The following is a 57,671-nucleotide window of genomic DNA, read 5'->3' as shown; positions in this document are numbered from 1 at the left end:
GAGCAGACCCTGCGGATGGGCATCGGCGACGTCGTATCGGTCCGCTTCACGATCCGCGAGGCGGCGGGCCGGGGCAACGGCCACCCGATCGCCCTGGGCGAGATCGAGTACTTCAAGCGGACCTGAACAGGTCCATGCCGAGGGCCGCGTCGCCGTCCCGCGCGGCGGCGATGCCGAAGAGTTCGGGATCGACCCCGGCCGGCTCCGGGCTTCCGGGACATTTCGGACAGTACAGTGGCGCGGGTGCGTCGAGACGAGGAACCGGCCCGTCCGGGCAGCGGGAAACTGTCCGAGGGCGTGGGCCCGTTCACCACCCGGCTGACCCTGCGGGGGAGCGGCGGGGCCGAGGCGGTGTGGGAGTCCCGCAGGGCCCGCCGACGGGGGTCGCTGACGGTGCGCGCGGCGGACGGTGCCGCGCCCGTCGTCCACCGGGCCGACGCCCGGGGCCTCGCCCGGATGCGTACGCTCAACTCCGTCGCGGCGGTGACGTTCACGCTCGGCGGCCTCCTCTTCGCGGCCGGGGCGGCGCTCGCGCTCACCGGTGCGGCGGCGACAGCCGTATCGGCCACGTACTTCGGCGGCGGCCTCTTCTTCAACATCGGGGGTTACGCGTCGCTCCTCCAGGCCGTCAACGCACCGCGCCGCCCGGCCGGTGCGTACCGCCTGGAGACGGCCGCGTGGCGGTGGTGGAGCTACGAGCCGATGCGCATCGACTGGCTCAGCGCGTTCCTGCTCCTCGCCGGCACGCTGGTCTTCGGGCTCAACCTGCTGGACTCGTTCCTCCAGGGCCTCAGCACGCAGCAGGCGGCCCGCCTGGTGTGGGCGCCGGACGTGATCGGCTGCGTGCTCTTCCTGATCTCCGGCCAGCTCGCCCTCGCCGAGGTCTGCCACGCACCCACGGGCGTCCGCCCGCACGACCTCGGCTGGTGGATCGTCACGGTGAACATGGCCGGTTCGGCGCTGTTCATGATCGCGGCGCTCGCGGACCTGGTCACGCCGGGCGCCCACGTCCCGGTGAGCCTGACGGTCTCGAACACCGGCACCCTCGCGGGCGCCCTGTGCTTCGCGGCGACGGGGGTCCTCCAGTGGTTCGAGCACCCGTGAGGGGGCGCCCGTTCGGCACGGCGTATGACCCGCGGTCTAGGGGGCGGCGCCCCGGCGGCTCTGCCACTCCGTGAGCAGGGAGCGGACCCTGAGCGTCCTCGGGTGGTCCGGACCCAGGACGCGCGTGACGTCGGCGAGCAGGTCGGTGAGCCCGTCGACGGCGGCCTCCGGGTCCCCCGACTCGCCCTGCCAGCGGGCCAGGTTCGCCCGGCTGAGGAAGGTGTTGGGGTGGTCGGGGCCCAGGATCCGCAGGCGGTCCTCCATCAGTTCCGCGAACTCCGCGGCGGCCCTCGCGGGGTCCCCCGTCTCCCCGCGCCACCGGGCGACGTTGTGCCGGCTCGTGAGGGTGTGGGGGTGGTCGGGCCCGAGGACGCGCAGCCGGTCCGCCAGCAGTTCCTCGTACGCGGTCAGCGCCCCGGCCGCGTCCCCCGCCTCGCCCCGCCAGTAGGCCAGGTGGCCACGGGTGTTGAGGGTGTGGAGGTGGTCCGGGCCCAGGACGCGCAGCCGGTCCGCCAGCAGCTCGGCGTAAGCGGTGATGGCGCCCTCGACGTCGCCCGCCATCCCGCGCCACCCGGCCACGTCCCCCGCGTGACGAGGGTGTCCGGGTGGTCGGGGCCGAGGACGCGCAGCCGGTCCGCCAGCAGCTCCGCGAAGGCGTCCGCCGCCCCGGCCGCGTCCCCCGCCTCGCCGCGCTGGTAGGCCAGGTTCGCCCGGGCGTTGAGGGTGTCGGGGTGGTCGGGGCCGAGGGCGCGCAGCCCGTCCTCCAGCAGCGCGGCGAAGGCGGCGGCGGCCCCGGCCGCGTCCCCCGCCTCGCCCCGCCAGAAGGCGAGGTAGTGCCGGGCTCTGAGGGTGTCCGGGTGGTCCGGACCCAGGAACCGGTCGGCGGTGGCGCGGAGTTCACGCCCGTACGCCTCCGCGGCGTCGAGCTGCCCGGACTCGCCCAGGCTCCTTCCGGCGCGGAAGAGCACCGGATGCACCCCGGGCGACCGGAGCGGGCCGGGGGCGTGGGAGAACAGGGCGTCGGTGTTGGCCCGCAGGATCTGGGCGCGGGCGCTGTCGCGCTCCACCTCGGGCCAGGTGTCGAGCAGGGCGTCACCGGCGGTACGGGCCAACTCCTCGTACGCGTCCGGCGGGACGGCCTCCCGCGTCGCCCGCTGGACCAGCTGGTGGACGCGCACCGCCTGCCGCTCGGTGTCCGGGGTGTGGTGGATGAGGCTGAGCCGGTGCAGGACGCGGAGCGCGAGGACCGCGTCCACGGGGTCGGCGCCTTCAGGGCGGTGTTCCGCGAGATGGGCGAGGGCGTGCGGGCCGACGAGGGCGTCGCCCGGCACACCGTTGGGGTCGAGCAGGGAGACGAGCCGCAGCATGGGGCGGGCGAGCCCGGCCGGTTCGAGCCGGTCCGCGCGCTCGACGGACAGCGACCAGGCGGCGGACAGGCCGACCTCCTGGTCGTCGGGCAGCGCGCCCGCCCCGGGCATCACCTGGGCCAGCGTCCGAGCCCGGTCCGCGAGCAGGCGGCGGTAGGCGGCGCAGTCGAGGTCCGCGTCGACCAGGTACGCGGTCGCCTGGGAGAGCGCGAGGGGCAGGTGCCCCAGGTCGGACGCCAGCGCGGCCAGCCCGTCGGCGGGCTCGTGGCGGTCGTGGGCCGCCAGGGACGCGGTGAGGTGGGCGACCGCGTCCGCCTCCGTGAACAGGCCGACCTCGATCCGGCGGCGGCCGTGCCCCACGAGGGCCGCCTCGCGGCGCCGGGTCGTGGCGACGGTCTGCCCGTCCGGGCTCGCGGGCGGCCACAGGCCACGGAGATCCGCCGGGTCGGACACGTCGTCCAGGACGACGAGCCAGCGGCACGGGTCGGCGCCCGCCTTGGGGTGGAGCCAGGCCAGGAACGCCCGCGCCGCCTGCTCCGGATCGGCGGCGTCCGCCCGGCACAGCTCGACGCCCGCCTGCGCGTACCCCGCCACCACGGCGGAACGGCTCGCCGCCGAGATCCACACCAGCACGTCGAGGCGGCCGCTCAGCCAGGCGGTGTGGGCGTGGTCGGCGGCGAGCTGGGTCTTGCCCACACCGCCCATGCCGGTCAGCACGGCGGTGCCCCCGCCCGTGACCGCCTCCTTCAGCCGGTCCAGCTCGGACCGGGGCTGGAAGGAGAGCGCCCGCGGGGGGACCAGGCCGACCTGGTGCGGCCAGGGGGCCGGGTCGCGAGGCCCCTGCCTCACCACCATCGTGAGCGTGTTGACGTTCAGCTCGTGGATGTAGCCGGTGTTGGCCACGCCCCCGGCGGGGGCCGTCGCGTCCCCGGTCCCGGACACGCGCACGGCACCGGCCGCCGGCCCCTCGGGCGTCCGGCGCGGCCCCGAGTAGCCGGTCACCGCCTTTCCGCCGCCCCCGGCGGTCGGGGCGCCGGTGTCGGTCGCGGTGACGTCGGGCCGCGGGCCGGCCGGGCCCGGCTCACTCGTAGTCGACACCGCTGACCGCCCGGCTGCCCTCGCCGGTGGCCTTCGCCCTGCCGGTGCGCCGCGCCTCCGCCGAGCCGGTGCCCCGGCCCCTGGGGCGCTTGACGCCGGTGACGGCGGTGCCGCCGTCCTCCGCCTCGGCCTCACCGGTCTGTACGGCGACGTCCTCGACCTGGCCGGCGGGGCTCTGGAACAACGCCCAGACGAGCGCCGCGATTCCGACGGCGCCCTGCACCGAGGCCCCGACGAGCTGCCCGGAGTCGGGGCTGTCGAGCAGCCAGATCAACGGAGTGGACGCGATTCCGGCCAGCGCCAGGACAATGACCGTGATCTTCCAGGTCCGTGACATCTCCGCCCCTCGAACCCCTCGCGGTTCCACCATTTCTTCGTTCCGCCCGGACGGACGCGTCACACGTACGCGCTCGCGAAAGCGCGGGCGAACTCGGGATCGCTCACCGTTCCGTCGCCGCCCCCGCCCACGCGGAAGCCGTGACCGGCGAGAGCATTGACGGGATCGAGCACGTCACGGATGTAATGGCTGATCCAGTCGCGCTTGTTCTGTGTCTCGTACAAGGAAAGGGGCGTGAGGATCGCCAGCGCGCCCCCGGAATATCCGACCACCCCCAGAACACGCGGAACTGCGCCAGCGTGCTGAGGATCATGCCGTTGTCCCGCACTTCGTAATCGTCCGAAAGGCGCGGCGCCGCTGCGAAGATCGCCGCCGCCGTCCGGCCCTGATCTCCGGAGCCGTGCACCGTGATCACGAGTCCCGCGGCGTCGACCAGCCGGTAAAGGGATTCGATGCGCGTGCCGTGGGCATGGGCGCCGATGGTGAGGCTGAACATACGTGACCCCCCAGAGTTCCGCTGCACCGCGGAAGTCCGCCGAGCATAGCGCCGAATTGGCGCATTTCGCGGGGGCGTACGCAAATATTCCTCACAACCCCGGCGCCCCCCACACCGGAAACCACCGGGACAGATCCCTTTCCACCCGGAGGTCGTCGCCCAGCGCGGCCCGGACCTGCAATTCCAGCTGGTTGTCGCGCTTTTCGGCGCCGCCCGGGACCGGGGCGAACGGATAGAACGTGCCGCGCTTGTACAGGTACACCAGCGCCAGCGAGCGCCCGCCCGGGTCCCGGAAGGCGACCAGCGAGCACAGCAGCTGGGGGCCGAAGCCGCCGTCCTGGAGCAGGGTGTTGACCGCGTGCAGGTCGTTGACCAGCGCGGCGGCGTCCTCCGGCGGCTGCCGGGCGAGCAGCCAGGTGTAGCCGTACGGGTCGCGGCTGAACTCCACCGGGATGCCGCCGCGCCCCGTATCCGCGTCGAGCAGTTCGCGTACGTCCTGCTGGACCCGGGCGAAGGCGGAGCCCTCCACGCCCGCGAAGCACACCGAGCCCAGGCCCGTCGGCGCGAAGCCCGTCGCCGCCTGGAGGGTCAGCGCGGCGGACGGGACGGCGAAGAGCTGGTCGAGGTCGGGGCGGACCGGCTTGCTGCGGCCCAGGATCGTGTCGAGCAGGCCCACGGGGTCTCCTTACGGACGGGCACCCTCACTCACGGGCGGGACAGGTCGGCCGAGATGCGGGCCAGCTGGTCGAGGCGCTGTTCCAGCGTCGGGTGCGTGGAGAGCAGCCGGCCGATGCTCTCCTTCGAGGCGAAGGCCGGGACGAAGTAGAAGGCGTTGTACGGCTCCGCCTTCCGCAGGTCCTCCGTCGGGATCCGGGCCATCTGGCCGCTGACCTTGGTGAGCGCGGAGGCGAGGGCCGAGGGGCGGCCGGTGAGCAGGGCGGCCGTGCGGTCGGCGGTGAGTTCCCGGTAGCGGGAGAGCAGCCGGGTGAGCAGGAAGCTCAGCGCGTAGACGACCGCGCTGACCAGGGGGATGAGCAGGACGAGGACGCCGATCGGGTCGTTGCCGCGGCTGTTGCGGGCGAAGCCGCCCCAGAGCGCGACCCGGGTGATGATCCCGGCCAGGACGCCGAGGAACGAGGCGATCGTCATCACGGCCACGTCCCGGTGCGCGACATGCGACATCTCGTGCGCGAGGACGCCCTCCAGTTCCTCCGGCTCCAGTCTGCGCAGCAGCCCCGTCGTGGCGCAGACGAGCGACGACTTCCGGCTGCGCCCGGTCGCGAACGCGTTCGGCACATCGCTCTCCGCGATCGCCACACGCGGTTTCGGCATATCGGCAAGGGCGCATATCCGGTCGATCGCCCCGTGCAGTTCCGGCGCCTCGGCGGGGGAGACCTCCCGGGCGCCCATGCTGAACGCGGCGATCCGGTCGCTGAACCAGAACTGGGCGACGAACATCCCGCCGGTGATCACCAGGATGATCGGCCAGGCCCCGCGCAGCACCGCCAGGAGCACGCCGACCAGCACCACGTACAGCAGCCCGATCAGGAACATGGTGGTGACCATGCGCGTGGTCAGGCCACGGTCGGTGGCGTACCGGCTATGGGTTCCGGCCATGGGTGACCTCCACTCCTCGCCTGTCTCCATGGTGCTCCTCGGCGGCCGAAAGTGGATGCCGGTGCTCCGGTCGGCGGGTATGGCCGAACATCACCTAGGCCAGGTAGATGCCTGAGGCATCTAGTGAGGGTGATCGGCAGGACCACCACACCCCCCTCGCTGCGAGGTCCGTCATGACAGAGACCCAGTCCGAGCCCCAGCCCACAGCCTTCCCGCAGGACCGCACCTGTCCCTACCACCCGCCCGCCGGCTACCCGAGCGAGAGCCGCGGCCAGCGCTCGGTGTCCCGGGTCCGCCTCTTCGACGGCCGTACGGTCTGGCTGGTGACCGGGCACGCCGAGGCGCGGGCGCTGCTCGCCGACCCCCGGCTGTCGTCCGACCGCTCGCACCCGGACTTCCCGCTCTTCGCGCCGAGGCTCGCCGCGGTGAAGCAGCGGCGCGTGGAGCTGCTGGGCGTGGACGACCCGGAGCACAACGCCCAGCGCCGGATGCTGATCCCGAGCTTCACGGTGCGCCGGACGGCGGCGCTGCGGCCGCGCATCCAGGAGACCGTGGACCGGCTGCTCGACGCGATGGTGGCGCAGGGGCCGCCGGCCGAGCTGGTGGGCGCCTTCGCGCTGCCGGTGCCGTCCATGGTCATCTGCGCGCTGCTCGGGGTGCCGTACGGGGACCATGAGTTCTTCGAGGACCGTTCGCGCAAGCTGCTCCGGGGGCCCGGACCGGCGGACGTGGTCGCGGCCCGCGAGGACCTGGACGCCTACTTCCGCGAGCTGATCGAGCGGAAGCGGCGCGATCCGGGGGACGGGCTGCTGGACGAGCTGATCGCCAAGCAGCTGGAGACCGGGGCGGTGGAGCGGGACGCGCTGGTGCGGCTGGCGGAGATCCTGCTCGTGGCCGGCCACGAGACGACCGCGAACATGATCTCGCTCGGTACGTACACGCTGCTGCTCCACCCGGACCAGCTGGCCCGGCTGACCGGCGGCGGGGCGGAGGCGGTGCCGGCCGCCGTGGAGGAGCTGCTGAGGTACCTGTCCATCGCGGACGGGCTGTCCCGGGTGGCGGTGGAGGACATCGAGATCGGCGGGGAGACGCTGCGGGCGGGCGAGGGCGTGCTCCTGTCCACCGCGGTGATCAACCGGGACGCGGCGGCCTTCGAGGCGCCGGACGAGCTGGACCTCGGGCGCGGGGCGCGCAACCACGTCGCCTTCGGCTTCGGCATCCACCAGTGCCTGGGCCAGAACCTGGCCCGCGCCGAACTGGAGATCGCCCTGCCCGCCCTCTTCCGCCGCCTGCCGGATCTCCGTCTCGCGGTGCCCCCGGAGGAGGTCCCGTTCAAACCGGGCGACACGGTGCAGGGCCTGCTGGAACTGCCGGTGACGTGGTGACGGAGGAGAACCCCATGCGGATCGACATCGACAAGGACGTGTGCATCGGCGCGGGCCAGTGCGCCCTGGCGGCCCCGAGGGTCTTCACCCAGGACGAGGACGGCCTCAGCGAACTCCTGCCGGATCCGGAACCGGGCCCGATGGTCGCGGAGGCGGTCCGGGCGTGCCCGGTGGGGGCGATCAGGGCGGGCGCCTGACGGGCCGCGCGCTTCCAGCGCCGCCCCCCGTCCGGATACGCCGACGGCGGACCACAGGTGTGGTCCGCCGTCGGTGAGACAGGACCTGGGGGCGCCGGGGTCACCGCGCGTCGCCCCAGCGAGGATCGTTACTTCGCCGGCTTCTTGCCCGTGATGCCGAGGTGCACCAACTGCGCCAGGTTCGGCTTGAGTTCGGCCTGCTTGACGCCCCAGGCCGTGAAGCCCTTCTGGTGCGAGGCGACGCCGGCCAGCATGACGACCAGGGAGCCCGCCATCGCGGCGGCGCTGACGTCCTTGTCGACCTTGCCCTTCGCCTGGAGCTCCTTCACGGACTCCGTCAGGGAGCCGGTCACGGAGTTGAGGACCTTCATGCGGATCTTGTTGAACCGCTTGTCGCCCTCCGCGGCGCCGAGGTCGATCACGCGCAGGATCGCGTCGTTGCGCCGCCAGAAGTCGAGGAAGCCCTCCACGAGTTGTTCGGAGGTCTGCCGGCCCGCCTTGCCGACCCAGGAGCGGCCGGAGACCAGTTCGGTCAGGTCCGCCCCCTCCTTGGCGACGTCCTCGGCGAGTTCGAGGACGGCGCCCTCGACGTCGGGGAAGTACTGGTAGAAGGTCGCTGGTGAAGTCCCCGCTTTCCGGGCGACGTCGATGACTTTGACGTCCCGGTACGGCGAGGAGCTGAGCATCTCGCTGAGGCAGTCGAGCAGCTTCTGCCGCGTCGCCTGACCGCGTCGACCGGCCACGCGGCCGTCGACGGTGCGTACTTGTCCTGTCATGCCGTCAGCTTACCGACGGGTGATCGGAGCGCGATTCGACCGAAGCAAATGGGGAACGGCCCCTGCCGAGGCCCCTCGCCGCGCACAGTCCGAACAGTGTTATTAACAGCCTGTGGATAACTTCGGTGGATAACTTTCGAACCCGTGTTCGCCCGCGAAGGCTCCGGGGCGCGCCGCACGCACCGTAAAGCTACCGTGACTGTGACGGGCGTCACCTCGACGACGGAAGGATCCGGGCCCATGGCCGCGTTCGCGCAGTCCGCACCGTGCTGGGTGGATGTGCAGCTCCCCGACCTGGAGGCGGGCAAGCGCTTCTACGGCGAGCTGTTCGGCTGGACCTTCCGCCCGGACGGCGACCGCCGCGCCGACGCCCTCGGCGACGGGAAGCTGGTCGCCGCGCTGGCCGCGAAGAAGGACGGGCGCATGCCGACCGCCTGGGGCGTCTACTTCGCCACCGACGACATCGAGGCGTCGGTCAGCCGCGTCCGCGCGGCCGGCGGCCAAGTGATCACCGAACCCCTTCCGGCCGGCCGCCACGGCGTGCTCGCCCAGGCCGCCGACCCGGGCGGCGCGGTCTTCGGCCTCTGGCAGGCCGGCGACCGCGCGGGCTTCGAGAAGCAGAACGAGCCCGGCTCCTTCTGCTGGACCGAGGTCCACACCCGGTCCAAGGACCGCGTCGACCCCTTCTACGAGGAGGTCTTCGGCTTCCGCTGCGCGGACGTGGACGACTCGCCCCTGGACGTCCCCGACACCGACGAGCACCGCGTGGACTTCCGTACCTGGTCCCCGCCCGGCACCGAACCGGGCCCCGAGACGGCGGTCGGCGGGCGGAGCGTCATCACGGCCGCGTTCCCGGCCGAGCTGCCCAGCCACTTCCTGAGCTACTTCAACGTCGCGGACTGCGACGACACCGCCCGTACCGTCCAGCGGCTCGGCGGCCGGGTCACCGAACCCCCGCTCGACATCCCGTACGGGCGGATGGCGGTCCTCCAGGACGACCAGGGTGCCGAGTTCGCCGTACTTCAGGAGCCTGTGTCCTGATACGGGCGGAGTGGTACAGGACACCCCGATCCGCCCCCGGGTTCGCAACCGGGGCCCCGGCCAGGAACAATCGGGGTGCGCACCGCCGGGCCGCGTCCATGGATGAGACGCTGCACCCGGCGGGATTTTCGCGGGCCTCTGCTATCTGAGGCCCGTACGGGGAGGTGGCAAGTAGTGGAGCAGCTGACGCAGCACGACCCGAGGCGGATCGGCCCCTTCGAGGTGCTGGGACGGCTCGGGGCCGGCGGCATGGGGCTGGTCTATCTGGCCCGGTCCGCGTCGGGCCGCCGGGTGGCGATCAAGACCGTCCGTACGGAACTGGCCGAGGACCAGCTGTTCCGGGTGCGCTTCACGCGCGAGGTGGAGGCGGCGCGGGCGGTCAGCGGCTTCTACACGGCCGCCGTCGTGGACGCCGACCCGCGCGCCGCGGTCCCGTGGCTGGCCACGGCGTACGTCCCCGCCCCCTCGCTCGAAGAGATCGTGAACGAGTGCGGGCCCATGCCGACCCAGGCGGTCCGCTGGCTGGCGGCGGGCATCGCGGAGGCCCTCCAGTCCATCCACGGGGCTCAGCTCGTCCATCGCGACATGAAGCCGTCGAACGTGCTCGTCGTCGAGGACGGCCCCCGGGTCATCGACTTCGGCATCGCGTCCGGCGTCTCCAACACCCGGCTCACCATGACCAACGTGGCCGTCGGCACCCCCGCGTACATGTCACCGGAGCAGGCCCGGGACTCGCGGAGCGTGACCGGGGCCAGCGACATCTTCTCGCTCGGCTCGACGCTCGTCTTCGCCGCGACCGGGCACGCGCCGTACCGGGGGGCCAATCCGGTCGAGACGGTCTTCATGCTGCTGCGCGAGAGCCCCGACCTGTCGGGCCTGCCGGACGATCTGCGGCCGCTGATCGAGTCCTGCATGCAGGCGGATCCGGCCCGGCGGCCCAGCCCGGCCGACCTCCAGGCCCAGCTCGCCCCGCACCTCTTCGCCTCCGGCGGCGGTGACGACGACGGCGGTACGGCTTCCGCGTGGCTTCCGGCCGCCGCGACCGCGCTGATCGAGCGGCGCCGGGGCGGTGGCCGTACGGCCCCGCCCGCCGCCCCGCCCGCCTCGCCGCCCGCCGAGCCCGCGCCGCCCGTCGCGCCGCCGAGGCCCGCCGAGACCGCGCCCCACCGGCCGCCCGGCACGGACTGGGACGGCCCCTGGCACAGCGGCGCCCCCGCCCGCCCGGCCGCCCCGCCCGCCCCGACGCCGGGGGCCCGGTGCGGCTGACCGGCGTCCAGGTGCCGATCGGGCCCGGCCCGCGCGTCCAGGACGTCCGTGCCTCGGCCACCGGCGCCGACGCGGGCCCCGCGACCGGCTGGGTCCGCCCGCCCGCCGGGGTCAACGGCACGCCCCCGCCCGCCCCCGTGCCCCCTCCGGCGCAGGCCCCCGACTCCGGGCAGTCCGGGCCCGCCCGCTGGCGGCCCTGGCGGTTCCGCATGTCCAACGACGTGTGGGGCACGCCGGTCGTCGTCGGGGACCTGCTGTACGTCACGTCCTTCGAGGTCCATGCGCTGGACACCGGCAACGGGCGGCGCCAGTTCAAGACCCGGGACGTCGCCTGGGCGATGGCCGTCGAGGGCGGCCGCATCCACGCCTCGGACGGCCCCTCCCTCTACGCCCTGGACGCCACCAGCGGCGCCGAGCGGTGGCGGGTGGGCGCCGACGCCTGGGTGTACGCGCTCAAGGCCGACCGGGGCACGGTCGTCACGGCCACCCGGGGCGGCGGCGTCCAGGCGTGGGAGGCGGCGACCGGCGAGAAGCTGTGGGACCTCAGCGGCGCGCAGACGGACTTCGAGACGCCGGAGGGCGGGCCGGTCATCCACGACGGCACGGTCTACGTCTGGCAGGACGCCCGCCTCAAGGCCCTCGACGCCCGGACCGGCGTCGAGCGCTGGTCGTACCCCATCGGCGACGCGGCCTCCTGCGGCGGCGTGCCGGTCCGGGTGACGCCCGCGCCGGACGGTTACGTGTACGTCGCCGCCGGGACGCGGGTGCTCGCGGTGGACATCGCGGCCGGGCGCGTCCGCTGGCACTTCGAGTGCCCGGCGGTCTTCCTGTCCCCGCCCGCCTTCGCCCCCGGCCCGGCCGTCACCGGCGGCGGGGTCTACCTCGCGGACTACCTCGGTACGGTGTACGCCCTGGACGCCGCGACCGGCAAGGACCGGTGGCGCATCGCCACGGAGGCCCGCCAGTCGGCGGAGCCGGTGCTCGTCGTCGCGGGCAACGTCCATGTGGGCAGCGGCAGCGCGCTCTACACCCTCGACGCGGTCACCGGCACCCCGAAGTGGCGGTTCGCGGCGGGCGGCGAGGTGGTGGGCGCCCCGGTCGTCGCGGACGGCCGCGTCCACTTCGGCTCGGCGGACCACGTCCTGTACACCCTCGACGCGGCGGGCGGCCAGCTCCGCTGGAAGCTCGCCACGGGCGGCGAGATCACGGGCTCGCCCGTGGTCCGGAACGGCGTGGTGTACGCGTGCAGCAAGGACCGCTGCGTGTACGCGCTGGACGCGCTGAAGGGCACCGGCACGGGGGCCCGCTCCCGGGCGTAGGGCCTGCGCCCTGTGCACCCTCCCCTCAGGGCAGGGGTTCCGTCCTCAATCGCCGGACGCGCTCGGCCTTTCAGGCCCCACGTACGTGTCCTCCCCCTCCGGCTCCGGGTAGGGGCTCGTCTGGGCCGAAGGCCCCGGCTCCCACGTCGGGGGCCATGTGTCGGGGGCGGCGGAGTCCGGCGCGCCGGACTCCTGGGCGCGGCGGCGACGCCGCCCGAGGCGGCCGTCGTACCAGTCACGGAAGGGGCTCAGCACGGCGGCCGCCGCTCCGGCGAGAGCGAGGACCGCACCGAGGACGTTGCGGATCATCTCCGTACCTCCAGAGCGCTCTCGCTCCGACGCTACGCCGCCCGTGTGACAGCCGCCACCAGACGGGAACGAGACCGTGACAGGGTCATGACCGGCCCGCCGGTCATCCGCGCCATGCTGTGCGTTACGGTTCCGTGTCGCCCGGCCACCCTGGCCGGCGACGCACAACAGCACACAATCGGGGGCGGATTCGATGACACGGCAGCACGTCAAGCTGACGGTGGTCCTGGTCGCGGTGGTACTCGCGCTCACCGGCTTCTCGAGCGGCAGCCACGGCGGAAAGAGCAAGAGCGGAAAGAGCCGGTCCAGCAGCCACAGCAGCGGCGGCGGATGCTCCAACTCCAAGAAGAGCAACGGCACATACCACGACACGGACTCGGACGACGACTACGACGACGACTACTCGTCGAGCGGTTCGTCGGGCTCCACGTACAGCGACCCGACCCCCACCGCCACCGCGTCGGACGCGCCGCAGGTGTACGTCTTCCGCTGCGCCCAGCCCGCGAAGGGCAAGCGCAAGGCGGTCACCGCGTCCACCGTCCGCCTGACCCCGGTCGCCTCCGGCACGCACACCTACGAGGTGGACGTGACGTTCCTGGACGCGATGGGCAGCGTGGTCGACACGGGCGAGGCGACCGTGGAGGCGGACTACGGCGACACGAAGACCGTGTCCGTCCGGATGGACAGCCCGCGCCAGGTCTCCCGCGTGAAGAAGTGCACGGTCACGGCCGAGCTGAGCTACTGAGCGCGTACCGCGCGCGAATGCGACGGCCGCGGCGGCTTCCCCTCCGCGCCGCCGCGGCCGTCCCCCTACCCCGTGGTCCCGCCAGGTGGCTCAACGTGGGTCCGCACCGGTCATGTGGCTGTCCAGCGGCTTGATCTCGGGCTCGCCGGTCATGTGGCTGTCCAGCGGCTTGATCTCGGGCTCGCCCGTCATGTGGCTGTCCGTCGGCCCGACTTCGCCGGTGGTGCCGGGCTTCGGTGCGGTGATCTTGGTCTTCTTGTCGTCGCTCATGCTGTGAACTCCGTTACTCAGTGCATGGTTGGTCGGCAAAGCCCGTCCGGCTGCTCCCCCGTGGGCTGCCGGACGGGCTGTTCAGAGCCGTTCACCTTAGTGCGCGGTTCCACTGTCGAATCGCCTGCCCCCCGACGCGACGCATCGACAGGTTCGAGACTGCCGGGTGGCGATAAACGAACGATGAACGCGGAGTCAGCGGGCCTTGGACGAGGTACGGCCGAGCAGGCCGCGTACCACGTCGCTCTCGGGCGCCTTCAGCTGATCGAAGAGCACCAGCGCCTCCTGCCAGCAGACCTTGGCGCGATCCGCCTGCCCTATGCCGTCCAGGGCCTGCCCCAGCACGGTCAGCACATTGGCCCGCCGCCAGTCGCCTCCGACGTGGAGCAGCACCGTCAGCGCCTGCTCGGAGAACTCGGCGGCCCGGGCCGGACGCTGGGCCGCCAGATGCACTTCGGCCAGCCGGAAGAGGGTCATCCCCTCCCAGAGCCGCTGGCGGCTCTCCCGGAAGACGGCGAGGGCTTCGGTCAGGCGCCCCTCGGCCTCGCCCTGCCGGCCCGCCCGGGTCAGCGCGAGCCCCAGCGCGTACCGGCCGTTCGCCAGGCGCAGGGTGAGTCCGAGGCGGGCGTAGAGGTCGATTCCCCGGCCGGCGAGTTCGACGGCGCTCGCCGTCCGCCCGATGGCCAGATGGACGCGGGAGAGATTGCACAGCGCGCTGGCCTCGCCCGCCTGATTGCCGTCGGCCCGGAACGCGGCGATGGTCTGCTGGAGCAGGATTTCCGCCTCGTCGTGCTGATTGCGGTACGCGGCGATGATCCCCAGCTCGTTCGGCGCGTTGCAGTGGGTCCAGACGTCCTCGACCGACGAACCGAGAGCCATGGCCTGCCGGGCTTCGTCCTCCGCCCTGTCGAAGCGGCCGGCCGTGCTGTGCACCTGGGCGAGTGTCGTCCGTGCCCTCGCCTCGGAGCGGGCGTCACCGGCCGCGGTCGCGGCATCCCGCACGGTCGTGGCGGCCGACTCGAACTGGCGTGAGTTGGCGCCCGATTCCGCGAGGTCCTTGGAGGCGAGGAGGAGATCCACCGCACGCCGGACGGTTCCGGCGGCGCCGCTCTGCTGCACGCAGGCGAGGAGCGGGCTCGCCTCCGCGTACAGCCAGTCGAGAGCCCGGCCGTGATCGGAGAACGACAGCCCGGGTCGGGCCGTGTGCTCCAGGTGGTCCACGGTGCGGTCCCCCGGCCGCTCCAGCGCGTACACCCCCGCCGCCGTCGCCAGGTAGAAGTCCAGCAGCCGCGACAGCGCCTCCTCCCGCTCGCCCGGCTCCTGCTCGTCCCGCTCCGCGCAGGAGCGCGCGTACAGGCGGACCAGGTCGTGGTAGCGGTAGCGGCCCGGGGCGGCGGACTCCACCAGGGACGTGTCGACCAGGGCCTCCAGCAGGTCCTCCGCCGTGTGCGGGTCCCGGTCGAGGAGGGCGGCCGCGGCGGCCAGTGAGATGTCCGGGCCGTCCGCGAGGCCGAGGAGGCGGAAGGCGCGGGCCTGGGCCGGTTCCAGCTGGCCGTAGCCGAGTTCGAAGGTGGCCTTCACCGCGAGGTCGCCCGCCTGGAGCTCGTCCAGGCGGCGGCGCTCGTCGGCCAGCTTGGCGGCGAGGACCGAGACGGTCCAGGTGCGCCGGGAGGCCAGCCGGGAGGCGGCGATCCGGATCGCCAGGGGGAGGAAGCCGCAGGCGGCGACCACGTCGAGCGCGGCCTCCCGCTCCGAGTTGATCCGCTCCTCGCCGACGATCCGGGTGAAGAGCTGAAGCGCCTCCTCCGGCGACATCACGTCCAGGTCGACCAGATGCGCCCCGGCCAGGTCGACCATCCGCACCCGGCTCGTCACCAGCGCCGCGCAGCCCTCCGTGCCGGGGAGCAACGGGCGGATCTGGGCCGCGTCGTGGGCGTTGTCCAGGAGGACCAGGACCCGGCGCCCGTCCAGCGTGGAGCGGTAGAGCGCGGCCCGCTCGGCCAGCGTCTCCGGTATGGCCGAGTCCGCCGTCCCGAGCGCCCGCAGGAACGCGCCGAGCACCGTCTCCGGCTCGGCGGCCCGGGCCCCGGCGCCCTGGAGGTCGACGTACAGCTGCCCGTCCGGGAAGTGGGGGCGGGCCCGGTGGGCGACGTGGACGGCGAGCGTCGTCTTGCCGACGCCCCCGATGCCGGCCAGCGCGGAGACGGCCATCACGGACCCCTCCGCCGTGGTGAGCCGGTCGCCCAGCTCCCGTACGAAAGCGTCCCGGCCCGTGAAGTCCGGGACGGTCGCGGGCAGCTGGGCCGGGCGGACCGGCGCGGGGGCCGGGGCCGGGTCGTCCGCCGGGCGGGCCAGCTCCTCGTCGGCGCGCAGGATGCGCTGCTGGAGCTGAGCCAGCTCCGCGCGCGGATCGACGCCCAGCTCCTCGGCGAGCAGCCGCCGGGTGTCCGCGTAGACGGCCAGCGCCTCCGCCTGCCGGCCGCTGCGGTACAGGGCCACCATCAGCAGCTCGCGCAGCCGCTCCCGCAGGGGGTGCGCGGCGGTGAGCGCGGTCAGTTCGGAGACCGCCTCCGCGTGGCAGCCGGCCTCCAGGTCCAGATCGAGGCGGGTCTCGGTGAGCTGGAGCCGCCACTCCTCCAGCCGGGTGCGCTGGTACTCCGCGTACGGGCCGGGCACGGAGGCCAGCGCCTCGCCGTCCCACAGGCCCAGGGCTTTGTTGAGCAGGGATCTCGCGGTGTCCCGGTCGCCGCCCGCCCGGGCCTTCTCGGCTGCGGCCGCCAGCTCCTGAGCCGCGGTCAGGTCCAGCGCGTCGGCGCCGGTGCGCATCGCGTAACCGCCGGAGTCGCTGACCAGGGTCTCGGGGCCGAGGACCTTGCGGAGCCGGGAGGCGTAGGTGCGTACGGCGGCCAGCGCCTGCGAGGGCGGCTCGTCGCCCCAGATGCCGTCGATGAGTTCGGCGGCCGTCGCGGTGTGCCCGCCGCGCAGCAGCAACGCCGTCAGCAGCGCGCGCTGCTGCGGCGAACCGGACGCCAGCGTCTCGCCGCCCCGGTGGATCCGGACCGGGCCGAGTACGGAGAAGTGCAGCACGGCCTCGTCCTCCGGGCCCCGCTCGGGGGCCCGCTGCTGCGGAACGCGTACCCGTGGCCCGTCGTCACGGCCCATTGCTGCCTCCTGTCCTGCCTGCGCACGGCCCGGCACGGCCGCTGTGTCCGGATCGGTCATAGACCGTCCGGATTGCTCCATACCGTTGATATCGCCGTCAACAGTCTGCCTTGCGAAGGGTCGGCCCGTCAGTAACGGATGACTCTCTGCACAAGCCCTCGACAACGATCCGGAACGGGGCAGTTGGGGCAGGAACGCACGAAGCGGGGCGCCCGTCCCGGGACGGGCGCCCCCGGTCTCAGGCCGTCGCCCGGACCACCGGCTCCTGGAGCTCGGTCACCCACCCGTCCCGGTCCTCCGGGCATTCGAGGCTGATCTCGCGGGCGTACCCCGACGACCGGTAGCCGTTGGCGTCGATCCAGCGGGCCAGGGCCTGGGAGGTGGGCAGCACGGAGTCCATGGAGCCCCGGTGCACGACGGTCGCCGCCTCGAACGGGGGCAGCTCGACCACGGTGATCCCGGTGTCACCGACCGGCCCGACCGGTGCGGAGACCGTCATCCCGGCGTACACGACGACGCTGCCGCCGCCGTCCGGCACGTCCTCGTACCGGGCGATCCCGGGGCCCGACGGGGTCAGGCCCGCCTCCCCGAGGAGGGGGAGGAGCCGGTCGTACAGCGGGCCGATCACCGGGCCGATGTCCTGCGGCTCGTAGCTGCCGGCCACCCCGGTCAGCTCCGCGACCCGCACCGCGGGCACCTTCTTCATCACGACGTCGTCCGTGGACATGTGTCCCTCGCTCTCGATGGACCGGAGCCTCGCCTCGACCTGCGCCAGCCTGGCCGCCGCCGCGGCCATCGCCGCCTCCAGCTCCGTACGCCGCAGCCGCAGCATCCCGCGCAGCTCCTCCGGGCCCACCGCGTCGTCCAGGACCGCCCCCACCTGCTGGAGCGTGAAGCCGAGGTCCTTGAGCGCGATGATCCGGTTGAGCCGGGCGAGCTGGGCGGCGCCGTAGTAGCGGTAGCCGGTCGCGGGGTCGGTGCGGTCGGGGTGCAGCAGCCCGATCTCGTCGTAATGACGCAGCATGCGGGCCGACACCCGCCCGTACCGGGCGAAGTCTCCGATGGTGAACATGACGTCTCCCACTGCACGGCTTCACACGGTGTGAAGGTCAAGGCCGGTCCGGAACGGCCCGCGAACGGGCAGGAGCCCCGCTCCTCCGCCGGTGCGGAGGAGCGGGGCTCCTTGGGTACTGCTCTTACCGGCCGCGATCGGCCGACCCGGGCAACTAGGCCGGGGTGACGTTCTCAGCCTGCGGGCCCTTCGGACCCTGAGTGACGTCGAAGTTCACGACCTGGTTCTCCTCGAGGGAGCGGAACCCGGACGCGTTGATCGCGGAGTAGTGGACGAAGACATCCGGGCCGCCGCCGTCCTGGGCGATGAAGCCGAAGCCCTTTTCAGCGTTGAACCACTTGACGGTTCCGGTAGCCATAAGCCCTCCTTGGGCCAAAGGGTTGCCCTGCTCCAGAACCTGCAATGAAGTCTGAAAACTACAAAAGCCTGCGGGGTTACATGCTCCGCAGGCTCTGTACTGCAAGGGAAACCAAACTGCAACTTGCCGTCGAGCCTAGCACGCAGCGTGTCCGTAGGGGTAGAGGGAAAGATCACTTCACTCGGATGTTTGATAGCCGCCCGGATGAGCCATCCGAGAGGGCCTTCCTGTGCGCCGCCGCCCCCGGTGGGGCGGCCGGGCCGGGGCAGGTCTAGCCTCGCGATGTGGACAATTCAACCGTTTCAAACGTCGCGGGCGACGACCGTCGCCCCCGGCCGCGCGTCGGCCACATCCAGTTCCTCAACTGCCTTCCCCTCTACTGGGGGCTGGCACGCACCGGAACCCTGCTCGACCTGGAGCTCTCGAAGGACACCCCGGAGAAGCTCAGCGAGCAACTGGTCAGGGGCGAGCTGGACATCGCCCCCGTCACCCTCGTCGAGTTCCTGCGCAACGCGGACGACCTGGTCGCCTTCCCCGACATCGCGGTCGGCTGCGACGGCCCCGTCATGTCGTGCGTGATCGTCTCGCAGCGGCCCCTGGAGGACCTGGACCGGGCCCGCGTCGCCCTCGGCTCGACCTCCCGCACCTCCGTACGGCTGGCGCGGCTGCTGCTCGCCGAGCGGTACGGGGTCACCCCCGACTACTACACCTGCCCGCCGGACCTGGGCCTGATGATGCAGGAGGCGGACGCCGCCGTCCTCATCGGTGACGCGGCCCTCCGCGCCAACCTGCACGACGCGCCCCGCCTCGGCCTCCAGGTCCACGACCTGGGCGCGATGTGGAAGGAGTGGACGGGCCTGCCGTTCGTCTTCGCCGTCTGGGCCGCCCGCAAGGACTACCTGGCCGCCGAGCCCACCGCCGTCCGCCAGGTCCACGAGGCGTTCCTCGCCTCCCGCGACCTGTCCCTGGAGGAGGTCGCCAAGGTCGCCGAGCAGGCGGCGCGCTGGGAGGCGTTCGACGCGGAGGTCCTGGAGCGCTACTTCACGACGCTCGACTTCCGCTTCGGCCCGGCCCAGCTGGCGGGCGTCGAGGAGTTCGCCCGGCGCACCGGCGAGGCGGCGGGCTTCCCGGCGGACGTGAAGGTGCAGCTGCTCGGCGGATGAGAACATCCCGCCGCCGGGGAATGGCATTTTCGATTTCGTTGAACATGCGATGAATGGGGGATTGCGCAATCGGTCCTCCGGCGGGAACCGGCGCATTCACGCCTTTTACCGCGGTGAATGACGTCGTTCGTTCCCTTGGGGGCGAAATCGGCGGATGGTTTCTCCCGTGACCGGACGAGACTTCGCGGACACGAACTAGGCTTCGGTCGGAGGTCCGGCCGGTTCACAGGGGGAGTTCTCGATATGCAGCCGCTGGAAGCCGGGGAACCGCTCAGCATCGGCTCCTACCGGCTGCTCGGGAGACTCGGCGCGGGCGGCATGGGCCGCGTGTACCTCGGGCGCAGCGCCGGCGGACGCACCGTCGCCGTCAAGGTCGTCCACCCGCACTTCGCGCTCGACGAGCAGTTCCGCGCCCGCTTCCGGCGCGAGGTGGAGGCGGCCCGCCGGATCGGCGCCCAGTGGACCGCGCCCGTCCTGGACGCCGACCCGGACGCCCCGGTCCCCTGGATCGCCACCGGTTACGTGGCCGGCCCGCCGCTCTCCGCGGCCGTCACCGAGCACGGCCCGCTGCCCGAGCACGCGGTCCGGGTGCTGGGCGCCGGTCTCGGCGAGGCGCTGGCGGCGGTGCACGAGCGGGGCCTGATCCACCGGGACGTGAAGCCGTCCAACGTCCTGCTCGCCCTGGACGGCCCCCGCCTGATCGACTTCGGCATCGCCCGGGCCATCGACGCGACCACCTCCCTCACCTCCACCGGGGTCTCCGTCGGCTCGCCGGGCTACATGGCGCCGGAGCAGATCCGGGGCACCGCGATCTCCGGCGCGGCCGACGTCTTCTCGCTGGGCGCGGTCCTGGCGTACGCGGCGACCGGTTCGGCGCCGTTCCTGGGCGACTCCTCGGCCGTCCTCCTCTACAAGGTCGTCCACGAGGAACCGGAGCTGGGCGAGCTGGAGGGCGCGCTGCGCGAGACCATCGCCGCCTGCCTGGCCAAGGACCCGGAGCGGCGGCCGACCCCGGACGAGCTGGCCCGCAGGCTGCTGCCCGGCGGCGCGGCGGCGGCGGTCGCGGCGGGCTGGCTGCCCGGGCCGCTGGTCCGCGAGGTCAGCCGGTCGGCGGTGGCGCTGCTGGACCTGGAGCCGCAGGAGGCCCCGGTGCAGTCGGGTCCGGTGCCGTTCAGCAATCCGTCCTTCGGGGCGGGGGCGGCGGCGGGCGAGCCCCCGGCCGGGGCGGGCGAGCCCTCCGGGGGCCCGTACGGCTCGCCCGGCGCCGCGCTCGGCGTCTTCGGCCCGCCGCACCCGCCGACCGCCGGGGCCGACGGGCTGCCGGGGCAGCGGACCGGGGGCCGGAGCCTGACCCTGGGGGCGACGGCGGGCGGCGACGGGGCGGGACGGCGGCGCGTCAGCTGCACGCTCGCGCTCGCGGTGGCCGGGGCGCTGGCCGCGGTGACGGTGGGCAGCGCCTTCCTGATGGACCTGCTGCCGGGGCAGGGCGGCGACGGCGGCAACCTGGGAAGCGCCTCGCGCACCCCGTCGGCCCCGGCCGCGACCTCCGGCGGGGCCGCCGAGCTGCCCGACGCGTTCGTCGGCACCTGGAAGGGCCCGCTCACCGAGAAGACCACGGGCGAACCGCACGGCACGCTCACCGCGGTCTTCACCAAGGGCCGCGAGGGCACGGACGTGGTCCGCCTGACCACCTCCCTCTCCATGGGCATCGAGATCACCTGCTACAGCGTCGCCACCCTCACCACCGCCTCCGACGACGAGCTGAAGCTGCGCGAGCGCGCCGACCCGGACCGCCCCAGCACCGCGGGGCTCTGCACCACCACACCCGCCGACCTCCACGTCACCCGCACCTCCGACGGCACGCTCCGCTTCCGCTCCGACGAGAAGGGCGCGGGACTCCCGTACGGCACGCTCACCCGGTCCGACGGCTGACCGCCGACCCCCCTGGCGTACGCTGAACCGGTCCGCAGCTCCGTTGAAAACCGCCGAAAGGTGACAGCCCGGTGACCGAGAAGGCCGACCTCCAGCCCATCCTCGACCGAGCCGCCGAAGGCGGCCGGATCACTCCGGACGAGGCGCTCGACCTCTACCGGTCGGCCCCGCTGCACGCCCTGGGCGCCGCGGCCGACGCCGTGCGCCGACGCCGGTACGCCGGTACGGAGCACATCGCGACGTACATCATCGAGCGCAACATCAACTACACCAACGTGTGCGTCACGGCCTGCAAGTTCTGCGCCTTCTACGCCGCGCCGAAGGACACCGCCAAGGGCTGGTCCCGGGACCTGGACGACATCCTGCGCCGCTGCGCGGAGACCGTCGAGCTGGGCGGCACGCAGATCATGTTCCAGGGCGGGCACCACCCGGACTACGGCGTGGAGTACTACGAGGAGCACTTCTCGGCCATCAAGAAGGCGTTCCCGCAGCTGGTGATCCACTCGCTCGGCGCCTCCGAGATCGAGCACATGGCCCGGATCTCGAAGGTCTCCGCCGAGGAGGCGATCAGCCGTATCCACGCGGCCGGTCTGGACTCCTTCGCGGGCGCCGGCGCCGAGCTGCTGCCGGCCCGGCCGCGCACCGCCATCGCCCCGCTGAAGGAGTCCGGGGAGCGCTGGCTGGAGATCATGGAGATCGCGCACGGCCTGGGCGTCGAGTCCACCTCGACCATGCTGATGGGCACGGGCGAGACGAACGCCGAGCGCATCGAGCACCTGCGCATGATCCGGGACGTGCAGGACCGCACCGGCGGCTTCCGCGCCTTCATCCCGTACACGTACCAGCCGGAGAACAACAAGCTGAAGGGGCAGACGCAGGCCACGCTCTTCGAGTACCTGCGGATGATCGCCATCGCCCGGCTCTTCCTGGACAACGTCGCCCACATCCAGGGCTCCTGGCTCACCACCGGCAAGGAGGTCGGCCAGCTGTCGCTGCACTACGGCGCGGACGACCTCGGCTCGATCATGCTGGAGGAGAACGTCGTCTCCTCGGCCGGCGCCAAGCACCGCTCCAACCGGCTGGAGATCATCGACCTGATCCGCAAGGCGGACCGGGTCCCGGCCCAGCGCGCCACGACGTACGAGCACCTCGTCGTGCACGACGACCCGGCGAACGACCCGGTGGACGAGCGCGTCGTCTCGCACATCTCGTCGGTCGCGATCGAGGGCGGCACCGCACACCCCGAGCTCAAGCTCCTCAGCGCCAACTGACCGCGCCTTGCTGACGATTCACGCCGCCGCCCTGCTCCTGCCGGGCGGCGGCCGCGCATCCGTGCCCGGCGGTGCGGTGGCCGTGCGGGACGCGGTGGTCGCGGCCTTCGGGCCGTACGAGGAGGTGGCCGCCGCCCACCCCGGCGCCCGTGTCCGGCGCTGGCCGGGCGTCCTCACCCCGGGCCTGGTGCAGCGGGACGCGGTCCGGCTCCTGGAGGAGTGGTACTTCCCCGACCCCCGCGAGGCGGACGCGCTGGGCACCGAGCCCCTGACCGGCGGCGCGCTCGACGCGCTGGGCCCCGAGGAGACCTGGCGCGCGGGCAGCGTGCGGCGCGGGCTGCACCGGATGCTGCGGCACGGCACGACGGCGGTGGCGGCCGGCCCCGGGGCCCCGCCCGCGCTGCTCACGGCGGTCCGGCGGTCCGGGCTGGCGGTCCTCGGCGCGTCCGCCGCCCCGTCCGGGCGGGCCACCGCCGACGGCCCCCGGCTCGACCCGCTGGCCGGGGCGGGCGCGGTGGCCGAGGCGACGGCGGCGCCGCTCGCCGCCGGGGGCCGCGCGGACCTCGCGGCCTTCGACGCGCCGGACGAGGCAGCGCTGCTCGCGGCGGGCGCGGTCAGCTGCGTAGCGACGATCGCGGGCGGGCGGCTGGTGTACCGGGGCCGTTAGCGCCTACGGCACCGAGGGGCCGCCGAGGTAACGCCCCTCGGAGTCGTACGGCCAGGCGTTGGCGACGCAGCCCTTCAGCCCGTCGATCTGCTGCATCATCGCGGGGGCCGGTCGGCCCTTGCCGGGGCAGGTCTCGTGGCCGTGGCCCAGCCAGTGGCCGACCTCGTGGTTGATGATCAGCGCCCGGTACTCGCTCAGCGGCCCGTTGAACTCCGGCGAACCCGTCTGCCAGCGCTTCAGGTTGACCATCACCACCGTACCGACGCGGCAGTTGACCTCGCCGTGCGTGTCGAGCCCGCTCGCGCCGCAGACGCGGTCGGTGGTCTCCGGGGTCGCGATCCGGATGACCAGCCCCGCCTGGCCCTTCGCCACCTGGCGGAACCTGTGCTCCCCGTGGTGCGACCAGCCCCGGGGCGCGGCCAGGATGCGTGCGACGACGGAGGCCGTCCGGTCCGCGTCGAGCCCGGCGCCGTCCTCCACCTCCACCCGGTAGGCGTTCCCCGTACCGGTGTCCGTCGCGGCGGCGCGGGCCACGGTGAAGGCGGCGGGTGCGGGGCCGCGCGCGTCGTTCCAGCGGAGGCCGACGACGGCGGCGGCCGCCAGCACGACGGGGACGACAACCCATGCGAGCAGCCTGCCCCGGCCGCTCTCCCCCCGGCGCCCTTTCCCTCCGGGCATCCGAAACCCTCCCCAGCGATCGGTGATCCGTCCCCCGCTGTAGGACCGGTGATCGGGGTGATTGGTTCAGTCCACTTCCCTGAAGAATCGTTACGGCACCGAGGGGCCGCCCAGGTATGCCCCGTTTTCGTCGTACGGCCAGGCGTTGGCGACGCAGCCCTTGAGTCCGTAGATCTGCTGCATCATCGCGGGGGCGGGGCGGCCCCTGCCGGGGCAGGTCTCGTGGCCGTGGCCGAGCCAGTGGCCGACCTCGTGGTTGATGATCAGGGCCCGGTAGTCGTCCAGCGGGCCGTCGAACTCGGGCGAACCGGTCTGCCAGCGCTTGAGGTTGACCATCACCTTCTCGCCGATCCGGCAGTTGACCTCGCCGTGCGTGTTCATCCCGCCCTGTCCGCAGATCCGGTCCGTGGTGGCCGCCGTCGCGATGCGGACGACCAGCCCGGCCGGACCGGAGGCCACCCGGTGGAACGTGCGCGTCCCGCCCTGCGCCCAGCCGCGCGGCGCGGCGAGGATGCGGGCGATCCGGTCGGCGGCCTCCTCCGGATCGACGCCGGAGCCGTCCTCGACCTCGACGCGGTACGCGTACCGCCCGGAGGACGAGGTGTCGGCGCGGGCGGTCGTGAACGTGCCGGGGCCGGAGGCGGGGATACGGGTGGGGCTCGGCTTCACGGAGGGCGACGGCTTCGCACCGCGACCGGCCTTCGCGGAAGGGGTGGGGGAGCGGGACGCGGCGACGGGCGACGGCTTCGATGCGGCGGCGGCCGCCGGGGCCCCGTCACCGCCCGCCCAGCGGGGTGCGAGGACCACCACCACGCCGATCAGCGCCGCCGGTACGGCGACGGCGGTGAGTATGCGTATGCGGCTGCGTCGTCTCGCGCGTCTTCGTCCGCGTCCCGCTCCGCCGTGCCGCCCCCGCGTGCCCTCAGCCCCCACGGACAGAGCCCTCCTTCGCTTCCATCGGACGTTTGTCCGCATAAGCAACCATTTCGATGACCTTCGGGTCCCCGGCGACGGCCACCAGTTGGTCGGCGGTGACCGGTGCCGACACCATGGCGTCGTAGTCACCCCCCACGGTGAGCGTGACGCGGCTGTGCCCGTACCTGAAACGCACGGTGACCCCGGTGACCTTCTTGCCCCCCTTGGCGTTCCCGGCCGCCGTGATCGCCTGGGCCTTGATCCCTCCCGGCAGCGTGACCTCGTCGCACCGGAGGTCCTTCACCGCGCCGTCGAGGCAGGGGGTGTCCGCCCGGGCCGCCTTGCCCGTGGCCAGCGGGCGGACGGAGAACGAGATCGGGAAGACCGGGCTGTCCACCCCGCCCTGGTACCGGCTGACGGCGATGTCGACCGGCCGGACCGGGGCGAGCGCCTTGGGCAGGAGCGCTTCGAGCACCCCCGCCGCCTCGTTCTGGAAGACCCCCTGCCGCGAGTACTCGCGCTCCGGCAGATCAGCCATGGAGGTCTCGCCGGGGCTCGGCTCGACGTGCACGGGGAGCCGGAGCCATGGGTCGGAGGTGTCCAGGGGCGTCGGGACCGCGGTCGCCGACGAGGCCGCCGACCACTCGCGTACCGGCTCCCCGCCCCCGCCCCACACCGGCAGCGCGGCGCCGAAGATCCCCAGGCCGACGATCGCGGTCGCCGTCGCCCCGATCGCGGCGCGGGCCCGGGCCCGGCGGCGGCGGCCCTGGACCAGGGCGCCGGGGACCAGATCGGGCAGCGGCGGCGCCCCGCCGGTGGCCCGCTCCATGGCGGTCCGGACCAGCAACTCGTCGTCGTCGCGGCCGGGCTCGTCGCCCGGAGCGGGGTCCATGAACACGTACACGGCGTAACTCCTCAGCCTCGGGCGGTGTAGAGGTGCGCGTCGCCCAGGCGGGCGCGCAGCGTGGCCAGTGAGCGCGAGCACTGGCTCTTGACGGTGGACGGGCTGCACCGCAGCAGCTCCGCGACGGTCTCCACGCTCAGGTCCTCCCAGTAGCGCAGGACGACCATCGCCCGCGCGCGGGGCGGCAGTTCGGCGAGGGCCGCGAGCAGCGTGACGGTCAGCTCGGGGCCCACGGCCGGGGCGGGCGCGGCGATCGGCGTGTGGGCGAGGAGGTCGCGCAGCCGGCGGCGGCGCTCGGCGATGTAGGTGCGGGTGAGCACGGTCCGGGCGTAGGCGTCCGGGTGGTCGGCGGCGCGCACCCGGTGCCAGTGCTGGAACAGCTTGGCCAGCGTCGTCTGCGTCAGGTCGCGCGCGGCGTCGGCGTCGCCGCAGAGCAGGTACGCGGTGCGGTAGAGGCGGTGCTGGCCGGCGCGGGCGAATTCCTCGAAGCCGTCGGCACCCCGGCTGGCTCCCGTGAACATCTGCCCCCTTCCCTGTTCTCTGCGGAGGTCTCTTCGTGACTACTGAGTGCCGCCGGACGGAAAAGGTTGAAGCGGAATTCCGCCCGGGGCGTCCCCCGCGAGGCCGCGCGGACCGGGCTGCTTGAATGGAGGGCGTGACCCGAGCCTCCCTGGACAAGCAGCCGCACGAAGTCGCCTCGATGTTCGACGGCGTGGCGGCGAACTACGACCTGACCAACGACGTGCTCTCGCTCGGCCAGGACCGGGTGTGGCGCAAGGCGGTCGCCAAGGCGGTGAACGCCCGGCCCGCCGAGAAGGTCCTCGACCTGGCGGCCGGCACGGCGACGTCCTCGCTGCCGTTCGCCGCGACCGGTGCGTACGTCGTGCCGTGCGACTTCTCGATCGGCATGCTCCGCGAGGGCAAGAAGCGGCACGCCTGGCTGCCCTTCACCGCCGGCGACGCCACGAAACTCCCCTTCCGCGACGAGACCTTCGACGCGGTGACCATCTCCTTCGGCCTGCGCAACGTCCAGGACACGGACGCGGCGCTGCGCGAGCTGTACCGGGTCACCAAGCCGGGCGGCCGGGTCGTCATCTGCGAGTTCTCGCAGCCCGTCTGGACCCCGTTCCGCACCGTCTACATCGAGTACCTGATGCGCGCCCTGCCCCCCGTGGCCCGCGCGGTCTCCTCCAACCCCGACGCCTACGTCTACCTCGCCGAATCCATCCGCGCCTGGCCCGACCAGCCCGGCCTGGCGAAGAAGCTCCAGCAGGCCGGCTGGTCCCAGGTCGCCTGGCGCAACCTCACGGGCGGCGTGGTGGCCCTGCACCGGGGTGTGCGCGACTGACGTGTCCGGCGGGCCCCGGACGGGCTTCCCGGACCGCGTGAAAGCGGTTGCCGGGATTCCGAGTTGACGGGAACCGGTGGGCGGGGAAGATGTGTCCGTTGATACGGCACGCGTCTTCCCCGTTTCCGTGTGTCACCGTCTCGCCCGTCCCCGGACCGCTGCGGAGCTCTCATGCCCTCGTACTGCCCCTTCTGTGGAACCCAGGCACCCGACGAGGCACGCTTCTGCATGAAGTGCGGGCGGGAACGGCCCGCCGCGCCCGCCGCGCCTCCGCAGCCCGCCGCTCCGCCGCCGCCGAGCGGGGCGCCCGCCGTCGAACCGCCCGCGGTGCCCGCCTACATGACGCGGCCCGCCGCGCCGCCGCCCGGGTACGCGCCGGTGCCGGCCGGGCCCTCGCCGGCCGGGGTCTTCTTCGGGCGGGTGATGCGCGGGGACTGGGCCGGGTCGCTGAAGGCGGCCGTCTGGCCGACCGGGCTGATCGTCGGGCTCGCCGTGGCGCTCGCCATCCCCGACTACGGGCAGGGGGACGACGTCGTCGTCGGGTGGAGCGACCGGCTGCGGATCGCGCTCGCGATGCTGCTCCAGGCGTTCGGCGGCGGCTTCGAGGTCCGGGCCGTCGTGCCGGGCGGCGGCGGGGGATACGGGGGCGCTTCGCCGTACGGGGACACGTACGGCGACTTCGATCCGGGCGGGCAGACCCAAACGACGCTCTCGCTGATCCCGCTCACCGTCACCGTGCTGTGGATCGGCGCCCTCGTCCTCGGCGCCCGAGGCGTCCGGCGACAGGGCGGCGGTCTGGACGCGGCGGTCCGGACCAGCGTCGTGGCCACCGCCGCGGTCCTGGTCCTCGGGCTCTACGCCCAGCCGGAGGTCCAGGGCTACTCGCTCCACTCCTCGCCGGTCCTCGCGGCCCTCGGCGCCCTCGCCCTCGCGCTCGTCACCACCTGCGCCGTGCTGCAACGCGACGTCGCGGCGGCCTGGCTGGCCCAACGGCCGGGTGCGCAGAGCTTCGTACGCGCCGCCGGGACCGCCGTCCGCGCGCTCGGCGCCGTCCTCCTGCTCTGCGGTCTGATCGGCTACATCACGTACGCCACCCTGGACGACGTCAACGGCACCGCCCTGCTGATGGCCCTGCCGCTGCTGCCCAACATCGCGCTGATGGTGCTCTCGGTGAGCTGGGGCGGCTCCGTCGAGTACGACGCGCGGGGGCAGGCGGACATCATCGGCTCCGGTATGAACCACGGCTCGTTCGGGCTCGGTGAGCTGAGCGACGCCGCCAACGACTGGGCCCTCGTCGGCGCGCTCGCCGCCGGTCTCGTCTGCGCGCTCATCGTCGGGCTGCTCGCCGGGCGCCGCTCCGCCGACCGGCGCGAACAGGTCACCGCCGGGGGGCTGTTCCTGCTCGGGTTCCTCGCGCTGGCCGCGATGAGCGGCCTGTCCGCCGAGTTCTCCGGCGACGTCGCCGGCATCGGCGGCTCGGGCACCCTGGACGTCTCGCCCAGCGTCGCCGACGCGCTGCTGTTCGGGCTGCTGTGGGTCGGCGGCGCGATCCTCGTCGCGCCGTACCTGGCCCGGATGGCGGGCGGCGGCGGCCCGGGCGGCGGCTCCCCGGCGTACCCGGCCCCGCCGAGCCCGTACGGCCCGCCGCCGCACCAGGGCCCGCACATCCCGGAGCCGTACACCCCGGCCCCCGGCCCGTACACCCCCGCGCCCGGCCAGACCCCGGCCCCCGGCCCGTACGCCCCGAAGCCCGACCCGGGGCCGCACACCCCGCCCGCGCAGTCCACCGCCGCCGGGACGGGCGCACCCGAAGCCGCCGCCGAGCCGCCCACCGCCACCCTGCCCGCCCCGTACACCCCCGCCCCGGCCCCCGCGCAGCCCCCCGCGCCCCGGCGCCGACGGGCGGTCCTCGTCTGGGGGGCCACGCTCGCCGCCGCGCTGATCTTCGGCGGCGGGGCCACCGCGGGCACCCTCGCCCTGCTGGACCGTCACGACGACGGCCCGGGCACCTCGGAGGACGCCAAGGGCGAGAAGAGCGACCGGGCGACGCCCGCCCAGGACCGGACGAGCGAGGCCCCCTCCCCGGAGGCGAGCGCCACCACCGACCCGGCCGAGCTGGTCTTCCCGGACGGCTACAGCGTCGTCGCCGACACCGCCGGCTTCTCGCTCGCCCTGCCGGACGACTGGGAGCGCCAGGGCGAGCAGAACCATCAGGTCACCTACGCCGTGTCCGCGAGCGACACCGCCCTGCTGAAGGTCGGCGTCATCGCGGACGCCCCCTACACCTCGTACGAGAACTTCAAGGCCCTGGAGAAGACCGCCTCCGCCAACCAGCGGAACTACCAGCAGATCCAGCTCTCGGCCAACACCTTCCAGGGCCGCCCGGGCGCCCGGTGGGAGTACACGTACGAGGACAAGAGCGGAGAGACCGTCCACGCGATCGACCAGAGCTACATCGCCGAGGACGGCACCGAGTACGCCATTTACGTCACCGAACGGGACGTGGACTGGGTCGGTGCCCGCGAGGTCTTCGACACCGCCCTGTCCACCTGGATGCTCAACGACGTCGACTAGGGCCTGTCCGGCGGCCGGCCGTCACAGCGCCAGCCGGAAGACCCGCACCTCCTGGCCCGGCCGCCCGGTCGTGAAGGTCTCGGCCGGGTCCATGCCCAGGCGCAGCGCCACCGCCGCCGACCGCTCGTTCAGCACGTCGACCGCCGCCACCACGCGTTCCACGCCCGCCGCGCGCAGCCGCTCCAGCGTGAGGCGCGCGGCGGCCGTCGCGTAACCGAGGCCCCAGGCCGAGCGGGTCAGCCGCCAGCCGATCTCGGTCTCGCCCACCGGGCCGTAGGCGGTCGGGCCCCACGGCTGCGCGCCGGTGAAGCCGACGACCTGACCCTCGCCGTCGAGCACGGTCCACAGGCAGTAGCCGAGTTCGGCGTCGTGTCTGCGCTGCCGCGCGGTCCACTCCTCGTACATCGACAGCTCCTCGGCCCGCCCGCCGAAGAACCGCATCACCTCGGGGTCGTCGAAGGCCCGGTGCCAGGCGACGGCGTCCTCGTCGGTCGGGACACGCAGCTGTACGACGGGCGGAGCGGCAGGCGCGATTGACATGAGGCAGCCCTTCGGAGGGTTGGTCGGCAGGCCCCCATAGACTGCCTTGGACCTGTGCCGCGCGGCACGCGAATTCGAGTCTTCGGGAGAACCGACCGTGACCGAACCCCTGTCCGAACACAGCGCGGACGTCATCGTCGTCGGGGCGGGCCCCGCCGGCTCCACGACCGCGTACTACCTGGCCAAGGCCGGCCTCGACGTCCTCCTCCTGGAGAAGACCGCGTTCCCGCGCGAGAAGGTCTGCGGCGACGGTCTCACCCCGCGCGCCACCAAGCAGCTCGTGTCCATGGGCATCGACATCTCCGAAGAGGCGGGCTGGCTGCGGAACAAGGGCCTCCGCATCATCGGCGGGGGCGTACGGCTCCAGCTGGACTGGCCGGATCTGGCCTCCTACCCGGACTACGGACTCGTCCGCAAGCGCGACGACTTCGACGAGCAGCTGGCCCGCAACGCGCAGAAGGCCGGTGCCCGGCTGTACGAGCGGTGCAACGTCGGCGCCCCGATCACCGACGAGCGCACCGGCCGGATCACCGGGGTGCACGCGAAGCTCGGCGAGGAGAAGACGCCGGTCACCTTCCACGCCCCGCTCGTCGTCGCCGCCGACGGCAACTCCACCCGGCTCTCCCTGGCGATGGGCCTGCACCGCCGGGAGGACCGCCCGATGGGCGTCGCCGTGCGGACGTACTTCACCTCGCCCCGGCACGACGACGACTACCTGGAGTCCTGGCTGGAGCTGTGGGACCGGCGCGGCCCCCAGGAGAAGCTGCTGCCCGGCTACGGCTGGATCTTCGGCATGGGCGACGGCACCTCCAACGTCGGCCTCGGCATCCTCAACTCCTCGTCCGCCTTCAAGGAGCTGGACTGGCGCGAGGTCCTGAAGGCGTGGTGCGCGTCCATGCCGGAGGACTGGGGCTACACCCCGGAGAACATGACGATGCCCATCCGGGGCGCCGCCCTGCCGATGGCCTTCAACCGCCAGCCGCACTACACCAAGGGCCTGCTGCTCGTCGGTGACGCGGGCGGCATGGTCAACCCGTTCAACGGCGAGGGCATCGCGTACGCCATGGAGTCCGGCCAGATCGCTGCCGACGTCATCGTCCAGGCGCACGCCCGCGCGACCCCCGCCCAGCGGGAGCTGGCGCTGAACAACTACCCGAAGGTGCTCAAGGAGACCTACGGCGGCTACTACACGATGGGCCGCGCCTTCGTGAAGCTGATCGGCAACCCGAAGATCATGAAGGTCGCGACTCAGCGCGGCCTGACGCACCCGCTGCTGATGAAGTTCACGCTGAAGATGCTCGCCAACCTCACCGACCCGACCGGCGGCGACGCGATGGACCGCATCATCAACGGCCTGGCGAAGGTGGCGCCGCGCTCGTAGCGCGCGTTCACAAAGAGAAGGAGCCTCACTCCCGAGCGGGGGAGTGAGGCTCCTTCTCGCGTCTGACGTGCGGGTCAGGCTTGTGAATCCGTGAACACGTCGCCGCTAGAGGACGCGGACCGCGCCGGTCGGCATGTCGTAGTCCAGCGGGCGCTGCACCACACCGGTGGAGGAGTTCTGCGCACCGACGAACTGGCCGCCGCCCACGTAGATCCCGACGTGGTACGCGCTGCCCGCGCCGCCCCAGTACAGGATGTCGCCCGGCTGGAGGTTGCTCAGCGAGACCTGGGTGCCGGCGGTGGACTGGCTCTGCGAGACGCGCGGCAGGTCGACGCCCACCGTGCGGAACGCGGCCTGGACCAGCCCCGAGCAGTCCCACGAGTTGGGGCCGGTGCCGCCGGACACGTACGCGTCGCCCACCTGCGCCTGGGCGAACGCGACGACGGAGGCCGCGGAGCCGGTGGCGTTGGAGGAGTACGAGGTCGTGGCGGCGTTGGTGGAGCCGGACGACGAGGAGCCGGTGGACTTCTGGAGGGTGGTGCGCGCGGCGTCGCGGGAGGCGCGCTCGGCGGCCTCCGCCTTGGCCTTGGCGGCCGCCTCGGCCTTCTTCTTGGCCTCGGCCTTGCGGACGGCCTCGGCCTTGGCCTTCTTGGCGTCCTTGGCGGCGCTGCTGGCCGCCGCGTCCTCCTGCGCCTGCGTCTCCAGGTCCAGGGCGACCTGCTGGGTCGCCTCGGCGGTGGCGGCGACGGTGGTGGAGAGTCCCGCCGTGATGGTGGGCATCTCGATCGTCTGGGTCACCGGTTCGGCCTGGGCCGGGCCCGCGGCACCCGCGACCGCGATGGTGCTGAGGACGCCACCGGCAACTCCGGCCCGCAGCGCCGTCGTCGAGGCGTTTCGGCGGGGCTTCCGGTGGCTGGGTATGTGAGCGGTGTGGGACATGGGTACTAGCGCTATCAGGGCGCGCGGGGTCCCATCAAGAAACGTGTGTTGCGACACAGTTACGTCCGGAATCTGTGAATCCGCTTTCTGACGGCCTTTATTGACGCCGTAACGGGCAAATCGGGCAGTCGCGATCATGGCCGTGATCACGGGTTTTCAGCAATACGCCCGAATTGCCCGCCGCTTACCACCCGTTCACACTGTTGGCCAAGCCCGCTTCTATAACGGCTGATGTGAAGTGATGCAGCTCACAGCATGGTCCTGCTGTGGTGGGCATACGAGGACTCGGCACGGGAGGCGGCGGTCCGCGTCCGCGGCCCGCGTCCACTTCGTTCCGTGTGAACCCTCGCGCGAGTGACCCCTGTCCGGCCCGCGCCCCCGGTCACCCCATCCCGGCCCGCACGGCCCCAGAGTGGGGCAGATCCCTTTATCACCCCATCGTGTCCATCGCCAATTTTGCGCGCAGCGCCGTGGCTTGATAGTGCGACACCCCTTTGACCAGCGAGAACGACAGCAGATGTCACCTCTCGTGATCACTCGGCCGCTTCGTGTACGAAGATCACCGCTCATCCGACTTCATGATCGTTCGTCAGGTGGTGGAGATCACAAAGACGTTGGTGACCCCCGTGTCGCAGATCACAGGACGGCGGGCATAGGATGCGGGGCAGTCGGGCTTGTGAACTGCCTCACATGTGCACGATCTTGGTGAGGCGGGGAGCCGGTTCGCCCGATGCGGTCCAACGGTCAAGGACGACTGGAAGGAGCGAGGAGCGTGAATGCCTACGCGCCCATCCTCGTGCTCGGCGCCCTCGGGGCAGGGTTTGCGATCTTCTCCGTGGTCATGGCCACGCTTATCGGCCCCAAGCGGTACAACCGGGCAAAGCTCGAAGCGTACGAGTGCGGTATCGAACCGACACCCACGCCGGCCGGAGGCGGCCGCTTTCCCATCAAGTACTACCTGACGGCGATGCTCTTCATCGTCTTCGACATCGAGATCGTCTTCCTCTATCCCTGGGCGGTCAGCTTCGACGCCCTGGGGATCTTCGGGCTCGTGGAGATGCTGCTCTTCGTGCTCACCGTCTTCGTCGCCTACGCGTATGTGTGGCGGCGCGGCGGTCTGGAATGGGACTGAGGGGCTGAGGGGCACACCATGGGACTCGAAGAGAAGCTGCCGAGCGGCTTCGTTCTGACCACCGTCGAGCAGGCGGCCGGCTGGGTGCGGAAGTCCTCCGTCTTCCCGGCCACCTTCGGCCTCGCCTGTTGCGCCATCGAGATGATGACCACCGGGGCAGGCCGTTACGACCTGGCCCGTTTCGGCATGGAGGTCTTCCGCGGCTCGCCGCGGCAGGCGGACCTGATGATCGTGGCCGGGCGGGTGAGCCAGAAGATGGCCCCCGTCCTGCGACAGGTCTACGACCAGATGCCGAACCCCAAGTGGGTCATCTCCATGGGCGTTTGCGCATCGTCGGGCGGAATGTTCAACAATTACGCCATTGTTCAGGGTGTCGATCACATTGTCCCGGTTGATATTTATCTGCCGGGCTGCCCGCCGCGGCCCGAGATGCTGATGGACGCGATCCTCAAGCTGCACCAGAAGATCCAGGGCTCCAAGCTCGGGGTCAACGCCGAGGAAGCCGCCCGCGAGGCGGAGGAAGCGGCGCTCAACGCCCTGCCTCTCATCGAGATGAAGGGGCTCCTGCGATGAGCGACGAGCAGAACGGCTCCGCCGTCCCCGCCCCGCGCGACGAGCACGGCGAGGTCATCGGCGTACGGAAGGGCATGTTCGGCGCCGAGAACGGCGGCGACACCTCCGGCTACGGCGGCCTCATCCGTACGGTCGCCCTCCCCGGCGCCTCCTCCCGCCCCTACGGCGGCTGGTTCGACGAGGTGGCCGACGAGCTGGAAGGCGCCCTGGAGGAGCAGGACATCGTCCCCGAGAACGCCATCGAGAAGACGGTGGTCGACCGGGACGAGCTGACCTTCCACATCGCCCGCGAGCACCTGGTCGCCGTGGCGAAGACCCTGCGCGACGACCCGGCGCTCCGCTTCGAGCTGTGCACCGGCGTCAGCGGCGTCCACTTCCCCGGCGACAAGGGCCGCGAGCTGCACGCGGTCTACCACCTGCGCTCGCTCACCCACGGCCGGCTGATCCGGCTGGAGGTCTCCACGCCGGACGACGACCGGCACCTGCCCTCGCTGGTCCCGGTCTACCCGACCAACGACTGGCACGAGCGCGAGGCGTACGACTTCTTCGGGCTCGTCTTCGACGGGCACCCCGCCCTCACCCGGATCATGATGCCGGACGACTGGCAGGGCTTCCCGCAGCGCAAGGACTACCCGCTCGGCGGCATCCCCGTCGAGTACAAGGGCGCCCAGATCCCGGCTCCGGACCAGCGGAGGTCGTACTCCTGATGACCACTCCCCACGCAACGCCCCGCGCCACGACCGAGGGGACTGTATATACGGTCACCGGCGGCGACTGGGACGAGATCGTCGAGAACGCCGCCGCCTCCGACGACGAGCGCATCATCGTCAACATGGGCCCGCAGCACCCGTCCACGCACGGCGTGCTCCGGCTCATCCTGGAGATCGACGGCGAGACCGTCACCGAGGCCCGCTGCGGCATCGGCTACCTCCACACCGGCATCGAGAAGAACCTCGAATTCCGCAGCTGGACGCAGGGCACCACCTTCGTCACGCGCATGGACTACCTGACGCCGTTCTTCAACGAGACGGCGTACTGCCTGGGCGTCGAGAAGCTGCTCGGCATCGAGGACCAGATCCCCGACCGGGCCACCGTCCTGCGCGTGCTCCTGATGGAGCTCAACCGGCTCTCCTCGCACCTGGTGTGCATCGCCACCGGCGGCATGGAGCTCGGCGCCACCACGATCATGATCTACGGCTTCCGCGACCGGGAGCTGGTGCTCGACCTCTTCGAGCTGATCACCGGGCTCCGCATGAACCACGCGTTCATCCGCCCCGGCGGCCTCGCCCAGGACCTGCCCCCGGGCGCGGTCGACCAGCTGCGCGAGTTCGTGAAGACCATGAAGAAGAACCTGCCGGAGTACGACGCGCTCGCCACCGGCAACCCCATCTTCAAGGCCCGCATGCAGGACGTCGGCTACCTCGACCTCACCGGCTGCATGGCCCTCGGCGCCACCGGCCCGATCCTGCGCTCGGCGGGCCTCCCGCACGACCTGCGCAAGACCGACCCGTACTGCGGCTACGAGACCTACGACTTCGAGGTCCCCACCGCCGACAGCTGCGACGCCTACGGGCGCTTCCTCATCCGCCTGGAGGAGATGCGCCAGTCGCTGCGGATCATCGAGCAGTGCATCGACCGGCTCGAACCCGGACCGGTCATGGTCGCCGACAAGAAGATCGCCTGGCCCGCGCAGCTCGCGCTCGGCCCGGACGGCCTGGGCAACTCGCTGGACCACATCAAGAAGATCATGGGCACCTCCATGGAGGCCCTGATCCACCACTTCAAGCTGGTGACCGAGGGCTTCCGGGTCCCCGTCGGACAGGCGTACACCGCCGTCGAGTCGCCCAAGGGCGAACTCGGCGTGCACGTCGTCTCGGACGGCGGGACCCGCCCCTACCGGGTCCACTTCCGCGACCCGTCCTTCACCAACCTCCAGGCCATGGCGGCGATGTGCGAGGGCGGCCAGGTCGCCGACGTCATCGTCGCCGTCGCATCCATCGACCCCGTGATGGGAGGCGTCGACCGGTGACCGAAGCACGTCAGGAAGTCAGTCTGGGGATGCCGCAGCTCCCCGCCCCCGCCTACCCGGCCGAGGTGCGCGCCAGGCTCGAAGCGGATGCGAAGGAGGTGATCGCCCGCTACCCCGGCAGCCGCTCCGCGCTGCTGCCGCTGCTGCACCTCGTGCAGTCCGAGGAGGGATACGTCTCGCGTACGGGCATGGCCTTCTGCGCCGAGATGCTCGACCTCACCACCGCCGAGGTCACCGCGGTCGCCACCTTCTACACGATGTACCGCCGCAGGCCCAGCGGCGACTACCAGGTCGGCGTCTGCACCAACACGCTCTGCGCGGTGATGGGCGGCGACGCGATCTTCGACCGGCTCAAGGAGCACCTCGGCGTCGGCAACGACGAGACGACCGAGGACGGCAAGGTCACGCTCGAACACATCGAGTGCAACGCCGCCTGCGACTTCGCGCCCGTCGTGATGGTCAACTGGGAGTTCTTCGACAACCAGACCCCGGAGAGCGCCACCCAGCTGGTGGACGACCTCATCGCCGGCCGCACCGTCGAACCCACCCGCGGCGCGCCCCTGTGCACGTACAAGGAGACCGCGCGCATCCTCGCCGGCTTCCCCGACGAGCGCCCCGGCGCCGTCGAGGCCACCGGCGGCGCCGGCCACGCCTCGCTGATCGGCCTCAAGCTGGCCAAGGGCGAGGCCGCACCCAAGGCCCGCGTCGTCAGCCCGCGCGGCGAGGCGCCCACCGACCGGCCGCAGAAGGGCGCCGAGCACCTCAGCTCCCACGACGCGCCGCAGCAGACCTCGGCATCCGACCCGGACCACCCGGCCGGACCCGCAGCCGAGGAGGGGGAGTGATGACGTTGGCCACCGAAATCGACCAGAACGGGACCAGCCCCGAGAAGCTGCTCGCGCCCGTCCTGTCCGCCTTCTGGGACCAGCCGGAGTCCTGGACCCTGGACACCTACCGCCGCCACGAGGGGTACGAGGGACTGCGCAAGGCCCTCACCATGTCCCCGGACGACCTCATCGCGTACGTCAAGGACTCCGGTCTGCGCGGACGCGGCGGCGCCGGCTTCCCCACCGGCATGAAGTGGCAGTTCATCCCGCAGGGCGACGGCAAGCCGCACTACCTCGTCGTCAACGCCGACGAATCGGAGCCGGGGACCTGCAAGGACATCCCGCTCCTCTTCGCCAACCCGCACAGCCTCATCGAGGGCATCGTGATCGCCTGTTACGCGATCCGGTCGTCGCACGCGTTCATCTACCTGCGCGGTGAGGTCGTCCCCGTGCTGCGCAGGCTGCACGAGGCCGTTCGAGAGGCGTACGAGGCGGGATATCTGGGGACGAACATCCTGGGTTCGGGGCTCGATCTGGAACTCACGGTGCACGCGGGCGCCGGTGCGTACATCTGTGGTGAGGAAACCGCGCTGCTCGACTCTCTCGAAGGACGGCGTGGCCAGCCCCGGCTGCGTCCCCCCTTCCCCGCGGTCGCCGGTCTGTACGCCTGCCCCACTGTGGTGAACAACGTCGAGTCCATCGCCTCGGTTCCCGCGATCCTGAACAAGGGCAAGGACTGGTTCAAGTCGATGGGCAGCGAGAAGTCCCCGGGCTTCACGCTCTACTCGCTCAGCGGCCATGTCGCGGGCCCCGGCCAGTACGAGGCGCCGCTCGGGATCACGCTGCGCCAGCTGCTCGACATGAGCGGCGGCATGCGCCCCGGCCACCGCCTCAAGTTCTGGACCCCCGGCGGCTCCTCCACCCCGATGTTCACCGACGAACACCTCGACGTGCCCCTCGACTACGAGGGCGTCGGCGCCGCCGGGTCCATGCTCGGCACCAAGGCGCTCCAGTGCTTCGACGAGACGACCTGCGTGGTGCGGGCCGTCACCCGCTGGACCGAGTTCTACGCGCACGAGTCCTGCGGCAAGTGCACCCCCTGCCGCGAGGGCACCTACTGGCTCGTCCAGCTGCTGCGCGACATCGAGGCCGGCAAGGGCCAGATGTCCGACCTCGACAAGCTCAACGACATCGCCGACAACATCAACGGCAAGTCGTTCTGCGCCCTCGGCGACGGCGCCGCCTCGCCGATCTTCTCCTCGCTGAAGTACTTCCGCGAGGAGTACGAGCAGCACATCACCGGCAAGGGCTGCCCCTTCGATCCCGCCAAGTCGACCCTCTGGGCCGACGACAAGAACGCTCACCAGGGGGTGAACGCATGACAGTCACCACGAGTGCGCCCTCCGGGGGCGGCGAAGCGGCGATCCCGCCCGAGGACCTGGTCACGCTGACCATCGACGGCATCGAGATCAGCGTGCCCAAGGGCACCCTGGTCATCCGCGCCGCCGAACTCCTCGGCATCGAGATCCCCCGGTTCTGCGACCACCCGCTCCTCGACCCGGCCGGCGCCTGCCGCCAGTGCATCGTCGAGGTCGAGGGACAGCGCAAGCCGATGGCGTCCTGCACCATCACCTGCACCGACGGCATGGTCGTCAAGTCGCAGATCACCTCGCCCGTCGCCGACAAGGCGCAGCGCGGTGTGATGGAGCTGCTGCTCATCAACCACCCGCTGGACTGCCCGGTCTGCGACAAGGGCGGCGAGTGCCCGCTCCAGAACCAGGCGATGTCGCACGGCGACCCGGACTCCCGCTTCGACGGCAAGAAGCGGACGTACGAGAAGCCCGTGCCGATCTCCACCCAGGTGCTGCTGGACCGTGAGCGCTGCGTGCTCTGCGCGCGCTGCACCCGGTTCTCCAACCAGGTGGCCGGCGACCCGATGATCGAGCTGATCGAGCGCGGCGCGCTCCAGCAGGTCGGCACCGGCGAGGGCGACCCGTTCCAGTCGTACTTCTCCGGGAACACCATCCAGATCTGCCCGGTCGGGGCGCTCACCTCGGCGGCGTACCGATTCCGCTCGCGCCCCTTCGACCTGGTGTCGACGCCGTCCGTGTGCGAGCACTGCGCCGGCGGCTGCGCCACCCGCACCGACCACCGGCGCGGCAAGGTCATGCGCCGCCTCGCGGCCAACGAGCCCGAGGTCAACGAGGAATGGCTCTGCGACAAGGGGCGCTTCGGCTTCCGCTACGCCCAGCAGCGCGACCGCCTCACCACCCCGCTCGTCCGGGGCGAGTCCGGCGAACTGGAACCGGCGAGCTGGCCCGAGGCCCTGGCGGCGGCGGCCGAGGGCCTGACCGCCGCGCGCGGCCGGACCGGCGTCCTCACCGGCGGCCGGCTGACCGTCGAGGACGCCTACGCGTACAGCAAGTTCGCCCGGGTCGCCCTGAACACCAACGACATCGACTTCCGGGCCCGGGTCCACAGCGACGAGGAGGCCGACTTCCTGGCCTCCCGCGTCGCGGGGCGCGGCAAGGACCTGGACGGGTCCGGTGTCACGTACACCTCCCTGGAGAAGGCGCCGACCGTGCTGCTGGTCGGCTTCGAGTCGGAGGAGGAGGCCCCCGGGGTCTTCCTGCGGCTGCGCAAGGCCCACCGCAAGCACGGGCAGCGCACCTTCTCCGTCGCCTCGCACGCGACCAGGGGCCTGGTGAAGGCCGGGGGCGCGCTGCTTCCCGCCGCGCCGGGCACCGAAACCGAGTGGCTGGACGCCATCGCGGGCGGGGTCGGCCTGGAGGGCGAGGGCGCCGCCGCGGCCGAGGCCCTGCGCGCCGAGGGCGCGTTGATCGTGGTCGGCGAGCGGCTGGCCGGGGTGCCCGGCGGGCTGACCGCCGCGGTCCGGGCCGCGACCGCGACCGGGGCCCGGCTGGTGTGGATCCCGCGCCGGGCGGGCGAACGCGGCGCGGTGGAGGCGGGCGCGCTCCCGTCGCTGCTGCCCGGCGGCCGCCCGGCCACCGACCCGCGTGCCCGGGACGAGGTCGCCGCCGCGTGGGGCGTCGCCGAACTCCCGTCCCGCTTCGGCCGCGACACCGGCCAGATCATCGAGGCCGCGGCCACCGGTGAGCTGGGCGCGCTGGTCGTCGCCGGGGTCGGGACCGAGGACCTGCCGGACCCGGCGCGGGCCCTGGAGGCCCTGGACCGGGTCGGCTTCCTGGTCTCCTTCGAGCTGCGGCCGAGCGAGGTCACCGACCGCGCCGACGTGGTGTTCCCGGTGGCCGCGGTCGCCGAGAAGTCCGGGACCTTCCTCAACTGGGAGGGCCGGGCGCGGATGTTCGAGGCCGCGCTGAAGCCCGACCAGATGACGCGGAACCTCGCCCCGGGTGACGCCCGCGTCCTGCACATGCTGGCCGATGCGATGGACGTGCACTTCGCGCTGCCTGACCTGAAGGCTGCCCGCCGCGAGCTGGACCGCCTCGGCGGCTGGCAGGGCGGGTACGCGGACGACCCCCGCGTCTCCGCGCAGCCGCTGCCCCGGCCCGGCGACGGCGAGGCGATCCTGGCCGGCCACCGGATGCTGCTCGACCTGGGCCGCCTCCAGGAGGGCGACACCGCGCTCGCCGGGACCCGGCACGAGGCGGTGGCCCGGCTGTCGGCCGCCACGGCCGCGGAGAGCGGGGTCAAGGACGGCGACCTGCTGGCGGTGTCCGGCCCGGCGGGCAGCGTCGAACTCCCGCTCCGGGTCACCGACATGCCGGACCGCGTGGTCTGGGTGCCGCTGAACTCGGCCGGGCGGGGCGTGCCGGCCACGACCGGGGCCCGCCCCGGCGGCCTGGTCCGGATCGGCCCCGCCGCTGCCGGTACTCCCGACGTCACACCGGAGGTGCGGGCGTGACCGCCTTCGCTCAACTGGCCGCCGCACCGCACGGTGCGGTGCTCGCCGCCGAGGACCTGTCGATGTTCGGCAACGACCCCTGGTGGCTCGTCGTCATCAAGGCCGTCTTCTGCTTCGCGTTCCTGATGGTGACCGTGCTCTTCTCCATCGTGTGGGAGCGCAAGGTCGTCGCCTGGATGCAGCTGCGCATCGGCCCCAACCGGCACGGCCCCTGGGGCATGCTCCAGTCGCTCGCCGACGGCATCAAGCTGATGCTGAAGGAAGACGTCATCGTCAAGCGCGCGGACAAGGTCGTCTACGTCCTCGCCCCGATCGTCGCCGCCATCCCCGCGTTCATGGCCATCGCGGTGATCCCCTTCGGGCCCTCGGACAACGAGGTCTCGATCTTCGGTCACCGTACGGCGATGCAGCTCACCGACCTGCCGATCGCGATGCTGTACATCCTCGCGGTCGCCTCGGTCGGCATCTACGGCATCGTGCTCGCCGGCTGGTCGTCCGGCTCGACGTATCCGCTGCTCGGCGGGCTCCGCTCCTGCGCGCAGATGATCTCGTACGAGATCGCGATGGGCGCCGCGTTCGCCTCGGTGTTCCTCTACTCCGGGTCGATGTCGACGTCGAAGATCGTGGAGGCGCAGCAGGACCGCTGGTTCATCATCCTGCTGCCGGTCTCGTTCATCATCTACATCGTCACGATGGTCGGTGAGACCAACCGCGCCCCGTTCGACATGCCGGAGTCCGAGGGCGACCTCGTCGGCGGCTTCAACACCGAGTACTCGTCGATCAAGTTCGCGATGTTCATGCTCGCCGAGTACGTGAACATGGTCACCGTCTCGGCCGTCTCCACGACCCTGTTCCTGGGCGGCTGGCGGGCCCCGTGGCCGATCAGCACCTTCTGGGAGGGCGCGAACCACGGCTGGTGGCCGATGCTCTGGTTCGTCGTCAAGGTCCAGCTGCTGCTGTTCTTCTTCATCTGGCTGCGCGGCACGCTGCCCCGCGTCCGCTACGACCAGCTGATGAAGCTCGGCTGGAAGGTCCTGATCCCGGTCTCCGTCGTCTGGCTGATGCTGGTCGCGACCGTACGGGCGCTGCGCAACGAGGGCTACGACTTCTCCAAGATCCTGCTCTACGTGGCGGGTGCCGTGATCGCGGTGCTGCTGATCTCCTTCGTGGCCGACATGTTCCGCGACAAGAAGGACAAGGCCGCCGCCGAACAGGCCGGGCCCGAGCCGGCGTTCGACCCGATGGCGGGCGGATTCCCGGTGCCGCCGCTGCCCGGGCAGACCCTGCCGCCGGTGCCCCGGCGCCGGCCGCGACGCGAGCGGGAGCTCGTTGTCAGTGGCGGGGTGGATACTCAGAGTGACGGAAATCCGAGTGACGGAAAGGAGGCCGACGGTGTCTGAACTGCCTGATGCGCCGGGGTCCAGGAGGCCGGCGAAGTCCACCGGCCCGACGGGGTCGACGGCGTCGCAGTCCTCCCAGTCCTCGGAGGACAAGTTCCACAACCCGGTGGCCGGCTTCGGCGTGACCTTCAAGGCCATGTTCAAGAAGCGGCTCACCGAGCAGTATCCGGAGACGCCGAAGGTGACGGCGCCCCGCTTCCACGGCCGCCACCAGCTCAACCGCCATCCGGACGGGCTGGAGAAGTGCGTCGGCTGCGAGCTGTGCGCCTGGGCCTGTCCCGCCGACGCGATCTACGTGGAGGGCGCGGACAACACCGACGAGGAGCGCTACTCCCCGGGGGAGCGCTACGGCCGCGTCTACCAGATCAACTACGCGCGCTGCATCCTCTGCGGACTGTGCATCGAGGCGTGCCCGACCCGGGCGCTCACGATGACCAACGAGTTCGAGCTCGCCAACACCACCCGCGAGAGCCTCATCTACACCAAGGACGAGCTGCTCGCGGGCCTGGAGGAAGGCATGGTCGACAGCCCGCACGCGATCTTCCCCGGCATGGACGAGCAGGACTACTACCGGGGCCTGGTCACCGAGGCCGCCCCCGGTACGGAGCGTCAGCTCGCCGTCTCCAAGGGCGAGAAGCCGGAAGACGAGGCCCGGAACAACGGCGCCGAGCAGGAGGTGGACGCATGAGCGGCCTGGCCGCAGCGGCCTCGCAGACCTCGACCGGCGAGGCGTTCCAGTTCTGGGTGCTCGGCACGGTCGCCGTGATCGGCGCCCTGTCCACCGTCCTCATGAGGAAGGCCGTGCACAGCGCGCTGAGCCTCGCCGGGACGATGATCATCCTCGCGGTGTTCTACCTCGCCAACGGGGCGTACTTCCTCGGCATCGTGCAGATCGTCGTCTACACCGGCGCGATCATGATGCTGTTCCTCTTCGTGGTCATGCTCGTCGGCGTCACGGCGGCGGACTCGCTGAAGGAGACGATCAAGGGCCAGCGCTGGCTGGCCGCCGGATGCGGCATCGGCTTCGGTGTCCTCCTGATCGCCGGTATCGGCAACGCCTCGCTGAAGAGCTTCAACGGCCTGGGCACCGCCAACACCGTGCACGGCGGAAACGTGGAGGGGCTCGCCAGCCTCATCTTCACCAAGTACGTCTTCGCCTTCGAGATCACCGGCGCCCTGCTGATCACCGCGACCGTCGGCGCGATGGTGCTCACGCACCGCGAGCGCACCGAACGGGCCAGGACCCAGCGGGAGATGTCCGAGGACCGCGTGCGGAGCAACCACCTCCCGCCGCTGCCCGCCCCCGGCGTCTACGCCCGGCACAACGCGGTGGACATCGCGGGCCTGCTCCCCGACGGCACCCCGTCCGAGCTGACCGTCATGAGCACGCTGCGCAAGCGCGGCCAGATGCGTGACGTGTCCCAGGAATCACTGGCCGGCCTCAAGGCACTGGAGCAGCGCTCCGGTGAGCGGCTGGGCCGGGACACCGAAGAAGAGGAGGAGGTCGCCAAGTGAATCCGGTCAACTACCTCTATCTCGCCGCCCTGCTGTTCACCATCGGCGCGGCCGGGGTCCTGATCCGGCGGAACGCGATCGTGGTGTTCATGTGCGTCGAGCTGATGCTCAACGCCTGCAACCTCGCGTTCGTGACCTTCTCCCGGATGCACGGCAATCTCGACGGCCAGATCATCGCCTTCTTCACGATGGTCGTCGCCGCCGCGGAGGTCGTGGTCGGGCTCGCGATCATCGTGTCGCTGTTCCGTTCCCGCCACTCGGCCTCGGTCGATGACGCCAGCCTGATGAAGCTGTAAGGGGCGTTTGCACTGTGGAGAACCTGATTGCGCTGCTCGTCGCGGCGCCCCTGCTCGGAGCGGCGGTGCTGCTGTGCGGCGGCCGGCGCCTCGACCGCGCCGGGCACTGGCTCGGCACCCTGCTCGCCGCCGCCTCGTTCGTCGTGGCCGTGGTGCTCTTCACCGACATGCTGGGGAAGGGCGCCGAGGACCGGGCGCTGCACCAGAAGCTGTTCAGCTGGATTCCGGTCGAGGGCTTCCAGGCCGATGTGGCCTTCCAGCTCGACCAGCTGTCGATGACCTTCGTCCTGCTGATCACCGGTGTGGGCACGCTGATCCACATCTACTCGATCGGCTACATGGAGCACGACGAGCGCCGGCGCCGCTTCTTCGGCTATCTGAACCTGTTCCTGGCGGCGATGCTGATCCTGGTCATCGCCGACAACTACCTGCTGCTGTACGTCGGGTGGGAGGGCGTCGGCCTCGCCTCGTACCTGCTCATCGGCTTCTGGCAGCACAAGCCCAGCGCGGCGACTGCCGCGAAGAAGGCGTTCCTGGTCAACCGCGTCGGCGACATGGGCCTGTCGATCGCGATCATGCTGATGTTCACCACCTTCGGCACGTTCGCGTACGGACCCGTCCTGGAGGCGACCGGCGAGACGAGCGAGGGCAAGCTGACGGCGATCGGCCTGATGCTGCTGCTCGCCGCCTGCGGCAAGTCCGCCCAGGTGCCGCTCCAGTCCTGGCTCGGTGACGCGATGGAGGGCCCGACCCCGGTCTCCGCCCTCATCCACGCCGCGACCATGGTCACCGCCGGTGTCTACCTGATCGTCCGCTCCGGCGCGATCTTCAACGCCGCCCCGGACGCCCAGACGGTCGTCGTGGTCGTCGGCGCGGTCACGCTGCTGTTCGGTGCGATCGTCGGTTGCGCGAAGGACGACATCAAGAAGGCCCTCGCCGGCTCCACGATGTCGCAGATCGGCTACATGATCCTGGCCGCCGGGCTCGGCCCCATCGGCTACGTCTTCGCGATCATGCACCTGGTGACGCACGGCTTCTTCAAGGCCGGGCTCTTCCTCGGCGCCGGTTCGGTCATGCACGGCATGAACGACGAGGTGGACATGCGGAAGTTCGGCGGCCTGCGGAAGTACATGCCGGTCACCTTCGTCACCTTCGGTCTCGGCTACCTCGCGATCATCGGCTTCCCCGGCCTCTCCGGCTTCTTCTCCAAGGACAAGATCATCGAGGCGGCGTTCGCCAAGGGCGGCACCGAGGGCTGGATCCTCGGCTCCGTGGCCCTGCTCGGCGCCGCGATCACCGCGTTCTACATGACGCGCGTGATGCTGATGACCTTCTTCGGCGAGGAGCGCTGGCGCCGCACGGCGACGCCGTCCCCGGACGCGCCGGACGTCGAGCCCGCCGCCGAGACGCGCGGCGAGCACGCGGAGCCGCACCCGCACGAGTCCCCGAAGTCCATGACGATCCCGATGATCGTGCTGGCCTTCGGCTCGGTCTTCGCCGGTGGCTTCTTCTCGATCGGCGACCGCTTCCTGCACTGGCTGGAGCCGGTCACCGGCCACGACCACGGCGACGCCCCGATCGGCGCCTCGACCGTCACCGCGGCCACCATGGTCGCGCTCGTCATCGGGGTCGCCATCGCCTGGGCGATGTACGGCCGCAAGCCGGTGCCGGTGGCCGCCCCGCGCGGCTCCCTGCTCACCCGGGCCGCGCGCCGCGATCTCCTCCAGGACGACTTCAACCACGTCGTCCTGGTCCGCGGCGGCGAGCACCTGACGCGCTCCCTGGTCTACGTCGACCACTCCCTGGTCGACGGCGTCGTCAACGGCACGGCCGCGTCCATGGGCGGGCTCTCCGGCCGGCTGCGCAAGCTGCAGAACGGCTACGCCCGCTCCTACGCGGTCTCGATGTTCGGCGGTACGGCGGTTCTCATCGCCGCGACCCTGCTGATGAGGGCGGTCTGATCACATGTCCTTTCCCCTCCTGACAGCGACGGCGGCGCTCCCGGCGATCGGCGCGGTGGCCACCGCCGCCGTCCCGGCCGCCAAGCGCACCGCCGCCAAATGGCTGGCGCTGCTCTTCTCGCTGGCCACGCTCGTCCTGGCCGGCATCGCGCTCGCCCGCTTCGAGCCCGGCGGCGACCGCTTCCAGCTCACCGAGTCGCACGCCTGGATCAAGGACTTCGGCGTCCGCTACGAGCTGGGCGTCGACGGCATCGGCGTGGCGCTCATGGCGCTCACCGCCCTGCTGATCCCGTTCGTCATCCTGGCCGGCTGGCACGACGCCGACCCCCTGGAGACGAACTCCTCGCGCTGGCGCCCGACCCAGGGCTTCTTCGCCCTGATCCTGATGGTCGAAGCGATGGTGATCCTCTCCTTCGAGGCCACCGACGTCTTCCTCTTCTACATCCTGTTCGAAGCCATGCTCATCCCGATGTACTTCCTCATCGGCGGCTTCGGGGACCGGGCGCACACCGGCAGCGACGAGAACGCGGCGGCCCAGCGCTCGTACGCGGCGGTGAAGTTCCTCCTCTACAACCTGGTCGGCGGCCTCATCATGCTGGCCGCGGTGATCGGCCTGTACGTGGTCGCGGGCTCGTTCTCGCTCTCCGAGATCGCCGAGGCCCGGGCCAACGGCACGTTCTCCATGGCGACCGGCACCGAGCGGTGGCTGTTCCTCGGGTTCTTCTTCGCCTTCGCGGTGAAGGCCCCGCTGTGGCCGCTGCACACCTGGCTGCCCAACGCCATGGGGGAGGCGACCGCCCCGGTCGCCGTGCTGATCACCGCCGTGGTCGACAAGGTCGGCACCTTCGCGATGCTCCGCTTCTGCCTCCAGCTCTTCCCGGAGGCCAGCAAGTGGGCGACGCCGGTGATCCTGGTCCTGGCGCTGATCAGCATCGTGTACGGAGCGCTGCTCGCGGTCGGCCAGCGCGACATCAAGCGGCTGATCGCCTACGCGTCCATCTCGCACTTCGGCTTCATCATCCTGGGCATCTTCGCGATGACCAGCCAGGGCCAGTCCGGCGCGACGCTGTACATGGTCAACCACGGGATCTCGACGGCCGCGCTGATGCTGGTCGCGGGCTTCCTGATCAGCCGGCGCGGCTCGCGCCTCATCGCGGACTACGGCGGGGTGCAGAAGGTGGCCCCGGTCCTGGCCGGCACCTTCCTGATCGGCGGCCTGGCCACGCTGTCGCTGCCGGGGCTCGCCCCGTTCGTCAGCGAGTTCCTGGTCCTGGTCGGCGCGTTCGCCGCGTATCCGGCGGTCGGCATCATCGCCACCACCGGCATCGTGCTCGCCGCGATCTACGTCCTGGTCCTCTACCAGCGCACCATGACCGGCCCGGTCAAGGCCGAGGTGCAGGGTATGGCGGACCTCAAGGCCCGTGAGCTCGTGGTGGTCGTCCCGCTGATCGCGCTGCTGCTCTTCCTGGGTGTCTACCCGAAGCCGCTGACGGACATCGTCAACCCGGCGGTGCGGCACACCATGTCGGACGTACAGAAGAAGGACCCCCAGCCCGAGGTGGAGGCCGCCAAGTGAGCGCAACAGCTGTCCACAGCCTGTGGACGACGGCGGGCGGGGTGACATCCGCTGCACCGGACGAGAAGTTCACGGCCCCGGTCATCGAGTACACCCAGCTGACCCCGGTCCTGATCGTGATCGGCGTCGCCGTCCTCGGCGTGCTCGTCGAGGCGTTCGTGCCGCGCCGGGCCCGCTACTACACGCAGGTCTTCCTGACCGTCGTCGCGCTGGTCGCCGCGTTCGCCGCGGTGGTCGGCCTCGCGGCCGGCGGTTACGGGACGACCAAGGCACACATCGCCGCGATGGGCGCCATCGCGGTCGACGGACCGGCCCTGTTCCTCCAGGGCGTCATCCTGCTGACGTCCCTGGTCGCGGTCTTCACGTTCGCCGAACGGCGGCTCGACCCCGAGTCGCACGGAAACAGGGTCGACTCCTTCGCGGCGCAGGCCGCGTCGGTGCCCGGCAGCGACAGCGAGAAGGCCGCGGTCCGGGCCGGGTTCACCACCACCGAGGTCTTTCCGCTCGTCCTCTTCTCGGTGGCGGGCATGCTGGTCTTCCCGGCGGCCAACGACCTGCTGACGCTGTTCGTGGCCCTGGAGGTCTTCTCCCTCCCGCTGTACCTCCTGTGCGCCGTCGCCCGCCGCAAGCGGCTGATGTCGCAGGAGTCGGCCGTGAAGTACTTCCTGCTCGGCGCGTTCTCCTCGGCGTTCCTGCTGTTCGGGATCGCCCTCCTCTACGGCTACGCGGGCTCCGTCTCGTACGCCCGGATCGCGAGCGTGGTCGACGGCTCGATCCAGAAGATCGACCCGGCGCTCGCCGACACCATGGGCAACGACGCGCTGCTGCTCATCGGCGGCGCGATGATCCTGACCGGCCTGCTCTTCAAGGTCGGCGCCGTCCCCTTCCACATGTGGACCCCGGACGTCTACCAGGGCGCCCCGACCCCGGTCACCGGCTTCATGGCCGCCGCGACGAAGGTCGCCGCGTTCGGCGCGCTGCTGCGCCTGCTGTACGTGGTGCTGCCCGGGCTCAACTGGGACCTGCGGCCGGTCATGTGGGGCGTCGCGATCGTCACGATGGTGGGCGGCGCGGTCGTCGCGATCACGCAGACCGACATCAAGCGGCTGCTGGCGTACTCCTCGATCGCGCACGCCGGGTTCATCCTGGCCGGTGTGATCGCGGCCACCCCCGACGGCATCTCGTCCGTCCTCTTCTACCTCGGAACGTACTCCTTCGTGACGGTCGGCGCCTTCGCCGTCGTCACGCTGGTGCGGGACGCGGGCGGCGAGGCGACGCACCTGTCGAAGTGGGCCGGGCTCGGCCGTCGCTCGCCGCTGGTCGCCGCGGTCTTCGCGGTGTTCCTGCTGGCCTTCGCCGGTATCCCGCTGACCTCGGGCTTCTCCGGGAAGTTCGCGGTGTTCAAGGCGGCGGCGGACGGCGGCGCGGGCGGCCTGGTGGTGGTCGGTGTGATCTCCTCGGCGATCGCCGCGTTCTTCTACATCCGGGTCATCGTGCTGATGTTCTTCAGCGAGCCGAAGGCGGACGGCCCCACGGTCGCCGTCCCGTCCCCGCTGACGATGACGACGATCGCGGTCGGCGTGGCCGTGACCGTGGTCCTGGGTGTGGCCCCGCAGTACTTCCTGGACCTGGCGGGCCAGGCCGGGACGTTCGTGAGGTAGCCGGAGACGGCTGTACGACAACGCCGGACGGGCTTGGCCTTCCCTCGGGAAGTCAAGCCCGTCCGGCGTTGTCGGAGGCGGCGCCTATGGTGGCAGGGGAGCGCTGGGACGCAGCGGGACCGGTATCGGGGGACAGAGCGATGAGCGGGACGGGCGTGACGGGCATGACCACGGATGTGAGCACGGGCGGAGCCGCCGCCACGGCCGAGAGCGAGGCGCGGCGCACCCTGCACCGCGTCTTCGGTTACGAGGCGTTCCGCGGCGAGCAGGAGGCGATCGTCGAGCATGTGGTGGCCGGCGGGGACGCCGTCGTGCTCATGCCCACCGGTGGCGGCAAGTCCCTCTGCTACCAGATCCCGGCCCTGGTCCGGCGGGGCACCGGCGTCGTCATCTCCCCGCTGATCGCCCTCATGCAGGACCAGGTCGACGCGCTGCGGGCGCTCGGCGTCCGGGCCGGCTTCATCAACTCCACGCAGGACTTCGACGAGCGCCGCTCGATGGAGGCGCAGTTCGTCGCGGGCGAGCTGGACCTGCTGTATCTGGCCCCGGAGCGGCTGCGGCTGGACTCCACGCTGGCGCTGCTGGCCCGGGGCGAGGTCTCCGTCTTCGCCATCGACGAGGCGCACTGCGTCGCCCAGTGGGGCCACGACTTCCGCCCGGACTACCTCGCCCTGTCGGTGCTCGGCGAGCGCTGGCCGGACGTGCCGCGCATCGCCCTGACGGCGACGGCGACGGACGCCACGCACCGGGAGATCACCCAGCGGCTCGGCATGCCCGACGCCAAGCACTTCGTGGCCAGCTTCGACCGGCCCAACATCCAGTACCGGATCGTGGGCAAGGCGGACCCGAAGAAGCAGCTGCTCGCCTTCCTGAAGGAGGAGCACGCCGGGGACGCGGGCATCGTCTACTGCCTCTCCCGCGCGTCCACGGAGAAGACCGCCGAATTCCTCTGCCGCAACGGCATCGAGGCCGTCCCGTACCACGCGGGGCTCGACGCCGGGACGCGCGCGGCCCACCAGTCCCGCTTCCTGCGCGAGGAGGGCCTGGTCGTCGTCGCGACGATCGCCTTCGGCATGGGCATCGACAAGCCGGACGTCCGCTTCGTCGCCCACCTGGACCTCCCGAAGTCCGTCGAGGGCTACTACCAGGAGACCGGCCGGGCCGGCCGCGACGGCGCCCCGTCCACGGCGTGGATGGCGTACGGCCTCCAGGACGTCGTCCAGCAGCGCAAGCTCATTCAGGGCGGCGAGGGCGACGAGGCGTTCCGCCGCCGGGCCGCTTCGCACCTGGACTCGATGCTCGCCCTCTGCGAGACGGCCCAGTGCCGCCGCGCCCAGCTCCTCACGTACTTCGGCCAGGAGCCGACGACCGCCTCCTGCGGCAACTGCGACACCTGCCTCACCCCGCCGGAGACCTGGGACGGCACGGTGTCCGCGCAGAAGCTGCTGTCCACGGTGGTCCGGCTGAAGCGGGAGCGCGGCCAGAAGTTCGGCGCGGGCCAGATCATCGACATCCTGCTCGGCCGCCGCACGGCCAAGGTCATCCAGTTCGACCACGACCAGCTGTCGGTCTTCGGCATCGGCGAGGACCTGTCCGAGGCGGAGTGGCGCGGCGTGGTCCGCCAGCTCCTGGCCCAAGGCCTCATCGCCGTCGAGGGCGAGTACGGCACGCTGGTCCTCACGGAGGCGAGCGGCGCGGTCCTGGGCCGCGAGCGCGAGGTCCAGCTCCGCAAGGAGCCGAAGAAGCCGACGGCCTCCCGGTCGTCGTCGTCCGCCCGGGGCGAGCGCAAGCCGAAGGCGGCGGCCGCCGCCGACCTCCCCGAGACGGCCGTCCCCGTCTTCGAGGCCCTGCGCGCCTGGCGGGCCGCCCAGGCCAAGGAGCTGGGCCTCCCGGCCTACGTGATCTTCCACGACGCCACCCTGCGCGAGATCGCCACGATCCGCCCGACGACGCTGGGCGAGCTGGGCGGCATCAGCGGCCTGGGCGAGAAGAAGCTGGCGACGTACGGGGAGGGGGTCCTGGAGGTCCTGGCCGGCCTGGACACCCCTGAGCCCCCTGCGACCGGCGAAACCCCGGCCGCCCCGACCCCGGCCCCCGCCCCGCACCCGCCCCCGCCGCGAAGCCCGCCCCCGCCCGGCCGCCCCCCGTCCCGCCCCGCCGTCCGCCTACGACGACGCCGAGTTCGGCTGGGACGAGGAGCCCCCGGAGTACGAGTGAGAGCGTCCGGGCCGGCGGGTCAGTCCGTCGGCACGACCCGCCCCGACACCTCGCCGAGGCCCACCCGGGTGCCGTCCGGCCCCGGTGCCCAGGCGGTGATCGTCACCGTGTCGCCGTCCTCCAGGAACGTGCGCTTGCCGTCGGGGAGTTCCAGCGGGTCGCGGCCGTTCCAGGTCAGCTCCAGGAGGCAGCCGCGCTGGGACGGCTCGGCGCCGCTGACGGTGCCGGAGCCGAAGAGGTCGCCGGTGCGCAGCGAGGCGCCGTTGACCGTCATCTGGGCGAGCTGCTGGGCGGCCGTCCAGTACATCGTGGAGAACGGCGGCTCCGCGACGACGTGCCCGTTGACCGCGACGGAGATCCGCAGGTCGTAGCCGCCGGGCTCGTCCTCGTCCGCGTCGTCCAGATAGGGGAGGAGGGGGAGGTCGCGGGCGGGCGGGGCGGTCCGGGCGGCGTCCAGGGCCTCCAGCGGGGTGACCCAGGCGGAGACGGAGGTCGCGAAGGACTTGCCGAGGAACGGTCCGAGCGGGACGTACTCCCACGCCTGGATGTCGCGCGCCGACCAGTCGTTGAGCAGCGAGAGCCCGAAGACGTGCTCGCGGAAGTCCGTGAGGGCGACGGGCTTCCCCTGCGCGGACGGGGTGCCGACGACGAAGCCGACCTCCGCCTCGATGTCCAGCTTCACGGAGGGGCCGAAGACGGGCGCCGGGTCGGCCGGTGCCTTGCGCTGGCCCGCCGGGCGGACCACATCGGTGCCGGAGACCACGACGGTCCCGGCGCGGCCGTGGTAACCGATCGGCAGGTGCTTCCAGTTGGGGGTGAGCGGCGCGTCGGCGTCGGGCCGGAAGATCTGGCCCACGTTGGTGGCGTGGTGCTCGCTCGCGTAGAAGTCCACGTAGTCCGCGACCCGGTACGGCAGATGGAGGGTGACCGCGTCCAGCGGGTGCAGCAGCGGCTCCATGTCCGCCCGGTGCGCGGGGACCGTGACCCAGGCGGTCAGCGCGCGGCGCACATCGCGCCAGGCGGTGCGCCCGGCCGCGAGGAGGGCCATCAGGTCGGGCTGGGCCAGGAGTTGGGCGTACGGCGAACCGAGGGCGAGCGCGGCGGCCCCGGCGTCCAGGACGTGGTCGCCGATGCGGACGCCGACGCGCCGCTCGCCCGGGCGGTCGGGGGTGGAGAACACGCCGTACGGCAGGTTGTGCGGGCCGAAGAGGTCGCCCTCGGGCACGTCGAGCGGACTGCTCTGCTCGGGCATCGTTCGCTGCCTCGCTTTCCGGGTCGCTTGGGGTCAACGTTACGACCTCACCCGCGATTGTCAGCGGCGTCGCGGGTGAGGTCGTTACGTCGGGAGCACTGCCGTACGGCAGTGCCCCAACCATCCCCAATGCCCCGGAAAGTACGCCTCACTTGAGACGTCACCCGGACGTGCGAGGGATGCTCTTCTCCCAGGTCCGGTGAAAGACGACCTCGCCGCCCTCGGTGCAGACGACCTCGTTCACGGTGTGGAAGTCGTCCGCGTCGGCGGTGATCTCGGAGCGGGTGTCGATCTGCACGTCCCAGGCCATCTCCGGCCGGTGGAGCCGGATCGTCCAGTCGGACCGGGTGCGCGCGGAGAGCGGGTCGCGCTCCTGGATGGTGTACGTCTCCACCGCGTCCTCGGTGAATTCGAGCCCGTCCGGGTAGACCCGCGTGCCGCCGTAGCGGGGGTCCACCTCCATCCGCCACTCGCCCTTGGCGACATCGCGGACGACGAGCCGTTCGGGGCGCGGCGCGTCCAGCGTCTCCGGGTAGACCACGCCCAGCGGCTCGGACTGCTCGGGCTCCTCGAAGCGGATGGCGGGGTCCTCGGTGTGCCGCCGCACCGGGAGTTCGACGAGGCTGCCGTCCGCCTCCAGGGTGAAGCCCGCCGAGCCCGCCTGCGGCCAGATCCAGGGCCAGTACGAGGACGAGACGGCGAGCCGGATGCGGTGGCCGGGCGGGAAGGTGTGGCCGATGCCGTTCAGCTCGAAGGTGACGTCCTCGGTGGCGCCGGGCGTCCAGTCCTCGGTGCGGTCGCGGCCCTTCCGGGCGGCGAGGTTGAGCGCGCCGCGCGTGACGAGGGTGGAGGAGCCGTCGGGGGCGACGTCGCAGAGCCGGGCGACGGCCTGCCCGCGCGGCGCGTCCATGGTGATGCGCAGGCTCACCCGGGGTCTGCCCAGGATCTCGATCGGCGCGTCGGTCACCGGGAATTCGAAGCAGAGCGACTTGGCGTCCTCGTCGCGCTGGTCAGGCGGCAGGTCGGCGTCGTTGCCGAAGGGGAAGAACCGCCCGGCGTCCAGCCCGGTCTGCTGCGGCGAGTGGACGATCTGCGGGCCGCCCTGGAGGGCGTACGCGACCGGGGTGACGTTCTCCGATGGCCAGCTGGTCTCCCCGACCCAGCGGCCGGGCAGCGTCTCGTACAGCGTGGCGGGCGGGTGCGACTCGCTGATCCAGGACCGCAGCAGCGGCTCCTCCATCACCCCGGTGTCCTCGTTCTTGAGGTGCTGGTCCCACCAGCGCAGGGTCTCCTGGAGGAAGCCGATGCCCGGTCCGGGCGGCAGCCCCCGGTCGGGGTACTGGTGCGACCAGGGGCCGATGATCCCGCGCACCTTCGCCGGGTCCAGGTGCTCGACCAGCCGCAGGACGGTGTCGCGGTACGGGTCGTGCCAGCCGCCGACCGCGAGGACGTTCGCCTTGATCGCGGAGTAGTCCTCGCAGACGCTGCCGTGCTTCCAGTAGGCGTCGCGGGTCTGGTGGGAGAGCCAGGTGTGGATGAAGGGGTCCACCGCTTCGAGCCGGTCCAGCCACATCTGCCGCCAGTCGTCGCCGACGTCCGCCGGGTCGGGCGGCCGGCAGACGAAGGCGAGCATGGTGGCCGCCCAGGCGTGCATGTCCACGGCGAGGACCGAGCCGCCCATGTAGTGGACGTCGTTGTCGTAGCGGTCGTCCGCCGAGCAGACCGTGACGATCGCCTTCAGCGGCTCCGGGGCCAGCGCGGCGATCTGGAGCGAGTTGAAGCCGCCCCAGGAGATGCCGAACATGCCGACCCGGCCGGAGCACCACTCCTGCTGGGCCAGCCAGTGGACGACGGCGACCCCGTCGGCCAGTTCCGTCGCGTCGTACTCGTCGCCCGGCATGCCCTCGCTGTTGCCGTGGCCGCGCACGTCCACGCGGACGGAGGCGTATCCGTGTCCGGCGTACCAGGGGTGGCGCTGCCAGTCGCGCGGCGCGGTCCAGTCGCTCAGCCGGTACGGCAGGTACTCCAGCAGGGCGGGCACGGGTTCGTCCGTGACCGGCCGCCAGATCCGGGCGTAGAGCTGGGTGCCGTCCGCCAGCGGGATGTAGAGGTCCTCGCGGGTCGTCTCGTACGGGAACGCGGTCTGGATGTGCATGGGCGTACCTCAGTGGACGGGGTGCATCGTGCGCCTGAGCCAGGGGGCGGCGGCGATGACGGCCACACCGGCCAGCACCGCCACGGCGCCGTTGACACCGAAGTAGGCGGGGTTGGACACCTCGCCGTACAGCTTCACGATCTGGGCCTGGATGCCGTTGGCGAGGGCCAGCGAGAGGAACCAGAGGGCCATGGTCTGGCTGGCGAACGCCTGCGGGGCGAGCTTGGTCGTGGCCGACATGCCGGAGGTCTCCAGCAGGATGTCGCCGAGCCCGAGCAGCAGATAGGAGCCGACGATCCACCAGGCGGCCATCTTGTACGTGTCGCCGGTGTGCCCGGAGGTGGGCAGGACCATCAGCAGGAACGAGAGACCGCCGAGGATGACCCCGATCGCGATCTTGTTGGACGCGTGCGGCTGGCGCGGCCCCATCCTCGCCCAGACGGCGGCGACCACCGGGGCGAGCAGCACCTCGAAGGCGCCGAGCGCGGAGGCGTACCAGCTGGCCGGGAAGTGGAAGCCGAAGATCTCCGTACGGGCGTTGGTCGACGCGAGCAGCATCATCGTCGAGTACGCCTGGAAGAGGATGAAGTTGAACACCACGGACGCCAGGAACAGCACCACGTACGGGCGCAGCCTGCCGCGTTCCTCGGCGGTGACCCGGGGGCTGCGGAACATCACCACGAAGTAGACGACGGGCGCGATCACCGAGATGAGGGTGAGCACGTCCACGAACCGGTCCATGGTCAGCCACCCCGCCAGGGCCAGCGCGGTCGCCACCACCGCGACCACCACGGCCCCGGCGACGATGAGCAGGACCGCCCGGCGCATGGGTCCGGGGGCCAGCGCGTATTCGGCGGCGTGCTTTCGCCCGGCCAGGTGACGGCGGCCCGCCACGTACTGGATGAGGCCGAGCGTCATGCCGAAGGCGGCGGCCGAGAAGCCCCAGTGCCAGCTGGCGTGGTCACCGAGCCAGCCGGTGATCAGCGGCCCGAGGAAGGCGCCGATGTTGATGCCCATGTAGTAGAGGGCGAAGCCCGCGTCGCGGCGCTCGTCGTCGGTCCGGTAGAGCTTGCCGACCATCGTCGCCACATTGGGCTTCAGCAGGCCCGTACCGGCGCTGATCAGGCCGAGCCCGACCCAGGTCATCGCGTTGGTGGGCACCGCCATGGCGTAATGCCCGCAGGCGATCAGGATGCCGCCGTAGAGCACCGCCCGGTACGAGCCCAGGATGCGGTCGGCCAGCCAGCCTCCGGCCACGGAGACCAGGTAGACGAGCGTGCCGTACGCGGCCGAGACGGAGGCGGCGGTACCGGCCTCCATGCCCATGCCGCCGTTGGCGACCGTGTCCGCGAAGTAGAGGACCAGGATCGCCTGCATGCCGAGGAACGAGAACCGCTCCCAGACCTCCAGGCCGGACAGGGTCATCAGACCCCGTGGCTGGCCGAAGAAGGCGTGGTCGTCGTCCGGGGGCGGCTGCGCCGGTTCGGTGTCTGCTGCTGTGTGGGACAAAGCGGCAACTCCTGATCGTATGAGCTGATCCCGAACATACCGGCGGTGGCGGGAAGGCGCCCACGGTGATCCAAAGGGGACCGGATACGCTGACTTGAGTGGTGACAACGACACATCGACATTCCGTGTGATCGTCAGCAGACAGGAGATCCCCTCGTGACCGTCGTCGGGCCGTTCGGACTGAGCGTGCGGGACCAGGCTCTTGAGGCCGGTGTCCAGGCCGGTTTGGCTGCTGTCGAGTCGGGCCTGCTCGATGCCACCAAGAGCGACGTGCCCTTCATCACGGAAGCCGCCCAGCACCTGGTGCGCGCGGGCGGCAAGCGGTTCCGGCCGCTGCTCGCGATGCTCGCCGCCCAGTTCGGCGACGCCGACGCGCCGGGTGTGGTGCCCGCGGCCGTCGTGGTCGAGCTGACCCACCTCGCGACGCTGTACCACGACGACGTCATGGACGAGGCCGATGTGCGGCGCGGCGTGGACAGCGCCAATTCCCGCTGGGGCAACTCGGTCGCCGTACTGACCGGCGACTTCCTCTTCGCCCGCGCCTCGCACATACTGGCCGACCTCGGTCCGGAGGCCGTCCGCATCCAGGCGGAGGCGTTCGAGCGCCTGGTCACCGGCCAGATCCTGGAGACCGCGGGCCCGCGCGACGGCCGCGACCCGGTCGACCACTACCTCGAAGTGATGCGCGGCAAGACCGGCTCGCTGATCGCCGTCGCCTGCCGGTTCGGCGCGATGATGTCCGGCGCCGACGAGGCCACGGTGGACATCCTCACCCAGTACGGTGAACGGCTCGGCGTGGCCTTCCAGCTCGCCGACGACGTCCTGGACATCGCGTCGGACTCCCACGAGTCCGGCAAGACCCCCGGCACGGACCTCCTGGAGGGCATCCCGACCCTCCCCGTCCTCCACCTCAGGGCGCAGGCCGCGGCGGACGGCAAGCCGGACGACCTGGCCCTCGTGGAGCTGCTCGACGGCGACCTCGGCGACCCGGACCGGCTCGCGGAGGCGCTGCGCCTGCTCCGCGCCCACCCGGCGCTCGCGCAGGCCCGCCGCGACACCGTGCGGTACGCCCAGGCCGCGCGGGCCGTGCTGAAGCCGCTGCCCGAGTGCTACGCGAAGCTCGCCCTGGAAGAGATGTGCGACGCGGTGGTCCACCGCGCCGGCTGACGGACCCCCAGGGCCGGTGCGGACGACCCCTACTGGACAGCGGGGAAACGGCGCTCCTCCGTCATACCGAAGGGGTACACGAGGTTGCTCCCGGGGGTTGACGCTTCGGGCCGCCCGATTTGGTCAGATGGAGAACAACCACTCCTGACCAAAACGGGTGAGAATGGCGGCACGGAGTGGACGAGTGCATCCCGACGGAAGCCGCCGACCACGGAGGTAGGGCACACATGGCACCGAACGACAGCGCGGAGACCAACGGCACGGCCGTCCGGGAGCCCGTCGGC

Annotated in this window: 49 protein-coding genes and 3 pseudogenes (2 of these 52 only partly in view); 31 read left to right on the top strand and 21 right to left on the bottom strand. The window is 71.9% G+C overall.

Features of this window, described 5'->3' with window-relative positions:
• A protein-coding gene (locus NEH16_RS13390; protein WP_265542344.1) for a zinc ribbon domain-containing protein crosses the window boundary here: on the top strand, positions 1–126 show its 3' end. The gene continues 918 nt to the left of window position 1, outside the view; 126 of the gene's 1,044 nt are visible here — the last part of the coding sequence; its start codon lies beyond the left edge, outside the window; it ends in the stop codon at positions 124–126.
• Positions 127–243: 117 nt separating this feature from the next.
• Positions 244–1,104 (top strand): hypothetical protein, encoded by an 861-nt coding sequence (locus NEH16_RS13385; RefSeq protein ID WP_265542342.1) that lies wholly within the window; start codon positions 244–246, stop codon positions 1,102–1,104.
• A 36-nt stretch (positions 1,105–1,140) separates the two neighbouring features.
• Here NEH16_RS13385 and NEH16_RS13380 read toward each other — a convergent pair whose 3' ends face one another.
• From NEH16_RS13380 to htpX, 6 genes are all read right to left on the bottom strand, one after another.
• Positions 1,141–1,557 carry a tetratricopeptide repeat protein gene (locus NEH16_RS13380; RefSeq protein WP_265547176.1) on the bottom strand — a complete coding sequence of 139 codons (417 nt, stop codon included), beginning with the start codon at positions 1,555–1,557 and terminating at the stop codon, positions 1,141–1,143.
• Positions 1,512–3,569, bottom strand: a complete 2,058-nt coding sequence (locus NEH16_RS13375; RefSeq protein WP_265542340.1) for a tetratricopeptide repeat protein — start codon at positions 3,567–3,569, stop codon at positions 1,512–1,514. The genes NEH16_RS13380 and NEH16_RS13375 overlap by 46 nt, the downstream gene beginning before the upstream one ends.
• On the bottom strand, positions 3,553–3,906 hold the full coding sequence (locus NEH16_RS13370; protein ID WP_265542338.1) for a hypothetical protein: 354 nt from the start codon (positions 3,904–3,906) through the stop codon (positions 3,553–3,555). Before NEH16_RS13370 ends, NEH16_RS13375 begins: the two co-directional genes overlap by 17 nt.
• Before the next feature lie 59 nt (positions 3,907–3,965).
• On the bottom strand, positions 3,966–4,130 hold the full coding sequence (locus NEH16_RS13365; RefSeq protein WP_265542336.1) for a hypothetical protein: 165 nt from the start codon (positions 4,128–4,130) through the stop codon (positions 3,966–3,968).
• Positions 4,131–4,493: 363 nt separating this feature from the next.
• Positions 4,494–5,078 carry a PspA-associated protein PspAB gene (gene pspAB / locus NEH16_RS13360; protein WP_265542334.1) on the bottom strand — a complete coding sequence of 195 codons (585 nt, stop codon included), beginning with the start codon at positions 5,076–5,078 and terminating at the stop codon, positions 4,494–4,496.
• A gap of 29 nt (positions 5,079–5,107) precedes the next feature.
• On the bottom strand, positions 5,108–6,019 hold the full coding sequence (htpX, locus tag NEH16_RS13355; RefSeq protein WP_073964556.1) for a zinc metalloprotease HtpX: 912 nt from the start codon (positions 6,017–6,019) through the stop codon (positions 5,108–5,110).
• 173 nt (positions 6,020–6,192) lie between these two features.
• On the opposite strand from htpX, the gene NEH16_RS13350 reads away from it, so the two are divergent.
• The gene (locus tag NEH16_RS13350) at positions 6,193–7,404 is read left to right on the top strand and encodes a cytochrome P450 (RefSeq protein WP_265542332.1); all 1,212 of its coding nucleotides are present in this window, start codon (positions 6,193–6,195) and stop codon (positions 7,402–7,404) included.
• Positions 7,405–7,418: 14 nt separating this feature from the next.
• Positions 7,419–7,601, top strand: a complete 183-nt coding sequence (locus NEH16_RS13345) for a ferredoxin (protein WP_265542330.1) — start codon at positions 7,419–7,421, stop codon at positions 7,599–7,601.
• Positions 7,602–7,729: 128 nt separating this feature from the next.
• On the opposite strand, the gene NEH16_RS13340 is transcribed toward NEH16_RS13345, so the two are convergent.
• The gene (locus NEH16_RS13340; RefSeq protein ID WP_073964552.1) at positions 7,730–8,377 is read right to left on the bottom strand and encodes a TetR family transcriptional regulator; all 648 of its coding nucleotides are present in this window, start codon (positions 8,375–8,377) and stop codon (positions 7,730–7,732) included.
• Between the two features lie 240 nt (positions 8,378–8,617).
• On the opposite strand from NEH16_RS13340, the gene NEH16_RS13335 reads away from it, so the two are divergent.
• Together NEH16_RS13335 and NEH16_RS13330 are read left to right on the top strand one after the other, a co-directional pair.
• On the top strand, positions 8,618–9,418 hold the full coding sequence (locus NEH16_RS13335) for a VOC family protein (RefSeq protein WP_265542329.1): 801 nt from the start codon (positions 8,618–8,620) through the stop codon (positions 9,416–9,418).
• A gap of 174 nt (positions 9,419–9,592) precedes the next feature.
• A pseudogene (locus NEH16_RS13330) lies at positions 9,593–12,003 on the top strand (PQQ-binding-like beta-propeller repeat protein).
• A gap of 45 nt (positions 12,004–12,048) precedes the next feature.
• Here the strand turns inward: NEH16_RS13330 and NEH16_RS13325 are convergent.
• The gene (locus NEH16_RS13325) at positions 12,049–12,312 is read right to left on the bottom strand and encodes a hypothetical protein (RefSeq protein WP_265542327.1); all 264 of its coding nucleotides are present in this window, start codon (positions 12,310–12,312) and stop codon (positions 12,049–12,051) included.
• 193 nt (positions 12,313–12,505) lie between these two features.
• Between NEH16_RS13325 and NEH16_RS13320 the strand changes: the two genes are divergently transcribed.
• Complete coding sequence (locus NEH16_RS13320) at positions 12,506–13,057, top strand: hypothetical protein (protein WP_073964548.1); 552 nt, start codon at positions 12,506–12,508, stop codon at positions 13,055–13,057.
• A 90-nt stretch (positions 13,058–13,147) separates the two neighbouring features.
• Here NEH16_RS13320 and NEH16_RS13315 read toward each other — a convergent pair whose 3' ends face one another.
• The 4 genes from NEH16_RS13315 to NEH16_RS13300 form a co-directional block, all read right to left on the bottom strand.
• A complete protein-coding gene (locus NEH16_RS13315; RefSeq protein WP_073964547.1) occupies positions 13,148–13,327 on the bottom strand; it encodes a hypothetical protein in 180 nt (59 codons plus the stop codon).
• Between the two features lie 195 nt (positions 13,328–13,522).
• On the bottom strand, positions 13,523–16,489 hold the full coding sequence (locus NEH16_RS13310) for an AfsR/SARP family transcriptional regulator (RefSeq protein ID WP_265542323.1): 2,967 nt from the start codon (positions 16,487–16,489) through the stop codon (positions 13,523–13,525).
• 238 nt (positions 16,490–16,727) lie between these two features.
• Positions 16,728–17,561 carry a MerR family transcriptional regulator gene (locus NEH16_RS13305; protein ID WP_265542321.1) on the bottom strand — a complete coding sequence of 278 codons (834 nt, stop codon included), beginning with the start codon at positions 17,559–17,561 and terminating at the stop codon, positions 16,728–16,730.
• A gap of 154 nt (positions 17,562–17,715) precedes the next feature.
• Complete coding sequence (locus tag NEH16_RS13300; RefSeq protein WP_003967102.1) at positions 17,716–17,919, bottom strand: cold-shock protein; 204 nt, start codon at positions 17,917–17,919, stop codon at positions 17,716–17,718.
• 284 nt (positions 17,920–18,203) lie between these two features.
• Between NEH16_RS13300 and NEH16_RS13295 the strand changes: the two genes are divergently transcribed.
• From NEH16_RS13295 to NEH16_RS13280, 4 genes are all read left to right on the top strand, one after another.
• The gene (locus tag NEH16_RS13295) at positions 18,204–19,082 is read left to right on the top strand and encodes a menaquinone biosynthetic enzyme MqnA/MqnD family protein (protein WP_265542295.1); all 879 of its coding nucleotides are present in this window, start codon (positions 18,204–18,206) and stop codon (positions 19,080–19,082) included.
• Between the two features lie 243 nt (positions 19,083–19,325).
• Complete coding sequence (locus NEH16_RS13290; protein ID WP_265542293.1) at positions 19,326–21,014, top strand: serine/threonine-protein kinase; 1,689 nt, start codon at positions 19,326–19,328, stop codon at positions 21,012–21,014.
• Between the two features lie 71 nt (positions 21,015–21,085).
• Positions 21,086–22,285, top strand: coding sequence for a cyclic dehypoxanthinyl futalosine synthase (mqnC, locus tag NEH16_RS13285; RefSeq protein ID WP_073964542.1), 1,200 nt, complete (start codon positions 21,086–21,088; stop codon positions 22,283–22,285).
• 7 nt (positions 22,286–22,292) lie between these two features.
• The gene (locus tag NEH16_RS13280; RefSeq protein WP_265542290.1) at positions 22,293–22,952 is read left to right on the top strand and encodes an imidazolonepropionase-like domain-containing protein; all 660 of its coding nucleotides are present in this window, start codon (positions 22,293–22,295) and stop codon (positions 22,950–22,952) included.
• Positions 22,953–22,955: 3 nt separating this feature from the next.
• Here NEH16_RS13280 and NEH16_RS13275 read toward each other — a convergent pair whose 3' ends face one another.
• The 4 genes from NEH16_RS13275 to NEH16_RS13260 form a co-directional block, all read right to left on the bottom strand.
• A complete protein-coding gene (locus tag NEH16_RS13275; RefSeq protein ID WP_374215656.1) occupies positions 22,956–23,630 on the bottom strand; it encodes a DUF3152 domain-containing protein in 675 nt (224 codons plus the stop codon).
• 90 nt (positions 23,631–23,720) lie between these two features.
• On the bottom strand, positions 23,721–24,440 hold the full coding sequence (locus tag NEH16_RS13270) for a DUF3152 domain-containing protein (RefSeq protein WP_308286038.1): 720 nt from the start codon (positions 24,438–24,440) through the stop codon (positions 23,721–23,723).
• Between the two features lie 112 nt (positions 24,441–24,552).
• Positions 24,553–25,449: a hypothetical protein gene (locus NEH16_RS13265; RefSeq protein WP_265542287.1), complete on the bottom strand. Its 897-nt coding sequence runs from the start codon at positions 25,447–25,449 to the stop codon at positions 24,553–24,555.
• A gap of 11 nt (positions 25,450–25,460) precedes the next feature.
• Positions 25,461–25,970: a SigE family RNA polymerase sigma factor gene (locus NEH16_RS13260; RefSeq protein WP_265542285.1), complete on the bottom strand. Its 510-nt coding sequence runs from the start codon at positions 25,968–25,970 to the stop codon at positions 25,461–25,463.
• 134 nt (positions 25,971–26,104) lie between these two features.
• Between NEH16_RS13260 and NEH16_RS13255 the strand changes: the two genes are divergently transcribed.
• Positions 26,105–26,797, top strand: a complete 693-nt coding sequence (locus NEH16_RS13255) for a demethylmenaquinone methyltransferase (protein WP_265542281.1) — start codon at positions 26,105–26,107, stop codon at positions 26,795–26,797.
• Between the two features lie 171 nt (positions 26,798–26,968).
• Positions 26,969–29,371 carry a zinc ribbon domain-containing protein gene (locus NEH16_RS13250; protein ID WP_265542279.1) on the top strand — a complete coding sequence of 801 codons (2,403 nt, stop codon included), beginning with the start codon at positions 26,969–26,971 and terminating at the stop codon, positions 29,369–29,371.
• Positions 29,372–29,392: 21 nt separating this feature from the next.
• Here the strand turns inward: NEH16_RS13250 and NEH16_RS13245 are convergent, their stop codons facing one another.
• On the bottom strand, positions 29,393–29,911 hold the full coding sequence (locus tag NEH16_RS13245; RefSeq protein ID WP_265542277.1) for a GNAT family N-acetyltransferase: 519 nt from the start codon (positions 29,909–29,911) through the stop codon (positions 29,393–29,395).
• Positions 29,912–30,008: 97 nt separating this feature from the next.
• Between NEH16_RS13245 and NEH16_RS13240 the strand changes: the two genes are divergently transcribed.
• Positions 30,009–31,292 carry a geranylgeranyl reductase family protein gene (locus NEH16_RS13240; protein WP_265542275.1) on the top strand — a complete coding sequence of 428 codons (1,284 nt, stop codon included), beginning with the start codon at positions 30,009–30,011 and terminating at the stop codon, positions 31,290–31,292.
• Between the two features lie 105 nt (positions 31,293–31,397).
• Here NEH16_RS13240 and NEH16_RS13235 read toward each other — a convergent pair whose 3' ends face one another.
• Complete coding sequence (locus NEH16_RS13235; protein ID WP_073964533.1) at positions 31,398–32,231, bottom strand: C40 family peptidase; 834 nt, start codon at positions 32,229–32,231, stop codon at positions 31,398–31,400.
• Between the two features lie 772 nt (positions 32,232–33,003).
• On the opposite strand from NEH16_RS13235, the gene NEH16_RS13230 reads away from it, so the two are divergent.
• The 15 genes and pseudogenes from NEH16_RS13230 (at position 33,004) to recQ (ending at position 51,304) form a co-directional block, all read left to right on the top strand.
• The gene (locus NEH16_RS13230) at positions 33,004–33,363 is read left to right on the top strand and encodes an NADH-quinone oxidoreductase subunit A (protein WP_003967084.1); all 360 of its coding nucleotides are present in this window, start codon (positions 33,004–33,006) and stop codon (positions 33,361–33,363) included.
• A gap of 18 nt (positions 33,364–33,381) precedes the next feature.
• The gene (locus tag NEH16_RS13225; RefSeq protein ID WP_073964532.1) at positions 33,382–33,936 is read left to right on the top strand and encodes a NuoB/complex I 20 kDa subunit family protein; all 555 of its coding nucleotides are present in this window, start codon (positions 33,382–33,384) and stop codon (positions 33,934–33,936) included.
• Positions 33,933–34,643: an NADH-quinone oxidoreductase subunit C gene (locus NEH16_RS13220; protein ID WP_265542258.1), complete on the top strand. Its 711-nt coding sequence runs from the start codon at positions 33,933–33,935 to the stop codon at positions 34,641–34,643. The genes NEH16_RS13225 and NEH16_RS13220 overlap by 4 nt, the downstream gene beginning before the upstream one ends.
• Positions 34,643–35,965 carry an NADH-quinone oxidoreductase subunit D gene (locus NEH16_RS13215; protein WP_018101346.1) on the top strand — a complete coding sequence of 441 codons (1,323 nt, stop codon included), beginning with the start codon at positions 34,643–34,645 and terminating at the stop codon, positions 35,963–35,965. The genes NEH16_RS13220 and NEH16_RS13215 overlap by 1 nt, the downstream gene beginning before the upstream one ends.
• Before the next feature lie 29 nt (positions 35,966–35,994).
• A complete protein-coding gene (nuoE, locus tag NEH16_RS13210; protein ID WP_073964530.1) occupies positions 35,995–36,810 on the top strand; it encodes an NADH-quinone oxidoreductase subunit NuoE in 816 nt (271 codons plus the stop codon).
• A complete protein-coding gene (nuoF, locus tag NEH16_RS13205) occupies positions 36,807–38,174 on the top strand; it encodes an NADH-quinone oxidoreductase subunit NuoF (protein WP_265542254.1) in 1,368 nt (455 codons plus the stop codon). The genes nuoE and nuoF overlap by 4 nt, the downstream gene beginning before the upstream one ends.
• Positions 38,171–40,678, top strand: a complete 2,508-nt coding sequence (locus NEH16_RS13200) for an NADH-quinone oxidoreductase subunit G (RefSeq protein ID WP_265542251.1) — start codon at positions 38,171–38,173, stop codon at positions 40,676–40,678. Before nuoF ends, NEH16_RS13200 begins: the two co-directional genes overlap by 4 nt.
• Positions 40,675–42,078, top strand: a complete 1,404-nt coding sequence (gene nuoH / locus NEH16_RS13195) for an NADH-quinone oxidoreductase subunit NuoH (protein ID WP_073964527.1) — start codon at positions 40,675–40,677, stop codon at positions 42,076–42,078. Before NEH16_RS13200 ends, nuoH begins: the two co-directional genes overlap by 4 nt.
• On the top strand, positions 42,071–42,766 hold the full coding sequence (gene nuoI / locus NEH16_RS13190; RefSeq protein WP_265542248.1) for an NADH-quinone oxidoreductase subunit NuoI: 696 nt from the start codon (positions 42,071–42,073) through the stop codon (positions 42,764–42,766). The genes nuoH and nuoI overlap by 8 nt, the downstream gene beginning before the upstream one ends.
• Positions 42,763–43,593 carry an NADH-quinone oxidoreductase subunit J gene (locus tag NEH16_RS13185; protein WP_265542246.1) on the top strand — a complete coding sequence of 277 codons (831 nt, stop codon included), beginning with the start codon at positions 42,763–42,765 and terminating at the stop codon, positions 43,591–43,593. The genes nuoI and NEH16_RS13185 overlap by 4 nt, the downstream gene beginning before the upstream one ends.
• Positions 43,590–43,889 (top strand): NADH-quinone oxidoreductase subunit NuoK, encoded by a 300-nt coding sequence (gene nuoK, locus NEH16_RS13180; protein ID WP_018101339.1) that lies wholly within the window; start codon positions 43,590–43,592, stop codon positions 43,887–43,889. Before NEH16_RS13185 ends, nuoK begins: the two co-directional genes overlap by 4 nt.
• Positions 43,890–43,903: 14 nt before the next feature.
• A complete protein-coding gene (gene nuoL, locus NEH16_RS13175; protein ID WP_073964524.1) occupies positions 43,904–45,850 on the top strand; it encodes an NADH-quinone oxidoreductase subunit L in 1,947 nt (648 codons plus the stop codon).
• A 4-nt stretch (positions 45,851–45,854) separates the two neighbouring features.
• Positions 45,855–47,426, top strand: a complete 1,572-nt coding sequence (locus tag NEH16_RS13170) for an NADH-quinone oxidoreductase subunit M (RefSeq protein ID WP_073964523.1) — start codon at positions 45,855–45,857, stop codon at positions 47,424–47,426.
• Positions 47,423–49,087, top strand: a complete 1,665-nt coding sequence (gene nuoN / locus NEH16_RS13165; RefSeq protein ID WP_265542239.1) for an NADH-quinone oxidoreductase subunit NuoN — start codon at positions 47,423–47,425, stop codon at positions 49,085–49,087. The genes NEH16_RS13170 and nuoN overlap by 4 nt, the downstream gene beginning before the upstream one ends.
• Positions 49,088–49,227: 140 nt before the next feature.
• Positions 49,228–51,304: pseudogene (gene recQ / locus NEH16_RS13160) on the top strand (DNA helicase RecQ).
• Positions 51,305–51,323: 19 nt separating this feature from the next.
• Here the strand turns inward: recQ and fahA are convergent.
• The 3 genes from fahA to NEH16_RS13145 all read right to left on the bottom strand — a co-directional run bounded on the left by fahA (position 51,324) and on the right by NEH16_RS13145 (position 56,220).
• Positions 51,324–52,556, bottom strand: coding sequence for a fumarylacetoacetase (fahA, locus tag NEH16_RS13155; protein WP_265542237.1), 1,233 nt, complete (start codon positions 52,554–52,556; stop codon positions 51,324–51,326).
• A 160-nt stretch (positions 52,557–52,716) separates the two neighbouring features.
• Positions 52,717–54,711, bottom strand: a complete 1,995-nt coding sequence (locus NEH16_RS13150; RefSeq protein WP_265542236.1) for a CocE/NonD family hydrolase — start codon at positions 54,709–54,711, stop codon at positions 52,717–52,719.
• 9 nt (positions 54,712–54,720) lie between these two features.
• On the bottom strand, positions 54,721–56,220 hold the full coding sequence (locus NEH16_RS13145; protein WP_265542235.1) for a peptide MFS transporter: 1,500 nt from the start codon (positions 56,218–56,220) through the stop codon (positions 54,721–54,723).
• A gap of 156 nt (positions 56,221–56,376) precedes the next feature.
• On the opposite strand from NEH16_RS13145, the gene NEH16_RS13140 reads away from it, so the two are divergent.
• Together NEH16_RS13140 and NEH16_RS13135 are read left to right on the top strand one after the other, a co-directional pair.
• Positions 56,377–57,387, top strand: a complete 1,011-nt coding sequence (locus NEH16_RS13140; protein WP_265542232.1) for a polyprenyl synthetase family protein — start codon at positions 56,377–56,379, stop codon at positions 57,385–57,387.
• Positions 57,388–57,614: 227 nt separating this feature from the next.
• Positions 57,615–57,671: pseudogene (locus NEH16_RS13135) on the top strand (LolA family protein) (it continues 1,169 nt past the right edge of the window).

Origin of the sequence: Streptomyces drozdowiczii (genome assembly GCF_026167665.1) — a bacterium.
GTDB classification, from domain to species: Bacteria; Actinomycetota; Actinomycetes; order Streptomycetales; family Streptomycetaceae; genus Streptomyces; species Streptomyces drozdowiczii_A.
The sequence above is the reverse complement of the archived record's forward strand: the minus strand, read 5'-3'. Positions and strand labels throughout refer to the sequence as shown.

Coding starts and splice junctions, on each gene's coding strand:
- NEH16_RS13370 (WP_265542338.1), bottom strand. CDS start 3,906: ATGTCACGGACCTGGAAGATCACGGTCATTGTCCTGGCGCTGGCCGGA.
- htpX (WP_073964556.1), bottom strand. CDS start 6,019: ATGGCCGGAACCCATAGCCGGTACGCCACCGACCGTGGCCTGACCACG.
- NEH16_RS13350 (WP_265542332.1), top strand. CDS start 6,193: ATGACAGAGACCCAGTCCGAGCCCCAGCCCACAGCCTTCCCGCAGGAC.
- NEH16_RS13345 (WP_265542330.1), top strand. CDS start 7,419: ATGCGGATCGACATCGACAAGGACGTGTGCATCGGCGCGGGCCAGTGC.
- NEH16_RS13340 (WP_073964552.1), bottom strand. CDS start 8,377: ATGACAGGACAAGTACGCACCGTCGACGGCCGCGTGGCCGGTCGACGC.
- NEH16_RS13335 (WP_265542329.1), top strand. CDS start 8,618: ATGGCCGCGTTCGCGCAGTCCGCACCGTGCTGGGTGGATGTGCAGCTC.
- NEH16_RS13325 (WP_265542327.1), bottom strand. CDS start 12,312: ATGATCCGCAACGTCCTCGGTGCGGTCCTCGCTCTCGCCGGAGCGGCG.
- NEH16_RS13320 (WP_073964548.1), top strand. CDS start 12,506: ATGACACGGCAGCACGTCAAGCTGACGGTGGTCCTGGTCGCGGTGGTA.
- NEH16_RS13315 (WP_073964547.1), bottom strand. CDS start 13,327: ATGAGCGACGACAAGAAGACCAAGATCACCGCACCGAAGCCCGGCACC.
- NEH16_RS13310 (WP_265542323.1), bottom strand. CDS start 16,489: ATGGGCCGTGACGACGGGCCACGGGTACGCGTTCCGCAGCAGCGGGCC.
- NEH16_RS13305 (WP_265542321.1), bottom strand. CDS start 17,561: ATGTTCACCATCGGAGACTTCGCCCGGTACGGGCGGGTGTCGGCCCGC.
- NEH16_RS13300 (WP_003967102.1), bottom strand. CDS start 17,919: ATGGCTACCGGAACCGTCAAGTGGTTCAACGCTGAAAAGGGCTTCGGC.
- NEH16_RS13290 (WP_265542293.1), top strand. CDS start 19,326: ATGCAGCCGCTGGAAGCCGGGGAACCGCTCAGCATCGGCTCCTACCGG.
- NEH16_RS13275 (WP_374215656.1), bottom strand. CDS start 23,630: ATGCCCGGAGGGAAAGGGCGCCGGGGGGAGAGCGGCCGGGGCAGGCTG.
- NEH16_RS13260 (WP_265542285.1), bottom strand. CDS start 25,970: ATGTTCACGGGAGCCAGCCGGGGTGCCGACGGCTTCGAGGAATTCGCC.
- NEH16_RS13250 (WP_265542279.1), top strand. CDS start 26,969: ATGCCCTCGTACTGCCCCTTCTGTGGAACCCAGGCACCCGACGAGGCA.
- NEH16_RS13245 (WP_265542277.1), bottom strand. CDS start 29,911: ATGTCAATCGCGCCTGCCGCTCCGCCCGTCGTACAGCTGCGTGTCCCG.
- NEH16_RS13235 (WP_073964533.1), bottom strand. CDS start 32,231: ATGTCCCACACCGCTCACATACCCAGCCACCGGAAGCCCCGCCGAAAC.
- NEH16_RS13225 (WP_073964532.1), top strand. CDS start 33,382: ATGGGACTCGAAGAGAAGCTGCCGAGCGGCTTCGTTCTGACCACCGTC.
- NEH16_RS13220 (WP_265542258.1), top strand. CDS start 33,933: ATGAGCGACGAGCAGAACGGCTCCGCCGTCCCCGCCCCGCGCGACGAG.
- NEH16_RS13215 (WP_018101346.1), top strand. CDS start 34,643: ATGACCACTCCCCACGCAACGCCCCGCGCCACGACCGAGGGGACTGTA.
- nuoE (WP_073964530.1), top strand. CDS start 35,995: ATGCCGCAGCTCCCCGCCCCCGCCTACCCGGCCGAGGTGCGCGCCAGG.
- NEH16_RS13200 (WP_265542251.1), top strand. CDS start 38,171: ATGACAGTCACCACGAGTGCGCCCTCCGGGGGCGGCGAAGCGGCGATC.
- NEH16_RS13185 (WP_265542246.1), top strand. CDS start 42,763: ATGAGCGGCCTGGCCGCAGCGGCCTCGCAGACCTCGACCGGCGAGGCG.
- NEH16_RS13170 (WP_073964523.1), top strand. CDS start 45,855: ATGTCCTTTCCCCTCCTGACAGCGACGGCGGCGCTCCCGGCGATCGGC.
- fahA (WP_265542237.1), bottom strand. CDS start 52,556: ATGCCCGAGCAGAGCAGTCCGCTCGACGTGCCCGAGGGCGACCTCTTC.
- NEH16_RS13150 (WP_265542236.1), bottom strand. CDS start 54,711: ATGCACATCCAGACCGCGTTCCCGTACGAGACGACCCGCGAGGACCTC.